Source organism: Amycolatopsis sp. WAC 01375 (genome assembly GCF_003947325.1).
GTDB lineage: Bacteria > Actinomycetota > Actinomycetes > Mycobacteriales > Pseudonocardiaceae > Amycolatopsis.
Window position 1 is genome coordinate 340,493 of sequence record NZ_QHHW01000036.1, and the last position, 57,671, is coordinate 398,163.

General features: G+C 69.7%; 49 protein-coding genes (2 of these 49 running past the window's edge). 20 read left to right on the forward strand and 29 right to left on the reverse strand.

Annotated elements, in window-relative coordinates:
• The 3 genes from DL991_RS24485 to DL991_RS24495 all read right to left on the reverse strand — a co-directional run.
• Positions 1 to 1,852 carry the 5' portion of a pyruvate carboxylase gene (locus DL991_RS24485; protein WP_125786670.1) on the reverse strand. It extends 1,526 nt beyond the left edge of the window, so 1,852 of the gene's 3,378 nt are visible here — the first part of the coding sequence; it begins with the start codon at positions 1,850 to 1,852; the stop codon falls past the left edge of the window.
• Positions 1,853 to 1,940: 88 nt separating this feature from the next.
• Positions 1,941 to 2,840 (reverse strand): S8 family peptidase, encoded by a 900-nt coding sequence (locus DL991_RS24490; protein ID WP_125786947.1) that lies wholly within the window; start codon positions 2,838 to 2,840, stop codon positions 1,941 to 1,943.
• Positions 2,841 to 2,909: 69 nt separating this feature from the next.
• Positions 2,910 to 4,070, reverse strand: a complete 1,161-nt coding sequence (locus DL991_RS24495) for an erythromycin esterase family protein (protein WP_125786671.1) — start codon at positions 4,068 to 4,070, stop codon at positions 2,910 to 2,912.
• Between the two features lie 31 nt (positions 4,071 to 4,101).
• Between DL991_RS24495 and DL991_RS24500 the strand changes: the two genes are divergently transcribed.
• Entirely contained in the window at positions 4,102 to 4,710 is a 609-nt protein-coding gene (locus tag DL991_RS24500; RefSeq protein ID WP_125786672.1) for a TetR/AcrR family transcriptional regulator, read from the forward strand.
• An 18-nt stretch (positions 4,711 to 4,728) separates the two neighbouring features.
• Positions 4,729 to 5,037 carry a hypothetical protein gene (locus tag DL991_RS24505; protein ID WP_125786673.1) on the forward strand — a complete coding sequence of 103 codons (309 nt, stop codon included), beginning with the start codon at positions 4,729 to 4,731 and terminating at the stop codon, positions 5,035 to 5,037.
• A 251-nt stretch (positions 5,038 to 5,288) separates the two neighbouring features.
• On the opposite strand, the gene DL991_RS24510 is transcribed toward DL991_RS24505, so the two are convergent.
• Entirely contained in the window at positions 5,289 to 6,548 is a 1,260-nt protein-coding gene (locus DL991_RS24510) for an HNH endonuclease signature motif containing protein (RefSeq protein WP_125786674.1), read from the reverse strand.
• A 194-nt stretch (positions 6,549 to 6,742) separates the two neighbouring features.
• Between DL991_RS24510 and DL991_RS24515 the strand changes: the two genes are divergently transcribed.
• A complete protein-coding gene (locus DL991_RS24515) occupies positions 6,743 to 7,150 on the forward strand; it encodes a hypothetical protein (RefSeq protein WP_125786675.1) in 408 nt (135 codons plus the stop codon).
• Here the strand turns inward: DL991_RS24515 and DL991_RS24520 are convergent.
• From DL991_RS24520 to DL991_RS24540, 5 genes are all read right to left on the reverse strand, one after another.
• Positions 7,140 to 7,643 (reverse strand): GNAT family N-acetyltransferase, encoded by a 504-nt coding sequence (locus DL991_RS24520; RefSeq protein WP_125786676.1) that lies wholly within the window; start codon positions 7,641 to 7,643, stop codon positions 7,140 to 7,142. The genes DL991_RS24515 and DL991_RS24520 overlap by 11 nt on opposite strands.
• A gap of 2 nt (positions 7,644 to 7,645) precedes the next feature.
• On the reverse strand, positions 7,646 to 9,733 hold the full coding sequence (locus tag DL991_RS24525; RefSeq protein ID WP_125786677.1) for a caspase family protein: 2,088 nt from the start codon (positions 9,731 to 9,733) through the stop codon (positions 7,646 to 7,648).
• On the reverse strand, positions 9,730 to 10,110 hold the full coding sequence (locus tag DL991_RS24530) for a hypothetical protein (protein WP_125786678.1): 381 nt from the start codon (positions 10,108 to 10,110) through the stop codon (positions 9,730 to 9,732). The genes DL991_RS24525 and DL991_RS24530 overlap by 4 nt, the downstream gene beginning before the upstream one ends.
• Positions 10,111 to 10,193: 83 nt before the next feature.
• Positions 10,194 to 12,347, reverse strand: a complete 2,154-nt coding sequence (recG, locus tag DL991_RS24535; RefSeq protein ID WP_125786679.1) for an ATP-dependent DNA helicase RecG — start codon at positions 12,345 to 12,347, stop codon at positions 10,194 to 10,196.
• Positions 12,348 to 12,351: 4 nt separating this feature from the next.
• Positions 12,352 to 13,935, reverse strand: a complete 1,584-nt coding sequence (locus tag DL991_RS24540; protein WP_125786680.1) for a DAK2 domain-containing protein — start codon at positions 13,933 to 13,935, stop codon at positions 12,352 to 12,354.
• 133 nt (positions 13,936 to 14,068) lie between these two features.
• Here DL991_RS24540 and rpmB point away from each other — a divergent pair, with 133 nt between their 5' ends.
• On the forward strand, positions 14,069 to 14,260 hold the full coding sequence (gene rpmB, locus DL991_RS24545) for a 50S ribosomal protein L28 (protein WP_007031450.1): 192 nt from the start codon (positions 14,069 to 14,071) through the stop codon (positions 14,258 to 14,260).
• A gap of 295 nt (positions 14,261 to 14,555) precedes the next feature.
• Here rpmB and DL991_RS24550 read toward each other — a convergent pair whose 3' ends face one another.
• The 3 genes from DL991_RS24550 to DL991_RS24560 are packed head-to-tail and all read right to left on the reverse strand — an operon-like array spanning position 14,556 to position 16,269.
• Positions 14,556 to 15,233 (reverse strand): uracil-DNA glycosylase, encoded by a 678-nt coding sequence (locus DL991_RS24550; protein WP_125786681.1) that lies wholly within the window; start codon positions 15,231 to 15,233, stop codon positions 14,556 to 14,558.
• An 11-nt stretch (positions 15,234 to 15,244) separates the two neighbouring features.
• A complete protein-coding gene (locus DL991_RS24555) occupies positions 15,245 to 15,790 on the reverse strand; it encodes a gamma carbonic anhydrase family protein (protein WP_125786682.1) in 546 nt (181 codons plus the stop codon).
• 8 nt (positions 15,791 to 15,798) lie between these two features.
• Positions 15,799 to 16,269 (reverse strand): GNAT family N-acetyltransferase, encoded by a 471-nt coding sequence (locus DL991_RS24560; RefSeq protein ID WP_125786683.1) that lies wholly within the window; start codon positions 16,267 to 16,269, stop codon positions 15,799 to 15,801.
• Between the two features lie 51 nt (positions 16,270 to 16,320).
• On the opposite strand from DL991_RS24560, the gene DL991_RS24565 reads away from it, so the two are divergent.
• Positions 16,321 to 17,067: a GNAT family N-acetyltransferase gene (locus DL991_RS24565; protein ID WP_125786684.1), complete on the forward strand. Its 747-nt coding sequence runs from the start codon at positions 16,321 to 16,323 to the stop codon at positions 17,065 to 17,067.
• Here DL991_RS24565 and DL991_RS24570 read toward each other — a convergent pair.
• Positions 17,064 to 18,020, reverse strand: a complete 957-nt coding sequence (locus DL991_RS24570) for a thiamine-phosphate kinase (RefSeq protein ID WP_125786685.1) — start codon at positions 18,018 to 18,020, stop codon at positions 17,064 to 17,066. The genes DL991_RS24565 and DL991_RS24570 overlap by 4 nt on opposite strands.
• 133 nt (positions 18,021 to 18,153) lie before the next feature.
• On the opposite strand from DL991_RS24570, the gene DL991_RS24575 reads away from it, so the two are divergent.
• On the forward strand, positions 18,154 to 18,387 hold the full coding sequence (locus DL991_RS24575) for an Lrp/AsnC ligand binding domain-containing protein (protein ID WP_005160289.1): 234 nt from the start codon (positions 18,154 to 18,156) through the stop codon (positions 18,385 to 18,387).
• Positions 18,388 to 18,406: 19 nt separating this feature from the next.
• Positions 18,407 to 18,949, forward strand: a complete 543-nt coding sequence (locus DL991_RS24580) for a DUF3515 domain-containing protein (RefSeq protein WP_125786686.1) — start codon at positions 18,407 to 18,409, stop codon at positions 18,947 to 18,949.
• 4 nt (positions 18,950 to 18,953) lie between these two features.
• Here DL991_RS24580 and DL991_RS24585 read toward each other — a convergent pair whose 3' ends face one another.
• The gene (locus DL991_RS24585; protein ID WP_125786687.1) at positions 18,954 to 19,922 is read right to left on the reverse strand and encodes a zinc-binding dehydrogenase; all 969 of its coding nucleotides are present in this window, start codon (positions 19,920 to 19,922) and stop codon (positions 18,954 to 18,956) included.
• 33 nt (positions 19,923 to 19,955) lie between these two features.
• The gene (locus DL991_RS24590) at positions 19,956 to 21,314 is read right to left on the reverse strand and encodes a PLP-dependent aminotransferase family protein (RefSeq protein ID WP_125786688.1); all 1,359 of its coding nucleotides are present in this window, start codon (positions 21,312 to 21,314) and stop codon (positions 19,956 to 19,958) included.
• An 89-nt stretch (positions 21,315 to 21,403) separates the two neighbouring features.
• Here DL991_RS24590 and DL991_RS24595 point away from each other — a divergent pair, with 89 nt between their 5' ends.
• Positions 21,404 to 22,057: a pyridoxamine 5'-phosphate oxidase family protein gene (locus DL991_RS24595; protein ID WP_125786689.1), complete on the forward strand. Its 654-nt coding sequence runs from the start codon at positions 21,404 to 21,406 to the stop codon at positions 22,055 to 22,057.
• Between the two features lie 81 nt (positions 22,058 to 22,138).
• On the opposite strand, the gene DL991_RS24600 is transcribed toward DL991_RS24595, so the two are convergent.
• Positions 22,139 to 23,575 carry a cell wall metabolism sensor histidine kinase WalK gene (locus DL991_RS24600; protein WP_125786690.1) on the reverse strand — a complete coding sequence of 479 codons (1,437 nt, stop codon included), beginning with the start codon at positions 23,573 to 23,575 and terminating at the stop codon, positions 22,139 to 22,141.
• Complete coding sequence (locus tag DL991_RS24605; RefSeq protein ID WP_125786948.1) at positions 23,572 to 24,267, reverse strand: response regulator transcription factor; 696 nt, start codon at positions 24,265 to 24,267, stop codon at positions 23,572 to 23,574. The genes DL991_RS24600 and DL991_RS24605 overlap by 4 nt, the downstream gene beginning before the upstream one ends.
• Positions 24,268 to 24,403: 136 nt before the next feature.
• Here DL991_RS24605 and DL991_RS24610 point away from each other — a divergent pair, with 136 nt between their 5' ends.
• The 6 genes from DL991_RS24610 to DL991_RS24635 all read left to right on the forward strand — a co-directional run bounded on the left by DL991_RS24610 (position 24,404) and on the right by DL991_RS24635 (position 29,855).
• Positions 24,404 to 25,759 (forward strand): ferric reductase-like transmembrane domain-containing protein, encoded by a 1,356-nt coding sequence (locus tag DL991_RS24610; RefSeq protein ID WP_199746405.1) that lies wholly within the window; start codon positions 24,404 to 24,406, stop codon positions 25,757 to 25,759.
• A gap of 17 nt (positions 25,760 to 25,776) precedes the next feature.
• On the forward strand, positions 25,777 to 26,193 hold the full coding sequence (locus DL991_RS24615) for an FMN-binding protein (protein ID WP_125786691.1): 417 nt from the start codon (positions 25,777 to 25,779) through the stop codon (positions 26,191 to 26,193).
• Entirely contained in the window at positions 26,190 to 26,927 is a 738-nt protein-coding gene (locus DL991_RS24620; protein ID WP_125786692.1) for an FAD:protein FMN transferase, read from the forward strand. The genes DL991_RS24615 and DL991_RS24620 overlap by 4 nt, the downstream gene beginning before the upstream one ends.
• 42 nt (positions 26,928 to 26,969) lie before the next feature.
• Positions 26,970 to 27,350, forward strand: a complete 381-nt coding sequence (locus tag DL991_RS24625) for a VOC family protein (RefSeq protein WP_125786693.1) — start codon at positions 26,970 to 26,972, stop codon at positions 27,348 to 27,350.
• Positions 27,347 to 28,174 carry a bifunctional 2-polyprenyl-6-hydroxyphenol methylase/3-demethylubiquinol 3-O-methyltransferase UbiG gene (locus DL991_RS24630; protein ID WP_125786694.1) on the forward strand — a complete coding sequence of 276 codons (828 nt, stop codon included), beginning with the start codon at positions 27,347 to 27,349 and terminating at the stop codon, positions 28,172 to 28,174. Before DL991_RS24625 ends, DL991_RS24630 begins: the two co-directional genes overlap by 4 nt.
• Before the next feature lie 667 nt (positions 28,175 to 28,841).
• Positions 28,842 to 29,855 (forward strand): asparaginase, encoded by a 1,014-nt coding sequence (locus DL991_RS24635; protein WP_125786695.1) that lies wholly within the window; start codon positions 28,842 to 28,844, stop codon positions 29,853 to 29,855.
• Between the two features lie 59 nt (positions 29,856 to 29,914).
• Here the strand turns inward: DL991_RS24635 and DL991_RS24640 are convergent, their stop codons facing one another.
• From DL991_RS24640 to DL991_RS24650, 3 genes are all read right to left on the reverse strand, one after another.
• Positions 29,915 to 30,394 carry a cysteine dioxygenase family protein gene (locus DL991_RS24640; protein WP_125786696.1) on the reverse strand — a complete coding sequence of 160 codons (480 nt, stop codon included), beginning with the start codon at positions 30,392 to 30,394 and terminating at the stop codon, positions 29,915 to 29,917.
• A gap of 262 nt (positions 30,395 to 30,656) precedes the next feature.
• A complete protein-coding gene (locus tag DL991_RS24645; RefSeq protein ID WP_199746403.1) occupies positions 30,657 to 31,670 on the reverse strand; it encodes an NAD(P)H-dependent glycerol-3-phosphate dehydrogenase in 1,014 nt (337 codons plus the stop codon).
• Positions 31,670 to 32,413, reverse strand: a complete 744-nt coding sequence (locus tag DL991_RS24650; RefSeq protein WP_125786698.1) for a 1-acyl-sn-glycerol-3-phosphate acyltransferase — start codon at positions 32,411 to 32,413, stop codon at positions 31,670 to 31,672. Before DL991_RS24650 ends, DL991_RS24645 begins: the two co-directional genes overlap by 1 nt.
• Positions 32,414 to 32,512: 99 nt before the next feature.
• Here DL991_RS24650 and cofC point away from each other — a divergent pair, with 99 nt between their 5' ends.
• From cofC to DL991_RS24665, 3 genes are read left to right on the forward strand one after another with little or no spacing between them, the layout of a single operon-like run.
• Entirely contained in the window at positions 32,513 to 33,118 is a 606-nt protein-coding gene (cofC, locus tag DL991_RS24655) for a 2-phospho-L-lactate guanylyltransferase (protein WP_125786950.1), read from the forward strand.
• Between the two features lie 58 nt (positions 33,119 to 33,176).
• Complete coding sequence (locus DL991_RS24660) at positions 33,177 to 35,498, forward strand: RNA degradosome polyphosphate kinase (RefSeq protein WP_199746401.1); 2,322 nt, start codon at positions 33,177 to 33,179, stop codon at positions 35,496 to 35,498.
• A complete protein-coding gene (locus DL991_RS24665; RefSeq protein ID WP_125786700.1) occupies positions 35,495 to 36,430 on the forward strand; it encodes an NUDIX hydrolase in 936 nt (311 codons plus the stop codon). Before DL991_RS24660 ends, DL991_RS24665 begins: the two co-directional genes overlap by 4 nt.
• Before the next feature lie 647 nt (positions 36,431 to 37,077).
• On the opposite strand, the gene DL991_RS24670 is transcribed toward DL991_RS24665, so the two are convergent.
• The 3 genes from DL991_RS24670 to leuC form a co-directional block, all read right to left on the reverse strand.
• Positions 37,078 to 37,743 (reverse strand): HU family DNA-binding protein, encoded by a 666-nt coding sequence (locus tag DL991_RS24670; RefSeq protein ID WP_125786701.1) that lies wholly within the window; start codon positions 37,741 to 37,743, stop codon positions 37,078 to 37,080.
• Positions 37,744 to 37,996: 253 nt separating this feature from the next.
• Positions 37,997 to 38,599, reverse strand: coding sequence for a 3-isopropylmalate dehydratase small subunit (leuD, locus tag DL991_RS24675; protein ID WP_125786702.1), 603 nt, complete (start codon positions 38,597 to 38,599; stop codon positions 37,997 to 37,999).
• 31 nt (positions 38,600 to 38,630) lie between these two features.
• Complete coding sequence (gene leuC, locus DL991_RS24680) at positions 38,631 to 40,049, reverse strand: 3-isopropylmalate dehydratase large subunit (protein ID WP_125786703.1); 1,419 nt, start codon at positions 40,047 to 40,049, stop codon at positions 38,631 to 38,633.
• A gap of 80 nt (positions 40,050 to 40,129) precedes the next feature.
• On the opposite strand from leuC, the gene DL991_RS24685 reads away from it, so the two are divergent.
• A complete protein-coding gene (locus DL991_RS24685) occupies positions 40,130 to 40,831 on the forward strand; it encodes an IclR family transcriptional regulator (protein ID WP_007031477.1) in 702 nt (233 codons plus the stop codon).
• A gap of 120 nt (positions 40,832 to 40,951) precedes the next feature.
• Here DL991_RS24685 and DL991_RS24690 read toward each other — a convergent pair whose 3' ends face one another.
• The 4 genes from DL991_RS24690 to DL991_RS24705 all read right to left on the reverse strand — a co-directional run bounded on the left by DL991_RS24690 (position 40,952) and on the right by DL991_RS24705 (position 44,543).
• Positions 40,952 to 41,344: a hypothetical protein gene (locus DL991_RS24690; RefSeq protein WP_125786704.1), complete on the reverse strand. Its 393-nt coding sequence runs from the start codon at positions 41,342 to 41,344 to the stop codon at positions 40,952 to 40,954.
• A 224-nt stretch (positions 41,345 to 41,568) separates the two neighbouring features.
• Positions 41,569 to 42,231, reverse strand: a complete 663-nt coding sequence (locus DL991_RS24695) for a response regulator transcription factor (protein ID WP_125786705.1) — start codon at positions 42,229 to 42,231, stop codon at positions 41,569 to 41,571.
• 9 nt (positions 42,232 to 42,240) lie between these two features.
• A complete protein-coding gene (locus DL991_RS24700; protein ID WP_125786706.1) occupies positions 42,241 to 43,890 on the reverse strand; it encodes a right-handed parallel beta-helix repeat-containing protein in 1,650 nt (549 codons plus the stop codon).
• Entirely contained in the window at positions 43,890 to 44,543 is a 654-nt protein-coding gene (locus DL991_RS24705; protein WP_125786707.1) for a helix-turn-helix transcriptional regulator, read from the reverse strand. Before DL991_RS24705 ends, DL991_RS24700 begins: the two co-directional genes overlap by 1 nt.
• 159 nt (positions 44,544 to 44,702) lie before the next feature.
• Between DL991_RS24705 and DL991_RS24710 the strand changes: the two genes are divergently transcribed.
• Together DL991_RS24710 and DL991_RS24715 are read left to right on the forward strand one after the other, a co-directional pair.
• A complete protein-coding gene (locus tag DL991_RS24710; protein WP_199746400.1) occupies positions 44,703 to 45,368 on the forward strand; it encodes a response regulator transcription factor in 666 nt (221 codons plus the stop codon).
• Positions 45,365 to 46,618: a sensor histidine kinase KdpD gene (locus DL991_RS24715; protein WP_125786708.1), complete on the forward strand. Its 1,254-nt coding sequence runs from the start codon at positions 45,365 to 45,367 to the stop codon at positions 46,616 to 46,618. The genes DL991_RS24710 and DL991_RS24715 overlap by 4 nt, the downstream gene beginning before the upstream one ends.
• A 472-nt stretch (positions 46,619 to 47,090) precedes the next feature.
• On the opposite strand, the gene DL991_RS24720 is transcribed toward DL991_RS24715, so the two are convergent.
• Both DL991_RS24720 and DL991_RS24725 read right to left on the reverse strand, forming a co-directional pair.
• Entirely contained in the window at positions 47,091 to 47,663 is a 573-nt protein-coding gene (locus DL991_RS24720; protein WP_125786709.1) for a hypothetical protein, read from the reverse strand.
• A 20-nt stretch (positions 47,664 to 47,683) separates the two neighbouring features.
• Positions 47,684 to 57,671: the 3' portion of a toxin glutamine deamidase domain-containing protein gene (locus DL991_RS24725; RefSeq protein ID WP_125786710.1), read on the reverse strand. It continues 4,775 nt past the right edge of the window; the window shows 9,988 of its 14,763 coding nt (coding positions 4,776-14,763); its start codon lies beyond the right edge, outside the window — the gene reads right to left on this strand; the stop codon is at positions 47,684 to 47,686.

Consider the following 57,671-nt stretch of genomic DNA (forward strand, 5'->3'; position numbering starts at 1 on the left):
TGGGGTACGGCGTGTAGCCGACGGTGTTGCGGCCGCGCAGCAGCATCTGCAGGCAGATGTTCGGCACCGCTTCCCGCAGCTTCGCCAGCCGCTCCCACGGATCCTCCGCCAGGAACCTCAGCGCGACGTCGTAGGTCGCGCCGCCCCAGCATTCCAGCGAGAGCAGCTGCGGCGTGGTCCGCGCGACGACCGGCGCGACGGCGAGCAGGTCCTTCGTCCGCACGCGGGTGGCGAGCAGCGATTGGTGCGCGTCACGGAAGGTGGTGTCGGTGACGCCGATGGTCGGCGACTCCCGCAGCCAGCGGGCGAAGCCTTCCGGGCCGAGCTCGGTGAGCTTCTGCTTCGAGCCGGGCGCCGGTTCGAGGCCCTTGGGCAGCTTCGGCAGTTTGACCTGCGGGTCGAGGGTGCGCGGACGCTCGCCGTGCGGTTTGTTGACCGTCTTGTCGGCGAGGTAGGTCAGCAGCCTGGTCCCGCGGTCGGCCGAATGGCGCGCGGTGAGCAGATGCGGGCGCTCCTCGATGAACGACGTCGTGACGCGGCCTTCGCGGAAGTCCGGGTCGTCGAGTACGGCCTGCAGGAACGGGATGTTCGTGGCCACACCGCGGATCCGGAACTCGGCGACGGCGCGGCGGGCGCGGCCGACGGCGGTCTTGAAGTCGCGGCCGCGGCAGCTGAGCTTCACCAGCAGCGAGTCGAAGTGCGCGCTGATCTCGGTGCCGGCGAACGCCGTCCCGCCGTCGAGGCGGATGCCGGAGCCACCGGGCGAGCGGTACGCGCTGATCATCCCGGTGTCGGGGCGGAAGCCGTTGGCGGGATCCTCGGTGGTGATGCGGCACTGCAGGGCGGCACCACGCAGGTACACCCTGTCCTGCGACAGCCCGAGGTCGTCGAGGGTCTCGCCGGAGGCGATGCGCAGCTGCGACTGGACGAGGTCGACGTCGGTGACCTCCTCGGTCACCGTGTGCTCGACCTGGATGCGCGGGTTCATCTCGATGAAGACGTGGTTGCCGTCCTTGTCGAGCAGGAACTCGACGGTGCCGGCGTTGCGGTAGCCGATCTGGCGGGCGAACTTCACCGCGTCGGCGCAGATCCGGTCGCGCAGTTCGGACGGCAGGTTCGGCGCCGGGGCCAGCTCGATGACCTTCTGGTGGCGCCGCTGCACCGAGCAGTCGCGCTCGTAGAGGTGGATCACGTTGCCCTCGCCGTCGGCGAGGATCTGGACCTCGATGTGGCGCGGCTCGACGACGGCCTTCTCGATGAACACCGTCGGGTCGCCGAAGGCCGACTCGGCCTCGCGCGCGGCGGCCTCGATCGACTCGCGCAGCTGCGCGGGGTCCTGGACGCGGCGCATACCGCGTCCACCACCACCGGCGACGGCCTTGACGAAGACCGGGAAGCCGATCTCCTCGGCCGCGGCGACCAGCGCGTCGATGTCGGAGGACGGTTCGGAGGAGCCCAGCACCGGCACGCCCGCCTCGCGCGCGGCCTTGACCGCGCGGGCCTTGTTGCCGGTCAGCTCGAGGATGTCCGCGCTCGGCCCGACGAAGGTGATGCCTTCGTCCTCGCACGCGCGCGCGAGGTCCGGGTTCTCGGAGAGGAAGCCGTAGCCGGGGTAAACGGCGTCCGCGCCCGCCTTCTTGGCGGCCGCGACGATCTCCTCGACCGACAGATAGGCCCGCACCGGGTGACCGGGTTCGCCGATCTCATAGGCCTCGTCGGCCTTCAGCCGGTGGAGCGAATTGCGGTCTTCGTGCGGGAACACAGCCACCGTGCCCGCGCCGAGCTCGAATCCGGCGCGGAACGCGCGGATGGCGATCTCACCCCGGTTGGCGACCAGTACCTTGCGGAACATGCCGGTCCTTCCCATCATCGGATCGGTAGGTGAGGCACGTTACCTGCTCGGTCCCGCAGGGCGGGAGTTGTCGTCCAGGTGATGGACGTCATCCCTGTTTGAGTTGCGCGCCGGGGCTCTGCGACACCCGGTTCGCGGTGCCTTCGTGGACACCGGTCAGCACGTCGACCGCGGCGAGGTCCACGAGTGCCTTCGCGACGTCCGGCGCGGAGGCCGCAGGATGCAGGGACCGGTACAGCGCGGCCACCCCGGCGACGTGCGCGGCGGCCGACGACGTGCCGCTGAGCATCCTGCCGCCGCTGCCCCCGGCGTTGGGTCCCGGCACGTCCACCCCTGGTGCGAACAGGTCGACGACCTCGCCGTAGTTCGACGTCGACCCGACCTGGTCACTCGCGTCGATCGAGCCGACGGTGAGCGCCTCGGTGACCCGGCCGGGCGAGAACTTCCCCGCGTCGGTGGCCTCGCCGCCCGCCGGGAGGGCGATCGGGACGACCGCCGCGAGCGCGCGGACGGCGGCGTCGAGCTGGTCGTTGGCCGTGCCGCCGATGCCGAGGACGGCGACGGCGGGCTGCTGTGCATTCTGCGTCACCCAGTCGATCCCGGCGATGATCTTGTCCGTCGCGCCGCCGCCCTGTGCGTCGATCACCCGGACCGGGACGATCTGCGCACCTTTCGCGACGCCGAAGGTCCTCGACGCGGCGACACCGGCCAGGTACGTGCCGTGACCGTTGGTGTCGGCGGTGTCCGTGCCGCCGTTGAGGAAGTCCTTACCGGGCTTCACCCGGCCGCCGAAGTCCGGATGCGCCGCGTCGACCCCGCTGTCGATCACGTAGACCGTGACGTCCTTGGCGTCGGTCTCGTAGTGGTAGAGCTGGTCGAGGCCCGTTCGCTGGTCGATCCGGTCCAGTCCCCAGTTCGGCGGGTTCTGCTGGACTTCCGTCGCGGAGGCGGGCTGCGCCACGAAGACCAGGAGCGCGAGCGCGGCCATGACCCGTACCAGTCGAATGATCATGCCTTGGCTCTACGCCTGTACCCCGGGGGCGGCAACCCCGGAGTGTCACCCGTTCGGCTTGTGTTGCGCGATGTGGCCGCTGACCGTCGACTTCGGGAAGCAGACCAGCGCGTCGAAGGCGTCGACGACGTCGACGGGGTTGAACAGATGCGCGTGCCGGATGCTCCGCGGCCCCGCGGTTCCGCGTCGCGAGCGAAGATCCACCAGCCCGGGGCCTTCGGCTTCGACGCTGCCTTCCGCCGGTGCGTCCAGTTCCTGGCGGTACACGGTGAACCCGAGTCGCGCGGCCGGATCCGGCTTGAGGCCGGTGGTCTCGCCCTCGACCGCGGTGAGGCCCAGTGCGAAGTAGTCGTCGCCGAACTCGGCTGCCAGATGCGTGCCGGCCGAAGGCGAAGTGAGGCCGGGGAACGGCGAGAACGGCACGCGCTGGAGGTGTCCGTTGTGGAGCATCACGACGATCTTCGTGTCGTCGCCGTGCAGCCGCCGGATCAACCGGACGGTCTCCGCCATGTACGCGTCGCGCGAACCACTCTGCAGGGCGGGCGCGTCGCCGGACATCATCGCGGCGACCTCGGCGAGGTAGGCGTCGACACGCAATGCGCCTTCGACGTGGTGCTCCGCGACGGCGGTGTCCCCGTAGACGGGACGCAACGAGGTGAGGTGCGTCTTGAGCCGGGTGAGCGCCGCGGTCGCCTTGTCCTTGGCCGCGTCGTCGAGCGCGGCGTACTTGGCGGGCGCCTCCGCACTGCTGACCGACGCGTATCCCTTGGTCGCCTCGATCGCCGCGTCGACCAGGCCCGTGGCCGCCTCGTCCACAGTGGACAGATAGGCGCGGACCGCGTCGAGCGACGGCACCGGGGAGCCCGCGGAACTCGGCACGTCGAGGCCGTAGTAGCGGACGTCGCCCCGTTCGCGGAGCCACGCCAGCATCTCGTGCGCCTCGGGCGACTCCCCGAGCGAGAACGTGAAGCCGTCGCGGCCGATGTCCGCGACGTCACCCGGGGCGCCGTTGAGCCAGTCCTCGACGAGCTTGCCCTCGGCGAAGCCGGATTCGAAGGCCACCACCCGGAAGCCGTGCTGCTCGACGAGGTGCTGGAGCAAACGCTTGCGCAGGTCGCCGAACTCGTGGATGTGGTGGTTGTTCTCACCGATGGCGACGAGCTTCGCGTCCCCGATGAGTTCGGCGATCTTCGCTGGGTCTGACATACTGGCCACACTAACGCAACAGGAGTAGCAATTGGCAACCTCCGGTACCCAACGGCCCGGCGGCCGGACGGAACGCACCCGCCAGGCCGTCCTGCACGCCACCCTCGACCTGCTGGCCGAACGCGGTTTCGGCGAACTGACCGTGGACGCGGTCGCCGAACGGTCCGGCGTGCACAAGACCACGGTGTACCGGCGCTGGTCCTCGCCGGACGGCCTCGTCGCCGCCGCGCTCCAGATGGGCGCCGAGGACGACTGGACCGCGCCCGACACCGGGTCGCTCGAGAACGATCTGTACGAGGTGGCGGCGGAGGTCGTGCGGTACTTCACCGAGCCCTCGCTGAAGGAACTGCCCACGGCGTCGGTGCTGGCGGCGTTCCAGTCGCCACCGGCGGCCGAGGCACTGCACGACTTCTACGCCGACCGCCACGTACGCATGGCGCCGATCGCGGAGCGGGCAGTCGCGCGGGGCGAGATCCCTTCCGGTACGGACGGGGACGAACTGGTGCGGGCGGTGTGCGGGCCGATGTTCTACCGGCTGTTCCTGTCGCGGGAGAGTGTCACGGTGGCGGAGGCGCGGGTCGCGGCGCGGGCGGTGGCTGTCGCGGCGCGTGAGGGCGCTTTCGTGCGTTCACGCGATTAGTCATGTGGGCAACCTGCCGTGTCGGGCGGGCGTATTTCGGGCATGACCAGGGATGAGCGGCCGCGGCCGATGAACCGCAGGCAACGGCAAGCCGCGCGGGAAGCCGAACCCCCTCAGAACAGGACCGCGGTCCACGCCGCCATGATCGTTCTTGGCTCCTTCGCCGCGGTGATCTTCGTCGCGGTCGGAATCGCGGGCCTGGCAGAGGTCTCGGAAGCGGCGAACCGGGAGGAAGCGCTCGAAACGGTGTTCTACTGCTTCGTCCTCGCGGCCCTCGGCGTGGGGTTTGCCTTCGATGGACTCAGAAGGCGCAAGAAGCGCGGTTGAGCCTTGGGGCACGTGGTTGGAGCGGGACGGAACCGCTTCGGCGGGGGCTTTCTGCTGGATCCGGACGTCGTTCCGGAAATCTCGGTGGCACCGGCAGTCGCAATTTGAGCGCGTGAAGGGGTCCTTTCCTCGGCTAGCCGAGGAAAGGGGGCCTTCACGCGCTCCCGGGTACGTGAAGGGGTCCTTTATGTACTTCATCCGGTGGGCATGGCGAGGGGCCCGTCGCCGGTGTGGCTGGCGGGCTCCTCGGGTCAGACGTGGGCGTGGTGGAGGGTGTTGCGCCGGGGTTTTCGTAACGGGTCCAGGTATTGGGGTGGGATGAACTCGGGTAACCCGTCGGCTGCCATGTGGACTTGCCAGTCGCCGTGGTGGATCAGCCGGTGGTGGAATCCGCACAGCAGCACGAGGTTTCGTAGGTCGGTCGGGCCTCCGTCTGCCCAGTGGTGAATGTGGTGGGCGTGGCAGTTCTTGGGCCGCCGATGACACCCGGGGAACGCGCAGCCGCCATCCCGGATGTTCAACGCACGCCGCTGGCCGGGAGTGACGAACCGTCGCAGCCGCCCCACATCGAGTGGTTCCCCGGCCGCACTCATCACGACCGGCAACATGAGGCAGTCGCAGGCCGCGAGCCGGGCTTCGCGGGCGGTCATCGTCCCGACAAAGTCCAGGCAGGCGGTGCCGAGGCCGGATTTGAGTGCGTCGAGTCCGATCGTGACATGCAGCAGGGTGCGGTAGCCGCTGGTGCCTGGTTGGTCCGGGCAGGCGATCGCGAGGTCGAGGATGTCGACCCAGGCGTCTCCCATGCGTTCGCATTTCATCCGCAGATCGGCTTGGCCGAACTCGTCCACCGGCCGCGGTTGCGCATACGCCTCCAAAGCCGCCGCGGTGCGGGCACCCGTCTCATCATCGAGAAGACCGGTCAGCTTCCAGTAACCGTCCTTGCGGCGCTCCAAGGTGATTTCCCGGCGCGGCTGAGCAGGTTCGGGATCCTTTGGCTCATTGCCGTCGGGATCGAGCCAGGCGAGCAGGTTCGCCTCGGCGTCCACCAGCTGCCGGGGACCCGCGTCGCGGGCGAGAGTGGCGAGGATCTTCTCCGCACTCGCCCGATCCTCAACAGAAGTCTCGGCCGGAAGCTTTTTCAAGATCTCCAGGATCTGATCGATCCGCTCATCCCCGACCAAACCCTCCGCAGCCACCGCGGCGGTAGCGGGCGCGACAGCAGGAACTTCGGTCCCGTCCAAAGCGCGGGTCGGGTTCAACGCGATCGCGCGATTCACCACCGCACGCGCCTCACCCACCGACAACCCCGCCACATCAGCGAACCAGTTCGCCGTACGGCCATAGCCATACAAGTCTTTGACGCCCCGAGACTCGACCTCCGCCAAATACCGCCCCAACCCGGCGGTAGCCATCCTGATCACCTGCAACGACTGCTGCACACCATGGGCAAGCTCCAGCTTGCCGGCGCGCCACAGTTCTTGCGGCAATTCGGGAAGGAAAGTCTCGGACACCCCACAATAATACCGCAAAACAATCGAACAAGCGTTCGTAATTTTAAGCAACAATGAAATCGAACGAACAACACTGAAGAGTGAGCGAGCTCGAACCACGAGCCCAGAGCGGAAGGAATGAGGACAGTTTTACCGTCAGCACCAACGACTCCAGGCCCCACACTGGCATCTCCATGTCAAGAGAGGGAGCCGTCATGACCGAGGAAGTCCGGAACAGGCCGCTGGAGATGCCGCGCCAGCTCAAGTTCGTCCGTGTTTTCCTTTGGGTGCAGGCGGTCCTCAACATCCTCGTCAGCGCGCTGGTGACGGCACTCGCGATCAACGAACTCGACCACGGCAACGAGGAAGCGGGGCTCGCACTGGCGCTGGCACTCCTCGGTTTCGTCGTCGCCGTCGTGCTGATCGCTTGCGCGATAAGGATTTCCCGCGGTTCTGCCTGGGTGCGGCCGACGGTGATCGCCGTGGAGGGGCTGGCCGTGGTCATGGGACTGATCAGCCTGGTCAACGGCGGGGCGATCACCCAGCTGATCGGGATGGGCATCGCCGTCGGCATCATCGTCACCCTCAACAAACCCGAGGAACGTGCCTGGTTCACCCGCTGACGAGGTCGATCCGGTAGCGCACTTCGGAGAGCGGGATGTCTTCGCCGGGCATGGTGTCGGTCTTCGTCGCCCCGTCCGGCAGCCATCCCGCCGCCGAGTAGAAACGCTGGGCGCGTTCGTTGGTGTCGAGCACCCAGAGCGTCGCCTCGCGATGCCCTGAGTCCCGCAGCGCGGCGACGGCGGTGTCGAGCAGCTGCCTACCCAGTCCCGTGCCCCAGCGTGCGGGTTCGAGGTAGATCGCGCGCAGTTCCCCGCGGATCCGGTCGACGGCGGTGAAGCCGAGGAGCGAGCCGTTCTCGACGAGGACCAGGACGTCGCCCTGGTTGGCGGGATCGGCGAGGGTCCGCTGCCAGCGGGCGGCCCGGCCTTCGACCGAAAGATCGCGCAGGTACAGCTCGGGCAGGAGGCCTTGGTACGCCGCCTGCCACGATCGGACGTTCACCTCGGCGATGGGCCAGGCGTCGTCGACGGTCGCGGGGCGGATCGTGGCCATCCTCAGCCGTTCACCTTGCGGGCGGCGAGGCCGGTCACGACGGCGAGCGCGAGCACCATCGACAGCGCGATCCCCCAGCCCGCGCCGGTCACGCTCGAACTGCTCGGCATCGCGTAGAAGAGCACGCACACCATGACGATGCCGCCTCCGGCCACACCCCCGAGGAACGCGACCCCGAACGCCGCCGGCCGCAGGGACACGCCGAGCAGCGTCCCGATGAGGAGGGTCACCGAGACGACGAGGTAGACCGCGCCCTCGTCGGCCCGGCTCGACGAATAGCCGACGAGTTCGATCGCCTCCACCACGAGTCCGACGGTGCCGCAGGTCCCGGAAACGAGCGCCACCACGGTGAGGGCGCCTCGCGGTTTCCGCAGGCCCAGCCGGAAACTCCGGTCGCGCCGCACCGACACCAGCGCGCAGACTGCCGCGGCCATCAGGCAGCCGTCGGCGAGGACGAGGACGACCGGCCCGGACGGCATCACCGAGAGCAGCGCCAGCCCGCACAGCGTTCCCGGCCCCGCCATCCGGCGCGTCTTCGGCAGGAACATCGCGATCCCCGCCCCGATCGCGAAGACGACGAGCGGCAAGACGGTCCAGCCGCCGTCTTCGAAGAAGTCCTCCACGCCGCTGCTGAGCTGGAACGCGATGACCACCAGGTACACCGCGGCCGCGAAGGCGAGCAACCCTGCGGCGACGGCGAAAGGGTCGGGCTTCGTGCGCGGAGGCACGGCCGGTTCGGGATTCGGGAGTACGGGCGGCTCGGGATTCCTGGCGGGCTCCGGGGTCGGCGCGGGCGCGTGCACCGGCCGTGGTTCCGGCACCGGCTTGGGGTCCGGCGCGGGCTCGGGTTCCTGGACGATCTGCCCCTCGACCGGCACCACCACCTCGCCGGTCGGCCCGGTCACGGTGATCCGTCCGTCGAACGCCCCGGGTTCCGCCAGGTCCAGGGAGATCTCGGCCCCGTCGCCGGTCTCGGTCACCCGCAACCAGGCATGCGACGACGCGAACCGGCAGGCTCGCGCGATCGGCGGCCCTTCCACCCTGATCCGCGCCACCGGCGCCGATCCCCGGACGACCTCGCCGAACCGCACCACGTCGGGTTCGGCCCGCACCCGCGCTTCCCGCCGCGCCAGGTCGGCGGCCTCGGCGATGTGCTGGATGTCGGTCTGCGCCATCGTGGTGAGGACTTCGTGCGCGCCGATGGCGACCGAGAGGTTCTCGCTCGTCAGCCGTCGCTGGAGTTCCGTCACCGCGCCGAGCCGGGTGAACATGTTCGGATCCTCGCTGGCGGCGCGCAGGTCGGCCGGGACCGGCGACGGTTTGATCCGGCGGCGTCTGCTCCTGGCGAGGTACAGCTCGCCCTGCATCTCGATGTCGCGGCTGGGCGTCTGGTTCGGGTTCCGTTCACGGACGCTGTCGAACAGGTAGTCGTAGAGCTCGCTGAGCGCGATCCAGCCGTCTTCGTCGCGATCCGCGTCCCCCGTCCGGAGCCCTTCGACCAGCGCCGAGGTGAACACCGACGGCCGGGCGTGGTCGTCGGCGAGGTGATCGCCCTCGAAGGCGTATTCGATGGAATTCGACGCGGTGATCACCGCACGGCCGCGACCGCCGAAACCGCCGCCGGGGAACGCGTCGAGCACGTTGGCCTCACCGGAGGCGCGCACCGCGACCCCTTGGCTGAAAGCGCCGCCGTAGCAGCAGTCCAGCAGGAGGACGATGCTCCGCGACCGGCTCATCCGCATACAGCGCTGGACGAAATCGGCGGGAACGGCACTCGACGCCAGCCGTTCCGGCCGGGTGTTGCGGGCGGCGAAGAACAGCTCGCCCGACTCGCTTTTCAAGCCATGGCAAGAGAAATGCACCAGCAGGACGTCGTCCGGCGCGCTGTCGGCGAACAGGTCCTCGACCCGGCTCGCGATCACGTGCGCGGTCTCGTCCCGCACGACCTGGACGTCGAACTCGCTGATGTTGCGATCGGCGAGGACCTCGGCGAGCGCTTCGGCGTCGGCCGCCGGGGACCGCAGCGCGCTCAACCCTGGGTTGTCGTACTCCCCGTTGGCGATGATCAAGGCACGCCGCTCGCCGGTCATGACCTCGAATGCCTGCCCACGAAGAGGTCGACGAGCTTGTCCTGATCGGTGAGGCTCGCTTCGGACAGCTCCAGCACGTCGCCGTCGATCTCCAGCCGCACCGTGCGTTTGACCCGGCCGCCGCGCGAAAGCCATTCCCGAACGGCCGCGACGACCGAGCGCAGGCCATCGGCGGACTGTCCCAGCGTGACCAGCAGTCCGCCCACCGTCGCGACGTCGAAGGCGCGTGAGCCGGGCGGCGCCGGACCGGCGGGCAGCGCCTTGACCTCGGCGACCCCGCGATCGATCAGTTCGCTTCGGAGGTACCCGGTGAGCTGGTCGACGCGTTCGGCGTCGGCCCCGTCCTCACCGAGCTGGACACGAACCGCTGACGTCATCCCCGGCCTCCCTCGCCCGTGCAGAACAAGGGAACCCCTCGGCCCGCCCGGCGGCAAGGTCCGATCGGGCAGAGATGTCCATGTCAGCTTTTTTCCAGATACTCCACGCGATCTTCGTCGACGACGTCGGCGATCATGTGCGCCAGCCCCAAGTAATTCCCCAGAGCCGGGTCCTTCTCGACGATTTCCAACGCGCGGGCCCTCGCCTCGGCGATGACGTCCTCGTCGCGCAGCAGCGACAGCAGTTTCAGGGTCGACTTCTTCCCCGACTGCGCGGCGCCGAGGATGTCACCCTCGCGGCGCAGTTCCAAGTCCATTCTGGACAGTTCGAAACCGTCCGTGGTGGACTCGACGGCGGCCAGCCGCTCGCGGGTGGTCGTCCCGTCCAAGGTTTCGGTGACCAGCAGGCAAAGCCCCGGCACACTGCCCCGGCCGACCCGCCCGCGCAGCTGGTGCAGCTGGCTGATGCCGAACCGGTCGGCGTCCATGATCACCATCGCGGTCGCGTTCGGCACGTTCACGCCGACCTCGATCACGGTGGTGGCGACGAGCACGTCCAGGTCGCCCCTGGAGAACGCCTGCATCACGGCGTCCTTGTCGTCGGCGGGCATCCGGCCGTGCAGGACGCCGATCTTCAGCCCCTTCAACTGTCCCTCGGCCAGCTCGGGCGCCACGTCGAGGACCGCGAGCGCGGGGCGTTTGTCGCCCTTGTCCGACGCCGGTTCGTCGCCGATACGCGGGCAGACGATGTACGCCTGGTGGCCCTTTCCGCATTCCTCGCGGACTCGCTGCCACGCCCTGTCCAGCCAGGCGGGGCGCTCCGCGACCGGCACGACCGACGTCTTGATCGGCGACCGGCCGACCGGCATCTCCCGCAGCGCGGAGATCTCCAGATCGCCGTAGACGGTCATCGCGACCGTGCGCGGGATGGGCGTCGCGGTCATAACCAGCACGTGCGGGCTGGTCTCGTCCGAGCCGCGGGAGCGCAGCGCGTCCCGCTGCTCCACCCCGAACCGGTGCTGTTCGTCGACCACGGCCAGGCCCAGATCCGCGAAGGAAACCGTGTCCTGGATGAGCGCGTGCGTGCCGACGATGATCCCGGCCTCGCCGCTGACCGTCTCCAGCAACGCCTTCTTGCGTTCCTTGGCGCCCATCGAACCGGTCAGCAGGGTCACGCGCGTCGCGTTCTCCGCGGCGCCGAGCTCACCCGCCTGCCCGAGGTCGCCGAGCATCTCGCGCAGCGACCGGGCGTGCTGCGCGGCGAGGACCTCCGTCGGCGCGAGCATCGCCGCCTGCCGCCCGGAATCGACGACCTGCAGCATGGCGCGCAGCGCGACCACGGTCTTGCCGGAACCGACCTCACCCTGCAGCAGCCGGTTCATCGGATGTTCGGTGGACAGGTCCCCGGCGATCTCCCCGCCGATCTCCTGCTGGCCGGCGGTCAGCGCGAACGGGAGCCGTTTGTCGAAGGCGTCGAGGATGCCGCCCTCGGTGTGCGGACAGGCTTTCGCGGGCCGCGAGACCAGGGAATGCCGCCGCTGCGCGAAAATCAGCTGGACCGCCATCGCTTCGTCCCATTTGAGCCTTTCCCGCGCGGAGTTCAGCGCCTGCCAGCTCGACGGCCGGTGGATGCCGCGCAGCGCGCTTTCCAGGCTGGGCAGGCCGTACCGGGCCAGCAGCTCGATCGGCATCGGGTCCTCGTCGACCTCCAGCACGTCCAGCACCTGCCGGACGGCCTTGGCGATCACCCAGGTCGGGATCCCCTGCGCCGCCGGGTAGACCGGGATGATCTCGGCGAGGAAGTCGTCCATCGCCTCGGCCTGGCGCTCGGCGTCGAAGAGTTCGTACTCGGGGTTCGCCAGTTGCAGGACGTCGCGGAACGCGGTGACCTTGCCCGCGAAGAGGCCGTTCTTGCCGGGCACGAGTTCCTTTTCGCGCCAGGCCTGATTGAAGAAGGTGCACTGGAGACGACGTTTGCCATCGGTGATCACCATTTCGAGCAGCGTGCCGCTGCGTGCCTTCATCCGGCGTTTGTTGACCCGCTCGATACGCGCCATCACGGTCGCGTGCTCGCCGAGTTCGAGCCCGGCGATGTCGGTGAGCTGGCCGCGTTCGGCGTAGCGGCGCGGGTAGTGGCGCAGGAGGTCGCTGACCGTCTCGATCTTGAGGCCCTTGGCGAGTGCCTTCGCCGTCGCCGCGCCCACGACCAGTTTGAGGTCCGCGCGCAGGTTGGTCATGCGGTCACTCCACCCCCATCAGCAGCACGGCGTCGAATTGGCCGCCGGCGTAACTCGTCAGTTCGACCTCGGGATGTTCCAGGCGCAGCTGATCGGCCAGCTCACCGGGCAACCGGACCGGCACGTCGACCCCGGTCAGCACGGTGACCAGTTCGCCGCCGAGGGCCAGCATCCGGTTCAGCACGCCGACCGCGGCCGCGACCAGGCTCGTCTCCGAGGCGGGCGCGGGCTCGATCAGGACGACCTCGCCGTCGACGAGGCCGACGACGTCACCGGCCTGCGCCCGGCCCACCCAGGTTAGCGACTCCTCCTGCGCGATCCGCAGTTCGCCACGCCTGGTGGCGGCGGCCGCCTCCGCCATCGCGACCACGTCGTCGTTGGTGCGGCGGTCCTTGTCGTGGACGGCCAGCGCGGCGAGCACCTGGACGGGTGACACGCAGGGGATGACCACGACGTCGCGATCCGCCGCCATCGCGTGACTCGCGGCCGCGTCGGCCGCCGCGGTCAGCTCCTGACCGCCCGGAAGGACGGTGACGTGATGCCCGGCCGCCTCGTTGATCAGGCCCAGCATCTCCTCGACCGTCGGCGCGACGCCCGGCGGCACGGACAGCACCGCGACCCCCTCCGCTCGCAGCAGTTCGGCCAGTGGCCCGCCGTGGACCACGGCGACCACCGAACGGTCGACCCCGCCGCCGACCTCGACCGGCGTGGGCGTGATCAGCGGCTCGACCCGGACCCGGCGGGGACGGCCGAGCTCGATCCCGGCCTCCAGCGCCGCGCCGATGTCCGCGCAGTGCACGTGGACGGCGTACGCGCCGGCGCCGTCCCCGGCGACCGTGACGCTGTCGCCGAGGCCGCTGAGGGTCTTGCGAAGCCCGGGGAGACTGCCTTCGTCGACGTCGTCGAGCAGGTACATGACCTCCCAGGCCGTCGGCGCGTCGACCGTGTGATGGTGATGTGCCTCGAGCGGGTGCTCCGGCTCGACGAGGCTGCCGGAGATCACGCCGGAAAGGGCGTCGAGGACCGCGACCAGGCCGCGGGCGCCCGCGTCGACCACACCGGCCACCGCCAGGACGGGCAGCTGCTTCGGGGTCTCTTCGAGGGCTTCGGCGGCGACGCTCGCCGCCGCGGCGGCGACCTCTTCGAGTGACCCTGTCGCGTCACGGACGGACGCGGCGACGGTGTGCAGCACGGTCAGGATGGTCCCGGCCACCGGACGGCTCACCGCCCCCGTAGCGGCCCTGTCCGCGCACCCGAGCGCCTCCGCGAGCCCGGGCCCGTCGATTTCCCTGGCCGCGGCCGACTCGGCGATCCCGCGCACGACCTGCGACATGATCACGCCCGAGTTGCCCTTGGCCGCGGCGACCGCGCCCTTGGCGAACACCGACAGCGCCTCCGCGGCCGTCGCGGGCTCGGCCTCCGCCAGCGCGTCACGGGCCGCGGTCAGCGTGAACAGCAGGTTGGAGCCGGTGTCGGAGTCGGCGACCGGGTAGACGTTGATGCCGTCGATCGCCGGCCGGAGCACCGACAGGCTGTGCACACAGGCCGCCGACCAGGCCGACACCGCCGCCACGTCCAGCACCCGCACGCCGTAACCTCCTAGCTGTTCCAGCGAGGGTATCGACCCGGTGCCGGAGGGCTCTGAGCCACTGGTTACTATGGTCGAGTTGCCCAGCATGCTGGGCGCATCATTCTTTGTCCCAGATCCAGAGGAGTTCGACGTGGCTGCCGTGTGCGACGTCTGTGGCAAGGGACCGGGCTTTGGCAAGTCGGTCTCGCACTCCCACCGGCGTACCAACCGCCGGTGGAACCCGAACATCCAGACCGTTCACGCCAAGATCGGTCTGTCCCAGCGCAAGCGCCTGAACGCCTGCACCTCGTGCATCAAGGCGGGCAAGGTCGTTCGCGGCTGAGCCGGGTTTTGGGGAATGGCGGGTGCTCTTCGGAGCACCCGCCATTTTTTATGGGGTGGTGGGCTTTTACGTGGGTCCGAAGTCCGTGAAGGCCTCCTTGAGGGACTCTGGGTCCCTCAAGGAGGCCTTCACGGAACGGGAACATCCCCACGCGCCTCAGTAACACCACCAGTCACGCCTACCCCAGCCAGGACGTAGTGAGGGCCTCCTTCCCTACCCTCAAGGTAGTGAAGGAGGCCTTCACGGACTTTGGCGTCGCCTCAGGAGTCACACCGGTCACTGCTGCGACGAAAGGTCAGGGGAGCTTCCAGTCCACGGGACCGGCGCCCTGCTGCTCCAGCAGCTCGTTCGCCCGGCTGAAGGGGCGCGAACCGAAGAAGCCGGCGTGCGCCGAAAGCGGGCTCGGGTGCGCCGACTCGATGCACGGCACCTTCCCCAGCATCGGCTTCAGGTTCCGCGCGTTGCGGCCCCACAGGATCGCCACCATCGGCTCGTCCCGCGCGGCGAGGGCCTTGATGGCCTGCTCGGTGACCGCTTCCCAGCCCTTGCCCTGGTGCGAGTTCGACTTCCCGGGCTGCACGGTCAGCGACCTGTTGAGCAGCAGCACACCCTGGTCGGCCCACGGCGTCAGGTCGCCGTTCGACGGCAACGGGTGTCCGAGGTCTTCGCAGTACTCCTTGTAGATGTTGATCAGGCTCTTCGGGATCGGCCGGACGTCCGGCGCCACCGAGAAGCTCAGCCCGACGGCGTGCCCGGGCGTCGGGTACGGGTCCTGGCCGACGATCAGCACCCGCACGTCGTGGAACGGCTGCTGGAACGCCCGCAGCACGTGTTCACCCGCCGGGAGATAGGTCCGGCCGGCGGCGATCTCCGCGCGGAGGAATTCCCCCATCGCGGCGACCTGCGGCGCCACCGGTTCGAGGGCTTGCGCCCAGCCTGCTTCGACGATGTCCTGCAGCGGTCGTGCGGTCACGGCGTGCGAGCTTACTCACGTCGGTCGAGCGGCCGAAGTTCGACCCGACGGAGTTCTCTACGGAAAAGGGCCGCACGCTCGACATACCCGTCGACGACGAGCTTGATCATGTCCGGCCCGAACGAAGTGTTCGGCCGCGTCTTCGCCGGGACGCCGAGCGCGATGTGCCCACTGTCCACATGGGACCCGTAGGAAAGAACCGCGCCCGCGCCGACCATCCCGCCGTCCTCGACGACGGTTCCGTTCAGCACGACCGATCCCGACGCGATCAGGCAGCCCTCGCCGATCCGCGCGCCCTCGATGTGCACGGAATGCCCGACGGCGGAGGACGGCCCGATGATCGTCGGTTCCTTGCGGGTGCAGTGCAGGACGCAGCCGTCCTGGACGTTGGACCGCTCACCGATCTCGATGTGGCCGTGGTCGCCGCGCAGCACCGTCTGCGGCCACACCGACGCGAACGCGGCGATCCGGACGTCGCCGATCACCGTCGCGTCGGGATGGACGTAGGCGTCGGGGTGGATCGACGGTTCGAGGTCACCCAGTGCGTAGATCGGCATGCGTTCTCCTAGACCAGGGACTTGCCGAAGCAGATGCTCTCCGGTTCGTCCTTGTAGTACCCGAAACCCGGGATTTCCCGGTATCCCTCCGACAGGTACAGCGCGATGGCTTCCGGCTGTTTGTCACCGGTCTCCAGCACCATACGCAGCCGTCCGGCCTCGGCGGCCGTCCGTTCCAGGTCGGCGAGGATCGCCCTCGCGAAGCCTCGTCCCCGCGCCGAAGCCAGCACGAACATGCGCTTGATCTCGGCGTCACCGGGCAGCAGGGGATCCGGCCCGTCGTGCGCCCGCCAGGCACCGCACGCGACCGGGGCGTCGTCGAGGTACGCGGCCAGGAACAGTCCCCTCGGCGAGGCGAACTGCGCCGCGTCCATCGGCGTCTCGTCTTCGCTGCCGTACCGGGCGGCCAGTTCGAGCTGGGCTTCGGCCAGCAGCTTCACCGCGTCGGGGTGGTCGTAGGGCAGCACGCGAAGGTCCATGAGCGCGAGATTAGCGAGTGGACGAGCCGTCCCCAACGTAGATTCGCACTCATGTCGATCGAGACGTCCATCACCGGCCTCGCCGAGGCTCCGCTGCGTCAGGCCCGCAACTCCGCCGCGTTCTGGGCCGCGACCGGCCGTTCCCGCGGCCACGAGGTGATCCGCCGTCGCGGCTTTCTCGCCGTCGCCGGTGACGAACGCGCCGGGCTGCGCGTCCTGATCCAGGAGCCCGACCTCACCACCGCGGAACTGGCGGAGATCACCGAGCTCGCGGCGCGGGCGACGGGGCCGGTGGAGGCCGAGGATCCCTTCAGCGTCACCGATCTGAACCATCTCGGGGACATGCGCAGCTGGCAGATGCCCGTCATGCTGCGTCCGCCCGCCCCGGTCGCCGAGCCCGCGATGGAGGTGGTCCGGGTGCACGAGGAGGCGGATCTGCGGGCGGCCGAACGCGCGGTGATCGAAGGTTTCGAACTCGCGCGGTTCCGGCCCGGTGAGATGTTCCCCATGGCCGTCCTCGAACAGCCGGGGGTCGCCGTGTTCGTCGCGCGGCTCGACGGCGAGGTCGCCGGCGCGTGCGTCACGGTCGTCGAGGACGGCTTCGGCAGCCACTACTGGGTCGGCACGCCGGAGGCCTTCCGCTCTCGCGGCGTCGGACGGGCGGTGATGCTCGGCTCCCTCGCCCCGCTGGCGGAGCTGCCGATCACCCTCACCGCGTCCCGGCTCGGCAGGCCGCTGTACGAATCGCTCGGTTTCACCGTCGCCGCACCCTCGACCTGGTGGGCCCCACGCTCCTAGCGCCAGTGCTGCCAGCCGCTGTCGTGCCCGTACCGCTTCCCGTCCACCGTCACCCCCGAATCCGGCATGGTGACGACGCCGATCTCGGTCCAGCCCTCCGGCAGGTCGGCGAACGAGGGGAAGGTCGCCGCGAACGCGTGGTCCTCGCCGCCGGTGAGGACCCATTTCAGCGGGTCGGCGCCGAGCGCGGTGCCGACCTCGGTCAGCCTGCTCGACACGTCGAGATCCGCCGTGCGCACGTCGATCCCCACACCGGAGGCCGCGGCGATGTGGCCGAGGTCGGACAGGAGCCCGTCGGACACGTCGATCATGGACGTCGCGCCGCCGTCGGCCGCGCGGATCCCCGCCTCGTAGTCCGGTTCGGGGCAGCGTTGCGCGTTGACCACGCTGACCGGTGAGCGGAAACCCCGCCCGAGCACGGCGAGTCCGGCGGCGGCCCAGCCGAGCCGTCCGCAGACCGCGACGACGTCGCCGGGGCGGGCACCGGACCGCGTCACCGGTTCCCTGCCGCCGAGGTCGCCGAGGGCGGTGACACTGATCACGATCTGATCGGCGCGCACCATGTCGCCGCCGACGATCCCGACGCCCGCGCGGTCGGCTTCGAGCCACATCCCCCGCGTGAGTTCGGTGACGAGTGCCGTCTCGGTGTCCGGCGGGCAGGCGAATCCCATGAGGACGGACGTCGGCCGCGCACCCATGGCGGCGATGTCGGTGAGGTTCACCGCGACCGCCTTGCGCCCCACCTGTTCGGCGCTGGACCAGTCGAGCCGGAAGTGGACGCCCTGCACGAGGACGTCGGTGGAGGCCACCGTCCGGCCGTCGGGGCTGGCCACGACGGCCGCGTCGTCCCCCGGTCCGAGCAGTGTCGTCTCCGGCTGTTTCCGGTCGGCGGTCACCGCCTCGATCAACCGGAATTCACCGGTCCCGGCGACCGTGCCGTCTTTCGGTGACACCCGTCACCTCCACTTTCCCTTGTCCGGACAAATGTCGATCACCGATAGTCGGATGCCCTAGGTTTTTCCCGGGGCTGGCGATACGTTGCTACAACGTTCCTACCTTGAGCCGACTTTTACGAAGGGGCGCGCCGTGGTCCACGCATACATCCTCATCCAGACCGAGGTCGGCAAAGCCGCCGCGGTCGCCGCGGAGATCTCCACCATCTCCGGTGTCACCAGTTCGGAGGATGTCACCGGCCCTTACGACGTCATCGTCAAGGCCGCGGCGGACACCGTCGACCAGCTCGGCCAGCTCGTGGTCGCCAAGGTGCAGAACGTGGAGGGCATCACGCGGACGCTGACCTGCCCGGTCGTGCATCTGTAAGAAGTGGTGTAGTGGTCCGGTGGCTGACACGGACACCGGCGCTCCCCCGAAACCCCTGCTGATCGCGGCCGCCTGCCTGGCGGTGCTGCTCGTCGCGGGCGTGGCCGTCTTCGGGCTGACCCGCGGCGCGGATCCCGTCGCCCCGGCCGTCGACGGCCCGCTCCCGCTCGTCCCGGTCCCGGCGCCGCAGTCGGGGTCGCCCGAGTGCGCGAAACTCGTCGGCGCGCTCCCGCACGAGCTCACGTCGTCCGGGAACACGCTGGTCCGCCGGAAGCTGGCCGATCCCGCGCCCGAGGCGACGGTCGGCTGGGGCACCGGCGACCCGGTGGTCCTGCGATGCGGGCTCGGCAAACCGCCGGAGCTCACCCGGACCTCGCAGCTGCGGACGATCAACGGCGTCCAGTGGCTGCAGGTCGAGGGCGAGGGCACCGCGACGTGGTTCGTGGTGGACCGTCCCGTCTACACGGCGCTCACCGTGCCGGACACCGCGGGGACAGGGCCGCTCCAGACCGTTTCCGAGGTCATCGCCGCCAACCTCCCCGCGGTGCCGCTGCGGTTCTGAGCACTCAGGGCAGGAGCAGGCTCTTGCCCGTGTACCGCCGCGCCTCGATGTCCGAGTGCGCGACGGACGCGTCCGCCAGCGGATACGTCCGGCCGATGATCGGCGTCAGCTTCCCGTCGGCCGCCTGCCGCAGCACTTCCCGCACCCGGCGCGGATTGTCGGGCCAGAACCCGACCAGCTGCGCCATGTCCACAACGGACAGCCGGGCGCGGTCGGCGTCGCCGATCACGGTCTCCGCACCGCTGGACATGCCGTAGCCGGAGAAGCGGCCGCCGTTCTTCAGCAGTGCCAACGAAGCGGCGCCGAGTTCGCCGCCGACGCCGTCGAAGACCACGTCCAGGCGGTGACCGCCGGTGCGGGCGAGGACCTCTCCCGTCCAGTCCGCCGCCGAGTAGTCGACCGGCTCTGCCCCCAGTTTCCGCGCGATCGCCGCCTTTTCGTCGCCGCGGACCGCCGCGATGACCGTCGCGCCCGCCGCGCGGGCGAGCTGCACCAGCACGCTGCCGAGCCCGCCGACGCCGGGCGCCACCAGGATCCGCTCCCCGGCCTTGACCGGGGTCTTCTCCAGCAGAGCCAGTGCGGTGCTGCCGTCGTCGAAAAGCGCCACCGCGTGCTGGGGATCCACCCCGTCCGGGATCGGGAAGGTGTCGTCCGGCAGCGCGACGACCGTGTCCGCGTAACCCCCGCCGTAGCCGCCGGGCGCGTGACTGAGGACCTGTTTTCCCAGCCAGGTTTCGTCGACTCCGGCACCCACCGCGTCGACGGTGCCCGCCACCGACCCGCCCGGCACGTACGGCGGCTCGACCGCGAACACGTCGGGTCCGTCGCCTCGTCTGATGAGGGCGTCGAGCCAGCCGACTCCGGCCGCTGTCACCGCGACGCGGAGCTCACCCTCCGCCGGTTCGGGGGTCGGCACTTCGACCTGTTCGAGAACGCCGGGATCGCCGAACCGGGACACTCTGATCTCACGCATGATCGCAAGCTATGACCTCCAGTTCGCTGGAGGTCAAGCGAGCACGGCGATCAGCGGTTTGAGCGCGGATCGCAGCGCCTCGCGCGAACAGCCCGCGTAGCCGATGAGGTTCCCGAACACCGTCGGCGTCCCGGCGAAATGCCGGGCCAGGCCGTCGAGCCGGATCCCGGCGCGTTCGGCCGCCGCCATCCGCGCCGCCTCGTCGGCGGCCGAGCCGCACGGGACGACCAGATGCGCGCCCGCGTCGTCGCCGAGCACCGGGATCCCCGCCGACGTCAGCGCGGCCGAGACCAGGGACCGGCGTTCCGACAGTTCCCGCCGGAGCCTCCGCAGATGCCGCCCCAGATCGCCGTGCCGCGCCAGCTCGGCGAGCACTCGCTGCCCCGCGGGCGAAGGACGTGTCCCGGTCGCTTCGCGGTACTCCAGCACCGCGGCCGCGACCGGGGACGGCGCGACCATCCAGCCCGCGCCCAGCGCCGGGGTGAGGATCTTGCTCGTGGTGCCGAGATGCGCGACGACGTCGGGCGCGAGCGCGGCCAGCAGCGGCAGCGGCGCGACGTCGAACCGCAGCTCGCCGTCGTAGTCGTCCTCGATCACCAGCATGCCCTCGGCGCGGGCGAGTTCGACGAGGTCGACCCGGCGGGACGCGCTCATCCGGCTGCCGAGCGGGTACTGGTGCGCGGGAGAGCAGTACACGGCGCGCACGTCGGTCGGGACGGCGTCCGGGCGCAGTCCCTCTTCGTCGACCGGGACCGGCACGACCTCCATCCCCGCGCGCCGGAACGCCTGCACCGCACGCTGGTAACCCGGCTCCTCGATCGCGACCCGGTCGCCGCGCGAGAGCACCGCTCCCGCGAGTTCGATCACCGCCGCCGTCGTCCCGCCGGTGGCCAGCACCGTCCCGGCCGCGAGGCCGCGGTGGCGCAGGAGATGTTCGGACACGGCGTCCCGGTACGCGGGCAGGCCCGCCCTGTCCTCGCGGTAAGTCGGGCGCGGATCGGCGGCGGCCCGCCACGCCCGGCGCCAGGCGGCTTTCTCGATGCCGTCGGCCCACGGGACGCCCGGGGTGAGGTCGACCAGCGTGGGCGGTGTGGCGGGGGTGCCGGGCACAGGACCTTTCGACGGTCTGTCCGCGGGCGGCGTGGTGGTGACATACGTGCCCGAGCCATGGCGGCCGGCGATCCAGCCCTCCGCGTGAAGCTGCTCGTACGCCGCCGACGTCACCGTGCGGCTGACGCCGAGCCTGCTCGCGAGCGCCCTGGTCGAGGGCAGCCTGTCGCCACCGCGCAGATGCCCGTCGCCGGCGGCCGCGCGCAACGCGTCGGCCAGCTGGACCGCGAGCGGGACGAGCGAATCGCGGTCGAGACTGACCGGCAGGGCGGTGTCGGACATGCTGTACTCCACACTTCCAGAAGTGGCCTTCTCAAGTATAAGAGAATTGGCCGTTATTACAGGCCACTCCTGTGGGTGAGACTGCTCGCATGTCCACCCCGCTCTCACCCACCGACAGGACCACTCTCGGCCGCAAGAAGAACCGCGCGCTCAGCGACCGCTCGGCGCTGTACGCGGTGCTCGACGAAGGCCTGATCTGCCACCTCGGCGTCGTGCGCGACGGCGCCCCGGTGGTCATCCCGACCGGCTACGGTCGCGACGGGAACACGCTCTACCTGCACGGATCCACCGGGGCGAGGAGTATGCGCGATTCCGACGGCGTCGAGATCTGCGTCACGGTGACCCTGCTCGACGGCATCGTCTACGCGCGCTCGATCAACAACCACTCGATGAACTACCGCAGCGCCGTGATCCTGGGCAAGGCCACCGCCGTCACCGACGCCGACCGCAAGATGCACGCCCTCCGCGTACTGACCGACCATCTCGCGCCCGGTTCGTGGGAGCACGCACGGGACGTCAACGCGAAGGAGTTCGCGTCGGTTTCGGTGCTGGAACTCGACCTCACCGAGGCCTCGGTGAAGATGCGCGGCGAGGGCCCCGACGATCCCGAGGACGAGGTCGCGGCCGACCTCTCATGGGCGGGGGTGCTGCCGGTGCGGACCGTGTTCGGGGAACCGGAGCCGTCGGTGGACCTGGTTTCGGAGTGGACGGTGCCGGACCACGTGAAGGGGCGGGTCGGGTAGCGCTCACCGGCGTGCAATGAAGGACGCTTTAATAGCAAATTTTGCAATGAAAGCGTCCTTCATTGCACGCGCGAGAGGGGGTCACGGGCGGTGGCGCGGCAGCCGCACGGTGAACGTCGTCGCCCCCGGCACGCTCTCGACCTCGATCGTCCCGCCGTGCGCGGAGACCAGCGAGAGCACCACCGAAAGCCCGAGCCCGGTCCCGCCGTTGCCACGGGTGCGGGCGGTGTCGACGCGGTAGAAACGGTCGAAGATCCGCTCCCGCGCTTCCGGCGGGATCCCCGGCCCGGCATCGGTCACCCGCAGAACGACCTCCGAGTCCGAAGCCGAAGCCGACAACGCGACCGCCGTCCCGGGCGGCGTGTGCACCGCAGCGTTGGCGAGCAGGTTGTCGAGCACCTGCCGCAGGCGCACCGGATCCGCTTGCAGGACAACACCTTCCGGTAGCGCGCCGAGGCTCAGCGGATGCTCCGGGCGGCCGGCGGCGAAGGCCTCCCCCGCGTCGGTGATCAGTTCGGCGATGTCGACGTCGACCAGCCGCAACGGCGCCTCGGTCTCAGGCGCGTCGAGCCGCGCGAGGAGCAGGAGGTCGTCGACGAGCACGCTCATCCGCGCGGTCTCTTCCCGGATCTTCGACAGATGCGCGTCGCGTTCGGCGGGTTCGTTCGCCGCGGCGTAGCGGAAAAGCTCGGCGTAGCCCCGGATCGACGTCAGCGGCGTGCGCAGTTCATGGGGGGCGTCGGCGATGAACCGCCGCAGCCGTTCGTTCGCCTCCCGGCGCGCGACCAGTGAGGAATCGAGGTGCGCCAGCATCAGGTTGAACGCCGTCCGCAGCTCTTCGACCTCCGCGCCGCCGCCGTTCGCCCGCGCGCGTACCGGGAGATCGGCGTTCGTGGTGAGGTCGTGCGACGCGATGTCGTGCGCCGTCCCGGCCATGTCGCTCAGCGGCCGCAGCCCGCGCCGCAGCACCAGCCGTCCCGCGATCACCAGCACCGCCAGCGCCAGCAGGAACGCGACGACCTCGACCATCACCAGCTGGCTCACCGTCCGGTCAAGGTCCGCCTGCGGGGCGGCGCTGACCAGCACGATGTTCCGGTCCGGTTCGATCGGACAGGCCCGGACGCGGTAGGTGCCCTTGTCCTCGATGTAGACGGTGCGCAGCACTTCGGTCCGCGTCGCGTCCTCGGCGACCTTTTCGAGCGCCTTCGTGTCCGGCGGCAGGGAACCGCCGGCCTGCGGCAGCGCGTCGCCGTCCTGCACCGCGAACACCGCGGAGAACCAGCCGTAGGCCTGCTGCGGTTTCCCGCCGTGCGTGGTGCGCAGCGACGGCACCTGGCTGATCTGGGTCTTGGCGAGCTGTTCGTCGAGCCGGTCGTTCAGATAGCCCTTCATGATGCCGACCATCACGGTGCCGACGACGGCGAACACGACCAGCGCCAGCGCGCCGAGCCCGAGCGCCAGCCTTGTGCCGAGCCTCGATCGGCGCCAGGCGTCGTACCACCGGCGCAGTATCTTCATCTCGCCGCCTGCCGGACGACGTAGCCGACGCCGCGCACGGTGTGGATCAGCGGTTCGTTGCCCGCGTCGAGTTTGCGGCGCAGATGCGAGACGACGAGTTCGACCACATTGGACCGGCCGCCGAAGTCGTACTCCCAGACGTGGTCGAGGATCTGCGCCTTGGTCAGCACCGACGGCGAACGCCGCATGAGGTAGCGCAGCAGTTCGTACTCGGTCGGGGTCAGCTCCGCGGGTTCGCCGTCGCGGACGACCTCGCGGGTGTCCTCGTTCAGGGTCAGGTCGCCGACCCGCAGCACCGCCGCCTTGGCCTGGTTGGTGCTCCGCCGCAGGACCGCGCGCAGGCGCGCCATCAGTTCCTCGACGGAGAACGGCTTGACGAGGTAGTCGTCGCCGCCCCGGGTGAGCCCGGCGACACGATCCGCCGTCGCGTCCTTCGCGGTGAGGAAGACGACGGGCACCGCCGTCCCGGATTCGCGCAGCTTGTCCAGCACGGTGAACCCGTCGATCCCCGGCAGCATCAGGTCGAGCACGACGATGTCGGGCGCGAATTCGGCGGCGCGTTCGAGCGCGGCCTCGCCCGATCCGGCGGTGACGGCCTGCCAGCCCTCGTAGCGGGCGACGGTGGCCACGAGGTCGGCGATATGCGGCTCGTCGTCCACCACCAGCAGGCGGACGGGGTTCTCGGTGTTCACCACGCCATCCTCCGTGAACGCGCGCGCGAGGGCGAGGCGGGAGCGCATACGACAGGAAGCCGACAGCTTCCGCCAAGAAAGGTCACAGCTTGGCGCAGGAGGCTCGGTACTTGAACCGGACCGGAAGGAACCACGTGTGACCACCATGACGCAGACCGCCGTGAGACCGCGCCCGGCGATCCGTCCCAGGATCGCCGCACGCGCCGGGCTCTTTCTCTTCCTCGGGGCCAACGTGGCCACCGTCACCATGCTCTTCTTCGCGGCCGGGCCGTCGGACAACGTGCTGATCGGCATCGGCAGGCTCGCCGGGCTGTACGGGGCGCTGGCGATGGCGTTCCAGCTGCTGCTGGTCGCCCGGCTGCCGTGGTTCGACCGCCGTCTCGGCATGGACAAGCTCACCGGCTGGCACCGTTGGACCGGGTTCAGCCTGCTGTGGACATTGCTCGCCCACTTCGTGTTCATCGTCTTCGGCTACGCGCAGGTCGAGGACAGTGGCGTGGTGGACGAGTTCGTCACGATGGTGACCAAACTGGAGGGGATCCTTCGCGCTGTCGTCGCGTTCGCGCTGATCCTGCTCGTCGGCGCCGTTTCCGCCCGCTTCGCCCGCCGTCGGCTGGCGTACGAGACCTGGCATTTCCTCCATCTCTACACCTATGCCGCGGTCGTGCTGGCGTTCAGCCATCAGATCGCGCTCGGCGGATCGTTCGCGTCGTCGCCGGGTGCTCGGGCCTACTGGTGGGCGGTGTGGGGTGTCGCGCTCGGCTCGGTCTTCGCCGGCCGTGTGGCGCTGCCGCTGGCACGAAACCTGCGTCACAAGTTGAGGGTCGTCGCCGTGGTCCCGGAATCCGACGACGTCGTCTCGGTGTACATCTCCGGCGAGCACCTCGACAAGATGCCCGCGAGGGCGGGTCAATTCTTCCTGTGGCGCTTCATGACCAGGGATCGCTGGTGGCAGGCCAATCCGTTCTCGCTGTCGGCCGCGCCGGACGGCCGTACGCTGCGGCTGACCGCGAAAGCCGCCGGTGACGGCAGCGCGTCCTTGCGGTCGCTGAAAGTCGGCACCCGCGTGTTCGCCGAAGGCCCGTACGGCGCGTTCACCACGATGCACCAACAGAAGCCGGACGCGCTGCTGGTCGCGGGCGGCGTCGGGATCACGCCGATCCGCGCGCTGCTGGAGGAGATCTCCGGCCACGTCGTGGTGCTCTACCGCGTCCGTACCCGGTTCGACGCCGTCCTGCTGCCGGAGCTGATCGGGCTCGCGCGGGCGCGCGGCGCGGTCGTCCGGGTCCTCAGTGGACCGTCCGATCAGACCGGTCCGCACGGTCCGGTGCTCGGCGCGCACAGCCTTCGGCAGCTGGTGCCGGACATCCGGAACCGGGACGTCTTCGTCTGCGGCCCGCCGGGGATGACCTCGGCGACGCTGCGCAGCCTGCGTGAACTGCGGGTGCCGAACCAGCAGGTCCACGCCGAACGCTTCAGTCTCGCCGCCTGAGCCAGGGAGTCCCGATCATGAAGAAGACCATCGTCGCCGCCACGGTCGCCCTTTCGGCCGCGGGCTTCCTCGGTGTCTGGCTGTACGAACCGGGCCCGCTCGGATCGGAGACCGTCGCCGTCGCCGCACCCGCCCCGACATCGTCTACTTCGGACGGTGGCGCGTCCGAAGGCGCCGAGCGCACCATCGACGGTTCGGTCGAGAGCAACCGCTATGGCACCGTGCAGGTGCGGCTGGTGATCTCGGCCGAGGACAAGATCTCCGAAGTCCGTCTGCTGCAACGGCCCACCAGCGGTCGCGGGGTCGACGCGATCCCGATCCTGCAGGAAGAGACGCTGACCGCGCAGAGCGCCGACATCGACACCGTCTCCGGGGCGACGTCCACGAGCGAGTCGTACGTCAAATCGCTACAGGCGGCGCTGGACGCCAGATGAACCGTGTCGAACAGGTGATGGGGCTGCCGGTCTCGGTCGACGTCAGGGCGGGTGGCGCTCTGGTCGACCACGCCATCGACGGCGTCTTCGGCTGGCTGCGGGAGGTCGACGCGCGGTTCAGCCCGTTCAAGGCCGACAGCGAGGTGTGCCGTTACGACCGTGGCGAACTCGCGCCCTCGGAGCTGAGCGACGACCTCCTGGAAGTGCTCTCGCTGTGCGATCACTACGAACGGCTGTCCGGCGGGGCGTTCACCGCCCGGCTCCCCGGACGGCGGCTCGACCCGAACGCGGTGGTCAAGGGCTGGGCGGTGCAGCGGGCGGCGTCCCTCCTGCTGGCCGAGGGCCTGGACGTCTTCTGCCTCAACGCGGGCGGGGACGTCGTCACCGCCGGCGAACCGGAACCCGGCCGCGCCTGGCGGGTCGGTATCCGGCATCCCGAACAGCCCGGCGCGGTGTGCGCCGTGGTGGAATCGTCCGGCGGCGCCGTCGCGACTTCGGCGGAATACGAGCGTGGGACGCACATCCTGGACGGGCGGACCGGGCGCCCGCCCACCGGGCTGCTGAGCGTCACGGTCGCGGCGGACGACCTCGTCACCGCGGATTCCCTGGCCACGGCCGCTTTCGCGATGGGGACCGAAGGAATCGCGTGGGTCGCGTCACAACCGGGGTGCCACGTCCTGGTCATCGACGCGGAACGGCAGGTTCATCGGTCGCCTGGGCTTCGGCTCGCTTAAACCGTTGGCCGGGCTTCGCGGGCTCGGGCAGACTGCGGCGCCATGACCTCTGTCGTACAGAACTTCTTCTTCGACTGCGCCGACGCTTACGAACTGGGGCGATTTTGGAGCGGCGTCGTCGGCAAGCCGATGGCCGACGACGATCAGCCCGGCGACCCCGAAACGATCATCGAGCTGGACAACGGCGTGACCCTGTTCTTCGGGCAGGTCCCAGAGCCGAAGACGGTGAAGAACCGCATCCACCTTTGCCTCCAGCCGGATATCCCTCGCGACGAGGAGATGGAGCGCCTGCTCAAGCTCGGCGCGACCCTCGTGCACGACCGGCGCAATCCGGACGGCACCGGCTGGGTCGTCCTCGGGGATCCCGAAGGCAACGAATTCTGCGTGCTGCGCAGCGCCGCCGAAAAGGCCGCCACTTCATGACGGATTACGTGACCGTCAACCGCGCGAACTGGGACGAACGCGCTCCCGCGCACGCGGCGTCGGCGGATTACGGCTACGAGAAGTTCGTCGCGGACCCCACGCACCTCAGCGGTGTGGTCACCTTCGACCGGCCGCTGCTCGGCGACGTCTCCGGCGCGCGCGGCGTACACCTGCAGTGCCACATCGGCACGGACACGCTTTCCCTGTCCCGCCTCGGCGCACGGATGACCGGCCTCGACTTCTCCGCGCCCGCGCTGGAGATCGCGCGACGGCTGGCCGCCGAGACCGGCGCGGAGATCGACTACCACGAGTCCGATGTGTACGGTGCCGCCGACGTACTGGGCGCCGGGGAATTCGACCTCGTCTACACGGGAATCGGCGCGCTCTGCTGGCTGCCCGACATCACCCGCTGGGGACAGGTCGTCGGCGCGTTGCTGCGGCCGGGCGGGCGGCTGTTCATCCGGGACATGCACCCCATGCTGGGCACCCTCGACGAGACCCAGCCGCTGATCACGCCGCGCTATCCGTACTTCGAGCAGTCCGAACCGCTGGTGTTCGACGAACCGGGGACCTATGTGGACACCGACGTCTCGTTCCAGCACAACCGGACGCACGAGTGGAACCACGGGCTCGGCGAGATCGTCATGTCGCTGCTCGACGCGGGGCTGACGCTGACGCGGCTCGTGGAGCACGACAGCGTGCCGTGGAACGCGCTGCCCGGGTTCATGACCCTGAACGAGGCGACCGAAGAATGGCGGCTGACCGAGGATCCGCAGCGGCTGGCGGCCAGTTTCACCCTCGAAGCCGTGAAGCGATCTCGGTAGCGCGGCGGTTTCGCGTGACTGGACGGACGACACACGTGACTGGACGGACGACTCGCGTGATTGGGCGGCCGACTCGCGAGACGTCCGTCCAGTCACGTGTGTCGGCCGTCTGATCACGCGAGTCGTCCGTCTGATCACGCGAAACCGCCGGTTTGGTCGTGAGTGTCGGGTCGTGGGGGCCAACCGGGCCGCGGGTCCGTGTTGTGGAGGGGTCGTGAATGGCGATTCGGGTTAGAGCCCGAGGCTCTTAGGTACCTACTGCGATTCCGGCTGTGGTTGATCCCAGGTGCGTTCCGTGAAGGCCTCCTTGAGGGACCCAGAGTCCCTCAAGGAGGCCTTCACGGACTCGGCCATCGTCACGTTCGCCCCACCGGCACCAGCAGTCACAACAGGTGCGCGTGAGGGGCCCCTTCCCTACTCTCAGGGTAGGGAAGGAGTCCTTCACGGACCTGCGATCCCGACCCACCCACCACTTGGTACCTAGCTTCAGTGCTTCCGACGGCCCGACGTCGAACTCTCATGTCGCGAAAGCTCACGTGAGCGCCCGACTGGAGTCCTTCACGGACCAGGGCCTGGCACCAACCGCAGCCGGAACCCACGTAGATACCTAAGACACCCTTGGCTCTAACGACCCAAAACACTCACGGGACTTTGGGAGAATGTCCGTATGAGCGTCTCTCCCGAGAATCGGCCCCTTGTCGCCGTCGCCGCACTGGGCGGCACCATCTCCATGGTCCCCGGCGACGGTGAAGACCACGCCGTCCCCCGCCTCACCGCCGCCGACCTGCTCGGCGACCTGGGCGACGACCTCGAGATGGACGTCCGCGCGGAGACGTTAGCGGGGATTTCCAGCGCGTCGATGGACTTCGCGACCCTGATCCGGACGCGAGACTGGGCCGCCAAGTCCGTCGACGAAGGCGCTGAAGGTGTCGTCGTTATCCAGGGCACGGACACGCTCGAAGAGACGGCGTACTTCTTCGAACTGACTTGGGCTTCCGAGGCGCCGATCGTGATCACCGGCGCGATGCGCAATCCCAGTCTGCCCAGCGCCGACGGCGCGGGGAACGTGCTCGCCGCGTTGACCGTCGCCGCCGATCCCCGCAGCCGGGGCCGCGGCTCGCTGGTCGTGTTCAACGACGACGTCCACGCCGCGCGCTGGGTCCGCAAGACACATTCGAGCCACGTCGAGGCTTTCTCCTCGAATCCCGCCGGGCCGCTCGCGCTCGTCAGCGAGGGCTTGGTGCACTACTTCCACCCGGTCGCCGCCCGCCCGGCGGCGTTGCCGCTGGGGGACGCGGACTTCTCCGGGCTGGTGCCGATCGTCGAGAGCGGCGTCGAGGACACCGGCGAGCTTCTGGAAACGCTGGTCAAGGCCGGGGTCAAGGGCGTGGTGCTCGCCGCGAACGGCGCCGGGCACGTTTCGGCGGGGTCCGCCGACGTGATCGAGCGGGTGCTGCCGGAGGTGCCGATCGTGGTCGCCGGCCGCACCGGCGCCGGGCCGACGTTCCGCGGTACCTACGGCTTCCGCGGTTCCGAATCGGATCTGATCGCGATGGGCGCGACCATGGCAGGTTGGCTGGATCCGCGTAAATCCCGGCTCTTGCTGCACATCCTGCTCGCCACCGGCGCTCCGCGAGACCGCATCGAAGCCGAATTCCGGCTCCGGGGCGACCTCACCTGACGCTCCCCCGCGCCGCAATTCGTCACCTACTTGCGCCGGAGAGCCGCGCGAGTAGGTGACTAAATGCGGGACGGGCCGGAGATGGGGTCCAGGTGGTACGGGCGCATGGTGCGGGTCTGGTGCCGGTAGACGTGCACGCTGACGGCCGGGTCCGGCCCGTCGTTGCGTACTTCGTGGACGTACCCCGGGCCGAAGACGCGAGACTGGCCCTCCGACAGCGAATGCAGCTCCGTCACCGCCCGCCCGTCGACGGCGCGCCGGGCGACCGTCTCGCTCAACTGCCCGCTGACCACGGTGAACGCGCCCGCGGCGAATTCGTGGTCGTGCAGGTCGGTGCGCTGGCCGGGCAGCCAGCTCATCAGCCAGATCTCCTGGAGTTCGTCGGCGTCGACGAGGGCGGAGAAGCGTTCCTCGGGGTCGTAGCGCAGCAGGTGGCGCCAGCGGTCACGGTCCGCGGCGAACTCGAGCGCGACGCGCACCGGGTGGCGCAGGGCGGGGTTTTCGGGGATGACGAGCGTGTTGTCCGGGACGGCGAACATGAAGAAGTCCTCGCAAAGGAAAGAAGGTGTCGAGCTGGGCCGGGGCTGAGTTCACCGACAACAGCGACACGACGCACACGAGACGGCGCCAAGACCCGAGAGGCCCCGCGACACAGTCATCTCACGTGCGAACATGCCTTCAGCGAACCAGGGCGGAACCCGGCGGTCAACCGATCTCATACCGTGGACCGTGAGTCCCTCACCTGGATCCCATGCTCGCAGCACGGATCCGCCCTGGTCTGTCGCGATAGTGCGGTCTTCCTCAGGACCACTCGTGCTTCTGCGACCGGCCGAGCAGTTCGGCTCCGGCACGCCGGGGGTCGACCCCTTCATGGCAGACGCGGTGCATCGCGTCGGTGATCGGCATGTCGACGCCGAGGCTCTGCGCGAGTTCCCGGATCGACGTGCAGGACTTGACGCCCTCGGCGACCTGGCCGCCGGTGGCCGCCAACGCCTGCTCCAGCGTCTCACCCCGGCCGAGTCGCTCGCCGAAGGTCCGGTTGCGCGACAACGGCGACGAACAGGTCGCCACCAGGTCGCCGACGCCGGCCAGCCCGGCGAAGGTCAGCGGGTCGGCGCCGAGTTTCGCGCCGAGCCTGGCCATCTCGGCCAGCCCGCGGGTGATCAGCGTGGCCACGGTGTTGGCGCCAAGGCCGAGCCCCGCCGCCATCCCGCAGCTGAGCGCGATGACGTTCTTGCACGCCCCGCCCAGCTCACAGCCGACGACGTCGGTGTTGGTGTACGGCCGGAAGTACTGGTTGAAGCTCGCCTGCTGGATCGCCTTGGCGTTGTCGTGGTCGGTGCAGGCCAGCACCGCCGCCGCCGGCTGCCCCAGTGCGATCTCCTTCGCCAGGTTCGGCCCGGACACGACCACGATCTGCCCGGCGTCGACGCGGGCGATCTCGGCGATGACCTCGCTCATCCGCTTGAGCGTGCCCAGTTCGACGCCTTTCGCGAGGCTCACCAGGATCGCGTCGGACGGCAGCAGACCGGACCACTCGGACAGCTTGGTCCGCAGCGTCTGGCTCGGCACCGCGAGGACCACGGCCTGCGCGCCGTCGAGGGCTTCGGCCGGATCCGCCGTCGCGGTGATCCGCTCCGGCAATTCGATACCGGGTAAATAGGACGAATTGAGATGCCGCTCCCGGATCTCTTCCGCGATCTCGGGCCGCCGCGCCCAGACGGTCACGTCCCGTCCCGCGTCGCCGAGCACCTTCGCGAACGCCGTGCCCCACGATCCGGCGCCGAGCACGGTCACCCGCTGGACCTGGGCCATCAGTCGTCGTCCTCCGGCTTCTTCGCGGGCGGTTCCTCCTGGCGGATCTCCGCGAGCAGGGCGGTGATCTCGGTCATCATCAGGTCGGTGACCTCGCGCAGCTTGGAGGCGCTGCGGGTGGAACCCTCCTTGTACGGCGAAAGATCCATCGGCTCGCCGACCAGGTGCGTGATCGTCTTGCGCGGGAACGGCGTGAACTTCTTCGTGTAGCCGTTGAAGATGTGGTTAGTGCCCCAGCGGGCGACCGGGATCACCGGCACGTCGGTCTCCAGCGCGAGCCGCGCGGCCCCGGTGAACGGCTTCTTCGGCCAGCCGTCCGGATCTTTGGAGATCGTCCCCTCTGGATAGATCACCACGACCTTGCCGTCACGTAACGCCTGGTGGGCGGCCTTGAGGCTGTCGCCGGCGGCGGCCGAACCGCGGGAGACCGGGATCTGACCCGCGCCCACGAAGATCTTGCCGAAGACCGGTGTCCTGGTCAGGCTCTCCTTGCCGAGGAAACGGGGCACCCGCCGCTGGCGGTGCACGAACACCGCGTCCACCGCCGGATCCATGTGGGACACGTGGTTGAGCAGGAGCAGCGCGCCGCCTTCGCGGGGGATCCGCTCGGCGTTGCGGTAGACCCGCTTGCCGATGGCCGTCGCCGGGTAGAACAGTGCGGCGGCGATGCCCACCCAGATGCCGCCCTTCTCACGCCGGGCCAATTCGTCCTCCTCGAAGTCACACGTGTCGTCCCAGGCCACTGATCCTGCCGCGCGCACGCGAGCGCGGTCCAGGGAGGGTCGGGTAAGAAGAGAGATGTGGACAGTGCAGGCAGTGCGGGCATCGACCTGATCGTGCCGATGAAACGCCCCGCCGAGGGCAAGTCGCGGCTTCGTGGCGCGGTCGTGCCCGAGCGGCACCCCGATCTGGTGCTGGCGCTGGCCTACGACACGCTGGCCGCGGCGACCTCCGCGGACGGCGTCCGCCGGGTGCTGGTGGTCGCCGCCGACCCGGCGTCGGTGGCGGAGCTCACCGAACTGGGCGTCGAAATCGTCACCGAGCCGTCACGCGGCGGGTTGAACGCGGCTCTGCGTCACGGCGAAGAGCTGCTGCGCCGGGACACGCCGTCCGGTCTCGTCGGTGCCCTGCAGGCCGACCTGCCCGCGCTGCGCACCGAAGACCTCACCGCCGCCCTCGCCGAGGCCGCCGGGCGACGGGCGTTCGTAGCGGACCGGCAGGGAACGGGGACGACCCTGTTGCTCGCGGGGGCGGGCCATCGCCTGGAGCCCCGGTTCGGCGAGGGTTCCGCGCGGGCGCACACCGTCTCCGGTGCGACCCCGCTCACGATCGCCGCGGAATCGCTCCGGGCCGACGTCGACACCGCGGATGATCTCGCTCACGTCCGCACCCTGGGTGCCGGAAAGCGCACTTCAGCGCTGTTGGGGACACCCTGCGTGGCGATGTGACGAGAGTTCACCCCGGCGACCCGCGCGCGGCGCACATAATCGCGCCGAGTGGTGAACAATGAAGTCCGTGAGCACAAATGACGGCGGCACCCCGAACTCGGCAAGGAAGCGGAAGACCTCCGCCGCGAAACCGGAACCCGACCACGGCACGGCGAAACCCGTCCGGGCGGGGAAGAGCGCCTCCGCGGCGAAGACGAGCACCCCGACTCCACGCGTGGCCGTCCGGGCGACGCGCGGCGGTTCGGCGAGCCGTCCCGCGCAGGAGTTCCGCGCGCTGCCTGCCGCGCCTCCCGCGGTGACGTCGGCGCCCACCGCCGTCGAAACCCTGCCCGACGACCGGTACTTCAACCGTGAGCTGTCATGGCAGGACTTCAACGCGCGCGTGCTCGCGCTGGCCGAGGACGAGTCGCAGCCGCTGCTCGAGCGGGCCAAGTTCCTGGCGATCTTCGCGTCCAATTTGGACGAGTTCTACATGGTGCGGGTCGCCGGGCTGAAACGCCGCGACGAGACCGGCCTCCCGGTGCGCAGCGCGGACGGGCTCACCCCGCGCGAGCAGCTGGCCTACATCGCCAAACGCAACCAGGACCTGGTCGAGCGGCACACCAACGCCTTCGAGCTGCACCTGCGGCCGCAACTGGCCGACGAGGACATCCTCATCGTCGGCTGGAACGACCTGACCGGCGCCGACCAGCTCCGGCTGTCGAACTACTTCAGCGAGCAGATCTTCCCGGTGCTCACACCGCTGGCAGTGGATCCCGCGCACCCGTTCCCCTACATCTCCGGCCTTTCGCTCAACCTGGCCATCACCGTCCGCGACCCCGAAGCGGGCACGGAGCGGTTCGCGCGCGTCAAGGTGCCGAGCAACGTGCCGCGCCTGATGCGGATCGAGCAGCAGCCGAGGGAGAGCCACACCGCGACGTTCCTTCCGTTGGAGGAGTTGATCGCCGCCCACCTCGGCGAGCTGTTCACCGGGATGGAGGTCACCGAGCACCACGCGTTCCGGGTCACCCGCAACGCGGACTTCGAAGTCGAAGAGGACCGGGACGAAGACCTTCTCCAGGCGCTGGAACGGGAACTGGCGCAGCGCCGGTTCGGCCCGCCGGTGCGGCTGGAGGTGGCGCAGGACATGAGTGAGCACATGCTCGAACTGCTGCTGCGCGAACTGGAGGTCGACCCGCGCGACGTCGTCGAGGTCCCCGGTCTGCTGGATCTGACCTGCCTGCACCAGTTGTCCGGTGTCGACCGGAAGGAACTCAAGGACCGCCCTTTCGTTCCCGCCACGCATCCGGCGTTCGGTGAGCGCGAGACGCCCAAGTCGGTGTTCGCGACGCTGCGCGAGGGCGACGTCCTCGTGCACCACCCGTACGACTCGTTCTCCACCAGCGTCCAGCGGTTCATCGAACAGGCCGCCGCGGACGACAAGGTACTGGCGATCAAGCAGACGCTGTACCGCACCTCCGGCGACTCCCCCATCGTCGACGCGCTGATCGACGCCGCCGAGGCGGGCAAACAGGTCGTCGCGCTGGTCGAGATCAAGGCACGGTTCGACGAACAGGCCAACATCACCTGGGCCCGCACACTGGAACGCGCCGGCGTGCACGTGGTCTACGGGCTCGTCGGGCTCAAGACGCACTGCAAGGTGTCGATGGTGGTGCGCCAGGAGGGTTCGACCATCCGCCGCTACTGCCACATCGGCACCGGCAACTACAACCCGAAGACCGCGCGCCTGTACGAGGACCTCGGCATCCTGACCGCCGACCCGACGATCGGCGCGGATCTGACGGATCTGTTCAACGTGCTCACCGGGTACTCCCGTCAGGACACCTACCGCAACATCCTCACGTCGCCGCACGGGATCCGCCGCGGCATCGTGCGCGCGATCGGCGAGGAGATCGAACTCGCCCGCGCCGGCCAGACCGCCGGGATCCGGATCAAATGCAACTCGCTCGTCGACGAGCAGGTGATCGACGCGCTGTACCACGCTTCGCAGGCGGGAGTGCCGGTCGACATCGTGGTGCGCGGGATCTGCTCGCTGAAACCGGGCGTGGAGGGACTGAGCGAGAACATCCACGTGCGGTCCATCCTCGGCCGTTTCCTGGAGCACTCGCGCGTCTTCACCTTCCGTGCGGGCGGCACGCGGTGGATCGGCAGCGCGGACATGATGCACCGCAACCTGGACCGCCGGATCGAGGCGCTGGTGCGGGTCAAGGATCCGAAGCTGACGGCGCAACTGGACTACATCTTCGAATCCGCGCTGCATCCGTCGACCCGCTGCTGGGTGCTGAACTCGACCGGTGAGTGGACCCCGTTCCCGGCTTCCGGCGACGACGTCCGCGACCACCAGGTCGAGCTGGCGAAGCGGCACGGGGCCGCGGGATGAGCGGGATCGTCCGGGCGGCGGGAGCCGTTCTCTGGCGTCGTGACGGAGACCGGATCGAGGTCGCGCTGGTCCACCGGCCGCGCTACGACGATTGGTCGCTGCCGAAGGGAAAGCTGGATCCGGGCGAGACCATCGCGCGGGCGGCGGTCCGGGAGATCGAAGAGGAGACCGGATTCGAGGCCGTGCTCGGCCGGTATCTGGTCCGGACCGAATACACCGTGGCGGGACTGCCGAAGACCGTCGACTACTTCTCCGCGCACGCCGTTTCCGGCGCCTTCGCGCCGAACGAGGAAGTCGACGAGCTGCGCTGGCTCGACCCGGAAGCGGCGGAGAAACTGCTGACGCGGACAGAGGACGTGCGGGTGCTGCGCGAGTTCTCCGCGCTGCCGCCCGAACTCACCACGGTGATCCTGGTGCGGCACGCCAAAGCGGGTAAACGCGACGAGTGGAACGGCGACGACGACCTGCGGCCGCTGTCGGACGCGGGCCAGCGTCAGGCCGAAGCATTGCGTTCGCTGTTGCGGCACTACGCGCCCGGCAGGGTGCTTTCGGCACCGCGGCTTCGTTGCGTCCAGACGGTGAACGGGCTCGCCGAGGATCTCGGCGTCGAGATCCGGCACGAGCCGCTGCTGTCGGAAGAGGGCTACTGGCCGGACCCGGTGCTCGGCGTCGCCCGGCTGCTGGCCATCGCCGGAGACGGCGGGACGCCGGTGATCTCCAGCCAGGGCGGGGTGATCCCGGACGTCGTCAGCGCGCTGGCCGACCGCGACGGTGTCGACCTGCCCGCCGCACGCGGCAGCGTGGTGCCGTCGAAGAAGGGTTCGTTCTGGGTGCTGTCCTTCCGGCCCCCGACCGAAGAGAACGGGCCGGTGCTGGTGGCCGCGGACTATTTCGCGTCGCCTTTGCCCACCCCGGCTCCCGCACATCCCTGACGCGGTCGCGGCGAAGACGTTGCGAAAGCCACTTTCGCAACGTTGATGGTTGTGAAAGTGGCTTTCGCAACCCCCGGTGAGCGACGACCGGGGCCTGCCCATCCCCGACGCTCGCCTGCGCTTATTCACCGAACCCGCGTGATCGGGGCCGTAACTCGCGTGTCTGAAGCCGTATCACGCGTGCTTGGAGCCGTAACTCACGAGTTCGTCTTCCAGTCACGTGAGTTACGGCCCCGATCACGCGAGTTACGTCTTTGATCACGGGTGTTCGGCGTCTGGACACAGGGAAAGTCGCGAGGCTCCCCCACGTGGGTGACGTCCTACTCCGGCAGTGTTCCCGCCCGCCGTCGATCGTCGCTCCACTGTGGAGGGCGGCACCGGGAAGCGCGGCGATGCGTCCATCGGGGTGACCGGGAGAACCCCATCGAAGCGGATTCTTTGCCGCGACTTCGCCCAGCGGCACGAGAATCACAGCACATCCGGCCCCTGAGCCGCCGCGGATCCCTTCCGGAGCCGTGATCCCCCGGACACCGCGCGCGGGCGCGTCGGGGGAAACCAGGCGGCCGCACGGCAGACGGCCGAAAAATGCGGCAGGGCCCCGCGCGGTGCGCGGGGCCCTGCCGTTGGCTCACTCGTGATGAGAGAGCTTACTTCTTCTTCGCCGCGGCCGAAGTCCGCTTGGCCGGAGCCTTCTTCGCGGGGGCCTTGGCAGCAGTCGCCTTGGCGGCCGGCTTCGCGGCGGCCTTGGTGGCGGTCGCCTTCTTGGCCGTGGTGGCGCGAGTCGTGGCCTTGGCCGCGGTCTTCGGCGCCGCCTTGGCAGCGGTCGTCTTGGCGGCGGCCTTGGTCGCGGTCGCCTTGGCGGCCGGCTTCGCAGCCGTACGCGTCGTGGCGGCGGCGGCGCGGGTCCGCGTGGTGGTGGAACGCGTCGCGGCCGGGCGGCTGGCGGCCGTCCGGGTCGTCGTCGCGCGGGTGGCGGTGGCGCGAGTGGCGGTGCCGGCGGTCGCACGCTTCACAGCGGTGGCCTTCGGCAGCTTCTTCGAACCACTGATGACGTCCTTGAAGGTCGTGCCGGCGCGGAACGCGGGCACGTTGGTCTTCTTGACGCGAACGGTCTCACCGGTGCGCGGGTTCCGCGCGGTGCGGGCGGCGCGGGCGCGCTTCTCGAACACACCGAAGCCGGTGATGTTCACCTTCTCGCCCTTGTTGACCGTCCGGATGATGATGTCGACAAGGCCATCGACGGCCTCCGACGCGACCTTCTTGTCGCCCAGGCGCTCCGACAGCGCCTCGATCAGCTGGGCCTTGTTGGCCATTCCAGTCCTCCAAGAAGAACTACTTGTACACGGCCCCGTCGGCCGACTTAGCGCACACGGTATTACCAATGCAGCACAAATTCCAAACGACGCGCGGAAATTTCCCTTGTCTCGGGGGCTGTTCCGCCTCCCGAGGGACCCCTTCAGGGCCTCTCGAGGTGCCGTTCGGTGTGGTTTCGGGGCTGTGTCGAGTACCCAAGGCCGGGGTGCGGATTCCCTGCTCAGCAAGGGAATCCGCCCCCTTTGACCGGCCCTAGGAGTGGGCAGCCGGGAGGGTCACCGGCTTCCAGGAGGGGCGCTGGGTCTCGAAAGTGTCGATCTCCTCCGCGTGGCGGAGTGTCAGGGCGATGTCGTCGAGCCCTTCGAGGAGCCGCCAGCGGGTGTAGTCGTCGATCTGGAAGGGCGCGGTGAAGTCCTTGGCTCGTACCGTCTTCGACTCGAGGTCCACCGTGACCTCCGTCCCCGGCTCGTTTTCGAGCAGCTTCCAGAGCAGTTCGACGTCCGCCTGCTCGACCTGAGCGGCGACGAGGCCCTGCTTGCCGGAGTTGCCGCGGAAGATGTCCGCGAACCGGGAGGAGATCACGGCCCGGAAGCCGTAGTCCATCAAGGCCCAGACGGCGTGCTCGCGGGAGGAGCCGGTGCCGAAGTCCGGGCCCGCGACCAGGACCGACCCGTTCTTGAAGGGCTCTTGGTTGAGGATGAACGACTCCTCGGAGCGCCAGGCGGCGAAGAGCCCGTCCTCGAAGCCGGTGCGGCTCACGCGCTTGAGGTAGACCGCCGGGATGATCTGGTCAGTGTCCACGTTGGACCTGCGCAGCGGGACCCCGACGCCGGTGTGGTGGGTGAACGCGTCCATGTTGGGAACTCCTTCGCGGATGTCAGCGATGTCAGCGAGCGACGGCGGGCTGGAGGTCTTCGGGGCTGGACAGCGTGCCCCGCACGGCCGTGGCGGCCGCCACGAGCGGTGAGACCAGATGCGTCCGGCCGCCCTTGCCCTGCCTGCCTTCGAAGTTGCGGTTCGACGTCGACGCGCTCCGCTCACCCGGCTTCAGCTGGTCCGGGTTCATGCCGAGGCACATCGAACAGCCCGCCTGACGCCATTCCGCGCCCGCTTCGGTGAAGATCCGGTCCAGGCCTTCGGCTTCCGCCGCCTGGCGGACCCGCATCGAGCCGGGGACGACGAGCATCCGGACCGAATCGGCGACCTTGTGCCCGCGCAGGACGTCCGCGGCGGCCCTCAGATCCTCGATACGGCCGTTCGTGCACGAGCCGAGGAAGACGGTGTCCACCGCGATCTCCCGCAGCGGCGTGCCCGGCTTCAGGTCCATATAGGACAGGGCCTTTTCAGCGGCGATGCGCTCGTTCTCGTCACCGATCCGCTCGGGGTCCGGCACCTCGGCGCCCAGCGGGAGCCCTTGGCCCGGGTTCGTGCCCCAGGTCACGAAAGGCGTGAGCTCGTCGGCGTTCAGATGCACCTCAGCGTCGAAGACGGCGTCGTCGTCGGTGCGGAGTTCGCGCCAATTTTCGACAGCGGCGTCCCAATCGGCGCCCTGCGGCGCGTGCGGACGGCCCTTCAGATACGCGAACGTCGTCTCGTCCGGTGCGATGAGCCCGGCGCGCGCGCCCGCTTCGATGGACATGTTGCACACCGTCATCCGGGCTTCCATCGACAGCTTTTCGATGGCCTCGCCTCGGTACTCGAGGACGTAGCCCTGCCCGCCGCCGGTGCCGATCTTCGCGATCACCGCGAGGATGACGTCCTTCGCGGTGACGCCGGGGCGCAGCGAACCGTCGACCGTGATCGCCATCGTCTTGAATGGACGGAGCGGCAGGGTCTGGGTCGCCATCACGTGTTCGACCTCGGAGGTGCCGATCCCGAAGGCCATCGCGCCGAAGGCACCGTGCGTCGAGGTGTGACTGTCACCGCACACCACGGTCATTCCCGGCTGGGTCAGGCCCAGCTGCGGGCCGATGACGTGCACGATGCCCTGTTCGGCGTCGCCCATCGGGTGCAGCCGGACGCCGAACTCCTTGCAGTTGGTGCGAAGGGTGTCGACCTGGGTGCGGGACACGGGATCCGCGATCGGCAGCTCGATGTCGATCGTCGGGACGTTGTGGTCCTCGGTCGCGATGGTGAGGTCGGGGCGGCGCAGTTTCCGGCCCGCCAGGCGGAGTCCGTCGAACGCCTGCGGGCTGGTGACCTCGTGCAGCAGGTGCAGATCGATGTAAAGCAGGTCAGGCTCGGCCCCCTCGCCGCGCCGCACCAGGTGCGACTCCCACACTTTCTCGGCCAGTGTCCGGGGCATTTTCCGGCTCCTCACATGCGGTGAAATCGGTACTTCCCACCATCTGGACATCTCAAACTTCGGGAAGATAGTATCGGCTTGTGGGACAGCATAGCGGTATCGGAGTACTCGACAAGGCCGTGGCCGTGCTTCAGGCCGTGGCCGAAGATCCTTGTGGCCTGGCGGAACTGTGCACGCGGACCGGTCTGCCGCGTGCGACGGCGCACCGGCTGGCGGTCGGCCTCGAAGTGCATCGCCTGTTGCGCCGCGGCCCCGACGGCCGCTGGCGGCCGGGTACCGCACTCGCGGAACTGGCGGGCGGTTCGACCGACCCGCTGCTCGACGCGGCGAGTTCGGTGCTGCCGAAATTGCGCGACATCACCGGCGAAAGCGTTCAGCTGTACCGCCGCGACGGCGTCCAGCGCGTCTGCGTTTCGACCGCGGAGCCGCCGAGCGGGCTCCGTGACACGGTGCCGATCGGTTCACGGCTGCCGATGACCGCGGGCTCCGGCGCGAAGGTGCTCGCCGCGTGGTCGGATCCGCACACGCAGCGGACGATCCTCACCGAGGCGGTGTACGGAGAGCGCACACTGCTCGAGGTCCGCCGCCGCGGCTGGGCCCAGAGCGTGGCGGAACGGGAACCCGGTGTGGCGAGTGTCTCGGCGCCGGTACGGGATTCGACGGGCACCGTCGTCGCCGCGGTGTCGGTTTCCGGGCCCATCGAACGTATAGGGCGTAAACCGGGGGCACGCTGGGCCGCGGACCTGCTCGCCGCCGCGGACGCGCTCCAGGAGCGCCTCTGAGCTCAAGACGCGGTCCCGGGCGCAAACCGGGAAGGCGCAAGTCCTGCCTCGAAGACGAGTGAAGGCCCCCTGCGTCGGCAGGGGGCCTTCATCGTTTCCGTCCTGAATGGACCGGCGGGCTCAGAACTCGTCGGCCTCGGTCAGCTCGTGTTCGAGCGCGTCGGCACGCGTGACGAGGGACTTCAGCGGATGTTCGAACTCGTTGACCAGGTTCAGGTCGACCAGCGGGACCGTGTGCTTGAGCAGCGCGACGCCGTCCACGACGGCCGCGCCGCCGACCGAACCGCCGCCCGCCAGTTCGAGCAGGCGCCGCAGATCGATCTTGTCTGCCCAGCCGACCGGGGACGAGATCTCGACCCACTCCGCGCCGTCATGGTCGGGCAGGTGGTGCAAGGAGACCTGCTGTCCGCGGCCGTCCTCGGTGTCGACACGGAACCGGAGCCAGTCCCCCCGCTCTTCGAGCACTTCGTACCGTGCCCGGACGAAATTGATCACGCCTGCCCAGATGGACACCCTCGTCACCTCTCGGTTTCGCCGCCTCGTGCGCTGTCGAGCATGGCACATCCGGGGCATGCCGGGTGTCGACGGTCTCGTTCGGGCGGGGTTTCGGGCGGACCGGGAGCGGCCGCGCGTTGCGAAAGCCACTTTCGCAACGTTGAAGGTTGCGAAAGTGGCTTTCGCAACCCGCCACGGCGGGGTGGCCGTGAGCGGCGGCCGGGGCTGCCCCGTCCGTGGGGCTAAAGCGGCGCCATCCGGTAGCCCGACCCCCGCACGGTGTGGATCAGCGGAGGATCCTTGAGTTTCCGCCGCAGCCGCGCGATCACGACGTCGAGCACGTTCGACGCCGGATCCGCCATCTCGTCCCACGCGTACCGGATGAGTTCCCGCCGCGAGACCGGGCGTCCGGTCGCGGCCATCAGCCGTTCCATGACGAGGTACTCCTTGCGGGTCACGGTGAGCAGCACCCCCGCCCGCGAGAGCTGGTGCCTGCCGGTGTCGAGTTCGACGTCGGCGCAGCGAAGGATCACCGCCTGCCCGGCCATGTCACGGCGGCACAGGCTGCGCACCCTGGCGATCAGTTCCGGCATCGCGAACGGCTTGACCAGGTAGTCGCCGCCGCCGACGCGCAAGCCGTCGATCCGGTCGGCGACGCTGTCGCGCGCGGTCAGGAACAGCACGGGCAGCGGCCATCCGGCGCTGCGCCGGTTGCGGACGTACGACAACGCGTCGCCCGAAGGAAGCATCCGGTCGAACACCGCGCAGTCGTAGGCGTTCACCATCAGCGCCTCGTCGGCGCCGGGCAGATCGGCGGCGGTGTCCACCGCGAAGCCGTCGCCGCGCAGGGCGAATTCCAACGCCACCCGCAAGTTCTCGTCGTCCTCGGTCACCAGCACCCGCACGGGGCCACGCTATCGTGCGATGGCCGCCTCCACGTCGGCCACGTGCAACCCGCGCAGTTCTTCGAGCGCGGGCATCCGCCCCAGCAGCCGCAATCGTTGTGACTGAGCCGTGCGCGCCTTCTCGAACAGCAGGCGCGCGTCGCGCGCGTTGCCGAAGTTGACGTCTCCGGAAACGCGCCCGAAGTGGCCGGTCAGCACGGGACCGGCGTCGGGATCGAGTTCGTAGTCCCCGGCGGACGCCATCCGCCCGAAGATGGCGAGAAGTTCGGCGGGGCTGTAGTTCTCGAACTGGATCGTCTTGCCGAAGCGCGACGCGAGACCGGGGTTGGCGGCGAGGAAGTCGACCATCTCGTCGGTGTACCCGGCCACGATCACCGCCACCTCGTCACGATGTTCCTCCATCAGCGGGACCAGGGTGTCGATCGCCTCCTGGCCGAAATCGCCGCCGGAGCCGGCGAGCCGCGTGAGCGTGTACGCCTCGTCGATGAACAGGACACCGCCTTTGGCCTCTTCGAACACCGTCGCGGTCTTTTCCGCCGTATGCCCGATGTACTGCCCGACGAGATCGCGGCGCGACACCTCGCGGAACTGACCGACCGGCAGGACTCCCAGCGCCTTCAGCAGTTTGCCGTAGATCCGCGCGACCGTGGTCTTCCCGGTGCCGGGCGCGCCCGCGAAGATCAGATGGTGCCCGGCGGCACCGACCGGCAGCCCGGCCCGGCGGCGCCATTCGTTGACCTGCAACTCGTCGACAAGCGAGCGGACCTCTTCCTTGACCTCGGGAAGGCCGATCATCGCGTCGAGTTCGGCGAGCATCTCGTCCAGTGCGTCGTCCCCCACGGTGCCGGGGTCCGCGGCATCACCGATCGTCGGCGTCGCCCCTTCGGCGATCGCGATTCCCGGTTCCGCGGTGTTCGCGACCCGGCACGCGGAGATCTCGCCGCCGCAACCGGAAGCGAACGAGATCCCCGGGCCCCGGGTGTCGGTGACCGTGCACCGCTTGAGTACCGGCACCCCGTGGTGCGCGACGGCGATCCCTTCGTGACCGGTGTGCGAGACGGTGCAGCCTTCGATGACCGGCCTGGCGTACTGGTAGACGTAGATACCGCGCAGGCCGCAGCCGGTCACCGTGCAGCCGGTCACGACCGGATCGGCGCCCTGTCCGAGGGTGATCCCGTCCCCCGTCACGTCCTCGACGGTGGTGTCCTCGATCCTCCCTGGCGAGCCGTCGACGAGGATCCCCTGCTCCGTCCCCGAAATCACGCAACCGCTCACGGTGAACGCCGTCGTGCCGCGAATCGCGATCGCCGGGCCGCGTCCACCGGAGACGGTGCAGTTCCGGACCGCGAGTTCCGTGTCGTCCGCCTGGATCGCGGACGCGCCGCCAGCCAGGACTTCGATCCCTTCGAGGACGAGCGCTCCGCCGGTGCTGCGGAAAACGGGCCGGTCCGCGCCCCTGCCGTCGATGACGACCGTGGCGCCGTCGGACGCGGCCAAGGTCACCCGCAGGCCGGTCAGTTCGACGGTCTCCGCGTATTCACCGCCCGCGATGGTGATGACGGCGCCGTCGGACGCTTCCGTCAAGGCGTCACCGATGGTCGGATACGCGCCTGGCCGCTGCGACACCAGCAGGACACGGCCGGGAGTCGAGATCGTCATCAGCCGGCCTTCGCCATCAGCCAGCCGCGATCGACGGCTTTGGCGCCGGCCTGGAACCGGCTGCGGGCGCCGAGCCGGTTCATGATGTCGGCGACCATCCGGCGCACCGTACGCACCGAGACGCCGAGCCTCGCGGCGGCGGATTCGTCGGTCGTACCGGAGAACAGCAGCGTCAGCAGCTCCTGCTCGCGGCCGGTCAGGATCGAGGCGTTTTCGGCCTCCCGGAGGTCCAGCGGGACGAGCGGCGCGGCGGCCTGCCAGATCCGCTCGAAGAGGCCGACCGTCGCGGTGACCACGCCGGGCAGCCGGAACACCGCGGAACCGGCCTGCCTGCCCTCCGCGGGAAGGACGACCGAAGTCCGGTCGATCACCAGCGCGTCCATCGGGACCTCGGCGTCGGTCCGCACCTCGGCCCCGGCCCGCGAAAGCCGGTTGAGCGCGCCGGACATCCGGGCGGAGTCGGGGAAGAGCACCTTGTGGCGTACGCCGGGACGCACGTTCGCGAGCGCGATCCGCTGGAACGCGGTGTCCGTTCCCGTACTCATCACGAGCACCTCGCCGGTCGCTTCCGCGAGCAGCTCGCCGAGTCCCGCCCGGTCGCCGCCCTGGCCCGTTCCCGTGACCAGGCTGAGCTGGCCGGTCTGCACGGTCATCGCAGGTACCTCCCTCTTCCCCCCGGCGCGGTGCCGCCGACGACGTCCTGTTCATGCCAGTTCCCGCCGTCCGGACGGCCGCGGGCACCCGACGCGTTAGCGTTCAGGGGCACCGGGAACTGCATGCGTCTACTTTCGCTGTCCGAACATGAGGTTTTGATGACACGGGTGTTGGTCGTCGAAGACGACGAGAATCTGCGGCTCGCGCTGGTCACGCAGCTCCGCGCGGCCGGCTTCGTCGTCGGCGAGGCCGGCGACATCGCGACCGCGGACCGGCTGCTGCGCGAAACGCGCCACGACTGCGTGGTGTTCGACCGGATGCTGCCGGACGGCGACGCCATCGAATACGTCCACATGCGACGGCAGCTGGGCTGGCGGGCGCCGGTGCTGTTCCTCACCGCCCGCGACGCGCTCGCCGACCGGGTGGCCGGCTTCGAGCACGGCGGTGACGACTACCTCGTGAAGCCGTTCGTGATGGCCGAGCTGACCGAGCGGGTGACCAATCTGTGTCACCGCTCCGCGTTCGACCGGCCCTCGGTGCTGCAGCATGAAGACCTGGTGATGGATTGCGCGCGGCGTGAGGTGCGCCGGGCCGGCGTGCTGCTCACCTTGACCAACAAGGAGTACGCGGTGCTCGAATACCTGCTGACCAGGGCCGGCCTGCCGGTGCAGCGGGCGGATCTGATCGAGCACTGCTGGGACGCGCAGGCCGATCCGATGTCCAATGTGGTCGACGTGGTGGTGAAGCGGTTGCGCCGCAAGCTGAAGGAACCCGAACTGATCCACGCCGTCCGCGGCCTCGGCTACCGGCTGGGCGCCCGGTGAACACCCACTCCTCGGCCGATCGTCTGCGCAGGCTGCGCTGGACGCTGACCGCGTTGTTCACCGTGATGAACACCCTCGGGCTGGTGGTCTTCGCGTGGCTGCTCATCAACGAGGACGGCGACCAGGGCGAAGAACGGATCGACGCCGCGCTGACCCAGGTCACGTCTTCGGTCAGCAGGCTGGTCGAATTCGACGGCACCGTCGGCTTCGGTCTGGTCAACACCGACGTGCTGAACGACCGCTGCCCGCAGTTCGCGGTCCTGCCCGGCGGTGCGCCCGCGTTCGAGCCGCATCTTTCGCGGGCGAACTGCGTCCCGATGAGCATGCAGCTGTTGACCGGGCTCGCCACCGAAGCGGTGCAGACCGGCAAGCTGGTGCAGGGCCACCAAAAGGCGACCAACGGCGACGTGGTCAAGGTCCGCGCCGAACCCCTGCGCGACGGCGACGGCAAGACCTTCGCGGCCGTCGTCGCGGTGCAGTCGACGGAGACCGAAGACGCCGCGCACACCCAGTTCACGCTGCTGGTGATCGGCGGCACCGTGCTGCTGGTCGCGATACTGGGGTTCGCGGGCCACCTGCTGTCCGGCCGGTCGATCCGGCCCGCGGCCGCGGCCTTGCAGCAGCAGGAAGTCCTGCTCGCCGAAACCGCGCACGACCTCCGCACCCCGGTCGCCGCCCTGCGCGCGCTCGCCGAAACCGCGATGGCCAACCCCGCGCAGTCGGCGGAACTCCTGCCGCGGACCGTCCGCCTCGCCGCGAGAATGGGCGGCATCATCGACGACCTGCTCGTCCGCGCCCGGCTCGCCGCGGGGGTGGAACAGCTGAGCATCCAGCCGATCTGGCTCGACCAGCTGGTGGTGGGCATCGTCGAAGACACCGCGACCGAGGGCGCCGAGGTCACCGTCACCGCCGCGCCCACGAAGGTCGACGCCGACCCCGCGCTGCTGCAACGGGCCATCGGCAACCTTCTCGACAACGCCGTGCGCTACGGCCGCCAACCGGGAGCGAAGGCTTTCGTGCACCTGACCGTCGCCGGCGGCACCGTGACCGTCGCGGACCACGGCCCGGGTATCGACGCCGCGCTGGCGGGCGAGGCGTTCGACCGGTTCGCCAGCACCGGCGGCTCTTCCGGGCTCGGGCTCTCGATCGTGCGGTGGGTCGCGCAGGCGCACGGCGGCACTCTCGCGGTGTACAACGCCGACGAGGGCGGCGCGATCTTCGAACTGCGGTTCCCGGTCAGCCCCAACTGACCGGGAAGACACCGCACGTTCCCCGACCCGTCCCAGCCGGGTTCCGCGCCGGAAATGCGGCGCATATTGAGGGGAAGGCAAAAGGGGCGTGCCCGAGTCCGTGGTGGGAGTGGGTCGCCATGGAGCCTGGCGCGCTCTTGACCGTCCATAAGGGACGCCAGCCGGGCAAAGGTGTCCATTTTGGGACTTTTCGCGGGGGTCGTGAGTGGTAATGAGGGTTAGAACGACCATTCTCACTCACGACCCCCACGCGAAACCGTTCATATAGCCGTCAACCGGACATTTCGCCAGCCGAAGTATCCCTTGTGGACACTCAAGGCACGGCCGACTCCCGTAGTCAATCCCGGGTCGTACTCGGGCGGGCAGGCGAGGAAGCCGGACCGCCGACTTAGTTGGTACGAGGACGAACCGGCAACACCACCAGCAGAAACCTGGATTCACCGACTTATGCACCGCATGAACGGGACCTGCCCTAGCCGGGTTCCACTTCGATCCCGGTCAGCTCGCCGAACGCGGCCACAGTGGACACTGGATCGTCGTAAGTCACCAGGTCGACACCGGGCTCGGCGAAGGGACGCGAAGCACGCAGGGCGATCTGTTGCCCGGTACGCAGTCGCAGGATCAGCACCCGCACGTCGCCGACGCCCGGCGGCTCCTCGGCGAAGACGCGATTCAGCGAGGCTCCGATTTCCCGGTCGGTCTGCGGAACGCGCGCGACCGCGGGCGCGTCCTGCAAGGCGGCCCACTCGCTGGTGCCGCTGGTCGAGTAGGGCGGTTCGGGCCACGGCCCGCGATCGTCGAGGGCCCGCACCAGCCGAGCGAGGAAGTCGCGGGTGGCGTCCTCGTCGTCCTGTTCGCCGGCTATCCGTTCGCCGGAGCCGAGGGCCTCCGTGGCCGCCCGGTGGTAGTCCGCCACGGGGAGCGTGAAGAACCGTTGACGGATCAACTCGTCCGCGACCCGCTCGACGAGCTCGTCGTCCGCACGCTGCCGCAGGCCGGCCGCGTAGGTGAGCTGGTTGACGTATCCGCGCCACGGGAACTTCACTTGCCTGGTTTCCCTTCCGTCTAGAACTGGGGACCGGTGTCCACCTGGGAGACATCCACGCCCTGCTCGGCGAGGATGCTCAGCCCGGTCACCAACTGCTCTTTCTCCGGCTGGTAGTGCCCGCTCTCGCGGGTCAGCTTGATCAGCCTCCCGTTCACCACCCCGATGTGTCCGGCCACTGCGACGGGCTGCCCGGCGAGGAAGCTGGAATGGTGCAACTGGCCCGAGATCCACGTCGGCGACACGTACAGGTTCCCCTGCGGATCCATCGCGAAGATCGCGTGATCGAACGGCCCCGTGGTGGAGGACGTGTCCACCGGGGATCCGTCCCGCGCCCAATAGAGTTTGCCGTCCCGCACGAAAACCCGGTGCTCCTCCCTGCGTTCGGGTGAAAAGTACTCGACGACCATGGGGGCGAACGCCCGGTCCGGGTCGTTCGGATCGTCCTCACCCCGGAAGGTCGCTCGAAGTTCCGAGGCAGGCAACGGTTCGTCCCGGTGCAGCGGGCCGGGAACGTCCTCGATCGGGATCCAGTCGGCCTCGGGTTCGGCGAGCGGTGGCTCCGGCTCCTGATTGATCACCGCGTCGATGCGGGGCGGGAGCGGGTGGAAGGTCGTCGGCGGCAGGTTCAGGAAGTCGGGGGATGACCCGTCAGGATCGATCCCGGGGTCACCTGCTCCGCGTCCCGCCGGTCGATCCGGATCGTCCGCCGGTCGGTCCCCCGCTGGTTCGGGCCGTCGAATTCCAGGCCGAGGATCCGGATCCGGGCGTCCGTCGTCCGGTGCCGGAGGTTCGAACCGCTCTCCAGCGTCCCTTGCCGCAACCGGCCGACCACCAGGATCCCGTCCCTGCCCGGCAGATCGAAGGTCTTCTCCACCTCGAACATCGTCGTCGTCATGATTTCGGAACCTTTCCAGGGCGGGCCCTTCGCTGGCTTCCGCCTCTTCTTCGAGACTTTCGCGCGTCTGCTCGGTCGGCGTGATCCCGGCTCGAAGCTGGCGCACGTGCGTCATCTCGTGTGCCAGCACCGCCACCAGGGTCTCGACGTCGGCGAAACCGGCCGGGCCGAGCCAAATGGTCTTGCCCCCCGACTCCGGCGGAGTCGACGCACAGGCGCCCACTTCGTCGAGATACTCGATCACCTCAGGCGTCTCGACCAGCTGGACGTGGACGCCGGTCAGATCGATGCCGGCGGCTTCGGCCGTGCGGGCGACGGTCTCCTGGGTCCGCGGCAGGCCGTCGCCGCTGTCGAGAATGTCCCGGTTGCTCCGGACGGCCCGGCGGCTGAACAAATCGGGCGGCGGGCCGGGATCCCTGGCCGCGACCACTTCGAAGTCCGTGGAGCCCGTCTGGCGCAGCACCACGTCCGCACCGATCCCGACGAGCCCCTCGGCCAGTCGCGAAGTGAGCCCCTCGGCGAACAGGTACACCAGTTTGGTGCCGGGCGGGGCCGCCGCCCGGTCACGGGTGATCCGGCCGGAAAAGACATCGAAGCTCGGAACTCCGGGTGATCCGGCGTTCACCACGTCGATCCGTACCGCCGTCCCGTCGGCCAGCGTGCCGTGCAGGACGGCGGGCCTGCCGGCGTCGACGCCCTCGATCACCAGCCCGGGCAACGCCAGCCCGGCCAGCCGCCCGCCGTCCACTTCGCCCAGCGCCCATGCGACCTGGCCGGGATCGGCGGGGCGAACGGGCACGTCGGGCACCGGCGGCGATTCGACCGGGCGGCCGCGCCGTTCCGGCAGGTTGTCCTTCGCCGCCTCGCCATAGGTGATCGGCAGCAGGGATATCGAAAGTGGATGCGCCGGCAACAGCATCAAGGTTCCGGGCACCGGGGACAGGAAAACGACCCCGCCGTCGGTCCACCGCACCAGGCCCCACTTCTCCACGACTTCCCCGGACCGGGGATGGGCGTAGGTCAGCCGCAGCGCGGCGGTCGGCGGCAGCGGGGAGGGACTCGACGCGGCCCACCACGCGCCGTGGATTTCGTCGATGACGCTGTCGTAGCTGTCGTGGGCTTCCCAGGACCCGTGGAGTCGCTCGGCGACATAGGTTTCCCCGTCCACCCGCCACATGTCTTCGGGCCGGACCGGTTCGACCTTCATCTCCTGGCCGAGCATGCCGCGGAAATAGCCGACGACAGCCTGCGGGCCGTTGGTCTGCCAGCCTTCTCCATAGGCGTCGGGGCTGGTGAAGTTCGGGTTGACCTCGCGCAGCAGTGGATGATGGGTCTCGATCTGCCACGCCTGTTCGTCCGGCGTCACCACTCCCGCGTGGATCGCGGGCAAAGCATTGACCTCGCTCGTCCGCGCCAGCGGCGAGAGCTCGGGCATCCGGAAGTACTTCAGGGCTTCCGGATGTTCCTGCGCCCACCGCACCAGTTCGGGATCGTAGGTCGCCCCTGCCGAGATCTGCCGCGCGCTGTGCATCATGCCGTACGCCGTCTCGAACAACGAGATCCAGCGCGTCAGGCCGGACGCCGGCCGCGGCGGGCCGTTCACGATGTTCGTCGCCGCCGTCACGATCCCACGCGTGTGCCGGTGCCACGCGGGCTCGACGCTGGGCGGAGTCATCCCGCGGGTCAGCGCCGCGACGTCGCGATACACCTTCCAACGGCGTCCGCCTGCGGAGGTGCCGCGCGGGGGCGGGGCGCCGGTCGCCGGGTTCGGCGCGGGCACCGCCGCGTCCGATCTCCTCGGACCGTCCTGCTCGGACGGCTCCGGGTTGATCACATCGTCGATGCCCTTCGGCGCGACGGGATCCTTGTGGAGCCGGGCGAACTGCTCACGGGCCGAGGCGATCGCCTGCGCGTAGGCGTTGCGCAGCAGGAAAGGCACCGGACGGCCGGCCCACCGGCGAGCCTCCTCACCGTTGTCCTCGGTGATGAGCACCCGGAATCCGTCGCGGTAGCCCGCCAGGTCGGCGAACAGGGTGATCTGCCCGTCGATGAAGTAGACCTCGCCGTCCAGATTGGCCACGTTGAACAGATGCGTGACGCCGGCGCGCTCGCCGTGCACGATCGCGCGGGCACCAGGGCCGAGCGCACGCAGCCGTTGCGCCACATCGTTGGCCGACGCCATCGGGACGAACCGCGCCCCGGTGACCCTGGCCGCCATGGCGACCCTGTCGGCCCAGCCCTCCCTGCCGGTCAGCCCGGCCAGTGTGCGCGGCGGGACCACCCGTCCCGGCGGCCTGCCCGCCGCCCGATCGGCGAGATGCCGGTCGGTGAGCACGGCTGCCACCTGGCAGGGCACCAACTCGCCGGGTTCGCCGCCGACCGCGTCCCGCAGGCCGGGCAACAGCTGACGTACCTGCTGCGGGTTGCTGTTGCCCCGGTGCACCCCGTCGAAGACGTCATCGAGCCGCAGCGGGTTCTCGGCGAGCGCGTTGTACCGCTGGATCGCCTCGACGAGTTCGTTGCGCGCCACCACTTCCGGGCGGGTCTGCCCGGTCGTGGCCGCCCAGTCCCCGGCCCTGGTAAGCCGGTCCGCGGCGGCACCGACGGCCTCCAGCGCCACCAGCCGGTCCGGCAGCGTGGTGAGCTCTCCCGGTTGGTCCAGAAGGTCCAGGTAGGCAGCAGCGGCGGCGGCCTTGAGCTGTCCTGGCACCGAAAACGGAGCGGCTTCGGACGGCGGTACGGCGGGCGCCATCTCCCTCGCCAGGTCGGCGATCTGCCTCGGATGCCACCACTGTCGCTGCCCGTCGGGCTGGTCCTGGGACTCGGCGAGCCCACGGTCCAGCAGCCGGAACAGGTACCGCTCGAGCGCGTCGGCCCTGGCCCGCGCCTCGGCCCTCCGCAACTCGGCGGCAGGCCCGGCGGCGGCGTCCTCGGCGGCGAATTCCCGTTCCGTCAACGATCGGTGGAACAACGGGATCAGCGTTTCGGCCGCGGCGGCCACCGCGTACGGGCCAAGACCGCCGATGCCGAACAACGTGAAGCCCGCCGTGGTGGCGCCGAGAGAGGCGGAGGCGATCACCAGGTCGGTGGTCAGCCAGGTTTTCGACGCGAGCCACGGCGGCGGATCGCCATCGGGCTCGGTGTCCGGCTCCGCTTCGGGCGCGGACAGGCCGTGCTCCGCCAAGCCGTGCTCAGCTAAAAAGTGGCTGAGCCGGTCGCGGTCCGCCTGCTGTGGCGCGGTTTCGGCGAGCCGGTTCAGCGCCGCACGCAACACCCGAGTGCGCAGTTCGCTGTGCTCGTCCACCTCCGCCAGCAGGTCGTGCAGCCTGCGGTCGTGCTCGGCCTCCTGCGCGGCCCGGTACGCGCTGTGCCCGGTCACCCCGCCGGCGATGGTGCCGACGATCGCCTGGAGCACCCCGAGCCCGAGGTATTCCAGGTAGCCGGTGAACATCGCGGACAGCCAGGTCGGGTCCGACGTGTCCGGCAGATTCCGGTCCGGGATGCGGTAGCCGATCGGCGACAGCGCCGAATCGTTGCCCACGCCGGTGAAGGTCGCCAGCGGGCTCACCCGGTGCCGGGGTCCGCTCGCCTCCCCCGGTTCGGCCGCGGGCACCGGGGTATCCGCCAGCCTTTCCTCGATCAGATCGAGGAAGGCGTGACCGAACTCGGCCAGCTCCCGTTCGTTGTCCGCGGTCGCTTGATCGGTCTCGTCCAGCCGCTCCGATGCCCGTGCCACCCGCTCGTCCTGGCGGCGCCGTCCCCGGAACGCCTCGGCGAACGACCCGAACACGGCGGGCGCCCAGAGCGTCGCGAGAAGCGCGCCGGCCATCATCGGCTGCATGCCGATCGAGGCCATCGCGAGCGTGCCGAGCGATCCGGCGGAGACACCGGCCGCCCGGCGCACCGCGTACGGCGTCAGGCCGACGTACTCGGCATCCGGATGCTCGGTCCCTGGCGTTTCCGATCGTGGTGTGGCCTCCGGCGACGGTGTTCCGCTCCGCAGCCGGCCGGAAATCGCGGTCCAGCGGTCGAAAAGCGGGCGGAAGAGGGCCTCCCGCCTGGCCGCGGCCCGCTCGGCGACCGCCCGCTCTACGGGTGCTTTCGCCGCTTTCTCCGCGTTGACCTCGCGGGCCACGACCGACCGGTCATAGAGGCCGGCGGCCAGCGAGCGCGCGGCCGCGCCGCTGATCATCGCGGCCGCGACCACCGGCGCGGTGGCCACGATGGCGCCGCCGAAAGCGACCGACGACGTGCTGCCGGCGAGCAGCCGGGTGATCGCGTAGTCGAGTCTGCCCGCATAGCCATCGGGCGCCGGTGCGTACCGGCGCACCACCTCGCGCATCCGCTCGTCCGGCAGCGCGGCCAGCCGCCGTGCGGCGCCGGGGTCGCCCGGCCGCAGGCCCATGTCCGCGATCAACGCCCGCAGTGCGGCGCTCAGCCCGGATCGCCGGAGTGGCAGCGGATTGCCTGCCAGCGCACTGCCGAACGCCAGCAGCCGCGCGGCCCGCCCGTGATCGGCCGGACTCAGCAACGGGTCCGCGGTGGGATCGGCGGTGGCGCTGAGGAAGTCCTCGCCGTGCGGCGTCCCGGACAGCTCGGCCGCCGCCGCACCCAGCGCCCTCGCGACCGCGTCGCGCGTCGCGTCCTCGGTGGCGAACTCGGAGATCTCGATCTCCAGCGAGTTCTGCGCGGTGTCCACTCTGTACTGGGCGACCTGGCCGGGACTCGGCGTTCCCGCTCGCACGGTGACGTCGAACGTGTTCCCGGCCGGGCCGGTGACCACGTATCGGCGGCCGTTCGCGGAGCGCTCGACCGCTCGCATACCGGCGTCCGGCACCGCGCGCCCCACCGCGTGCCGCGCGTCGGCGCGCACCCCGACGGGATCGGGATTCTTCTGCGGCGGCAACGAATCCGAGGCAGGCAGACCGACGGGTCCAGCGTCCGGCGGCGTCGTCCGCGGAGTGGCCGTCCCGCCCTGCGTATCCGGCGGATCCGTCCCGGGATCCGGCCGGTTCGACGGACCTGCCGGACGTGGGGGCGTCGGTGGCGTCGGTCCCGGCGACGGCGCACCGCCGGGATCGTCGTCCGGCGTATCGGGGTCGTCGGGGTTCTCGTCGGGCTTGTTTTCGGGATCACTGCCCGTCCCGATGAGCTTCGGTGCCCGAGTGTGCGGCAGGCTCAGGTCGACGGCCGCGCCGACGCCGAGCACCGGGATGTTCGACGTGTACACGAGACCCGCGGGGGTCCGCGCCTCGTAGATCCCGTGCACCCGGTCCAAGGCGGCTCGCACGACGTAGATCACCGGACCGGACACGGCGAGCGCGGTGCCCGCGGCGGCGACCAGCGGCGCCGAGGACAGGCCCATCATGCCCAGCCCGACCAGCGAGGACGCGGTGACCCAGAGGGCCGCCGGGCCTTTGCGAGCGGCCTGGCGGCCCAGCCGGAGCTCCAGCTCGGCACCGAGTTTGGAGATGTAGAGGGTGGCGCCGGTCAGGGTCGTCGCGGCGAGCGCCTTCAGCCACTCCCCCTGACTCACCTCGAGCGCGACCAGCATGCCGTTGGCCACGGTCAGCACCGGGAACGCGAGTGCGTTCTGAATCCTGCGGTACAGCGGCCGGAGCGCGTTGTCGTAGCCGGCGATCCCCCCGATGGCGTTGGACAGCGCGGTGGAAAGGAACAGTCCGTCCGCGATCGCGTAGGTCCCCGCGACCGCGGCCGCCAGCCCGGTCAGGCTGGTCGCTTGGGCGAGATGTACCGGCAGATTGACCAGGAAGGTGCCCGCGAGGCCGGCGGCCATCAGCTTGCCGAGCCTGCCCGCGTGCGGGTTCATCTTGTTCATCGACTCGGGTGCGGCGCCGTACGGCCTGCCGACCTCGTTCAGGTAGCGCGAAACCTCGAGGCTCACGTCTTCCTGGCGCTGCGACGGGCGTTCGCCGATCGCCAGCGGGGTGTGGATGATGGCCTGCAGGTTGATCAGGAACTGCCGGGTCCTCACGTCGACTTCGCCCCGCACCTCCTCCAGGACGGTGTCGAACCAGCCGAGCGGATTGACGTCGTACTCCAGGTAATCCCGGATCATCCTGGCGAGCGCCTCGGCCGACCGCTGGTCGAGCCTGCCGCGTTCGAGCATCCCTTCCAGGCTCACCCGGTTGCTCTGGGCGTGCCCGGTCTTCGCGATGTTGAGCATCCCGCGGACGACGAAGGCCGCGTTGCCCGCCACGATGCTCACCCCCGCCGACAGCGCGAAGGGAACGCCCATCGTCGCGCCCACTCCCAGCATGGTCGCCGCGGCGGCCCCGGCCACCGCCCAGCCCTTCAGGTCACGGCCGAGCCAGGCCGAGCGCAGCGTGGCGATCTTCTCGAGCGCCGTGAGCTGTTTTCGTTCGGTCCTCTCCACACTCTCGATCAGCGACGCGAGCATGGCGTCCCGTTCGGCGGGTGCCAACGGCAGCGTGGCGAGCCGTCCGGGGGTCATGGCCAGTCGCGCACGGGAGAGCTCTCCCGCGGCCAGGGCCGCCCTGATGCGCTCGCCCGCGATCAGTGCCTGGGCGGTGACCGGGCGGCTGAGGAGCGCGTCGGCCCCGCTCACCGGTCGCAGTCCACCTCGTTCGGTCCAGCGCTGCTTCAGCTTCTCGAAGGCGGACTTGACCCCCGCCGCGGTTTCCGTGGCGGAGACCCTGGCCGCGGCCGCCTGCAGCCGCAGCGGATTGGCGTTCGCGTCGCGTCCGGGATCGGCGGCGGTGTACCAGAGCTTCATCGTCCGCAATTGCGGATTCGCCAGCCACGGCTGGTCTTTCGCACGTTGTTCGTCGGTGAGATCCAGCCCGGACAACGGCCCGCGCGCCTGATAGGCGGGGTCCGCGACCCAGCCCTCGGCGATTCTCGCCTCGACCCATTCGTCCACCTTGCGCTGCCAATGCGGGCCGAACGACTCGATGAACCCGTCCCAGGCTCCGGACAGGATCTCGTTGAACACGAACGCGGTGACCCGCTGCCCCGCCTCCTCGTGCATCCGGGCGAAGTTGCCATGCAGGATCTTCGCGACCGCCGCTTCTCCGCCGGGCCTCCGAGCGGCCTCGGCGAACAGTGGATCCATCTCGTTGCGGTGGCGGACGTAGTGCGCACCGGGTTGCGGATTCACCGTGTCGGTACCGAAGATGAGCCGATCCTGGTTCACGATCAGGAACCGGATCAACGCCTCCCTGACCTCGGGAGCCGCCTTCGCGTGCTGCGCGAGGACGTTCCAGGAGATGTCCATGGCGGTGTCCGTGGTGTCGAGCAGCCATTGCAACCGCTCGATGTGTTCGACGGTGAGCGTGGTCCAGTGCCCGAGGCCGAGATGCGCCCAGATCACTTTCGCGCCGGCGAGGTTCTCCTGCTGGAGGAGGTAGGCCATCGGGCCGAGGTTGCGCCCGTCCGACGGGCTCGCCACGTACATCCCGTTGCCGCGCAACCTGGCAAGGCCCATGTCGTCGTGCAGGATCAGCACCTGTCCGGTGGCGGCGATGGTCTCCAGCAGTTCGACGGTGTTCGGGTTGTACATCTCCGGCGGGCTTTCCGGCAGGCTCCGCAGTTCGGCGCCCAGCCCGGCCGCCCTCAGCAAGGCCTTGATCCGCCCGGCGTTCTCGATGAGGGAGTCGTAGAAGTCCAGTTCGGCCAGGTCGCTCGGGCTGCCGTCCACCGGGAACAGCTCGGCCATCGGCGAACCTTCCGCCAGGTACGCGGCGAAGAACTCCGGCCCGATCCGTCCCTTGTGGATCGATTCCTGGACGAGTTCCGCCGCGGCGAGCAGCTTCCCGAAGTAGTCGACCCACTCCGGGTTGATCACCTCGCTCGCCTGCCGCCCGAGCATCGACTGGACCATTTCCTTCACGAAAGTGGTCTCGGCGAGGTAGCGGGCCGCGTCGCCGAACAGGACGGCCATCGCCATCAGGTAGCCGCCGACCCCGGGAATGTCCACTCTGGCTCCGGAAACACCGGGGAACCAGTGTGACTTCTGCTCTTCCGACATCCGGTCGCGTGCGGAGAAGAACCGCAGGTCGGAGAGCTGGCCGTGCAGGCCCAGCATCTTCTTGCCGAAGACGGTGGTCATCCGGACCACGTTGGTGAGGGCGTAATAGAAGGAACCGCTGGAACCACCGATCACGCCGAGCCCGCTCTGCGGAATCGGCGACGCCACCAGGATGTTCGGCAGTCCCTGACCGATCAGCCAGTTCACCAGGTCGCGATAGTCGACGTTGGCGGCGTCATACCCCTTCGGGTGCATGTGGACGTCGTGGAAGAAGTGGACGGGGCGAGGCTTGCCGAGCCGAAGCGCGAGCTCCTCCTCGACGCCGAGTTCCGTGGCTTTCGCCACGTAGTCCGGGCTGTCCGGATCGAGTGCGGCGAACTGGGCGCCCCGGCTCGGCGCGAGGGCGTCACGGCCGGTGACCCGGTCACCCACTCCGATCAGCCAGCCGCGGGCGTCGACGTAGGCGTCCACCACCGGCTTCCGGTTCCCCGGCAGGTTCTCCGCCCGCCGGGTGATGCCGGCGACCTCGCCGTCGAGGAGCTTGGCGATCCTGCCTATCTCCACATTGGACAGTCCTCGATCGGCTGCCCGTTCGATCGCCGGAACCAGTGCCCGGACGTACTCGGCGTGCGCCTCGGTGCGAGCGGCGTCGGCCAGGCGCATCCGTTCGATCGCCCGCTCCAGCCGGTCCTGCCGCGCGGCGACCTCGGCCCGCACGTCCTCGGTGGTTCCGTCCAGCGAAAGACCGGGCTCGGCGCCGGGCAGCAGCCGGTGTGTGGCCACGCTTTCGACCGGGAGGCCCAGCGCCTCGGCGACGTCGGCCCGGCCGCCCGAGGCGAGCAGGTGCGGCACCCACTCGGTCAGCGCGCGCATGTCTTCCCTCGCCGCCCGCAACTCGGCCATCGCGGCGTGGTAGGCGACTTCCGCCGCATACCGTGATTCCTCCACTGCCCGCGCCGAGGCGGCGAGTGCGGCGCGGATCCCCGCGAGGTCCCGGACGCTCCGGCCACGCGGGCGCGCCGGTTCCGGTACCGCCGGATCACCCTCCGGGTCGACCCGCGCCCTGGTGGCCACCGACCAGAGCTCGGCGACCTGTCGG

Coding starts and splice junctions, on each gene's coding strand:
- DL991_RS24660 (WP_199746401.1), top strand. CDS start 33,177: ATGAAGTCCGTGAGCACAAATGACGGCGGCACCCCGAACTCGGCAAGG.
- DL991_RS24530 (WP_125786678.1), bottom strand. CDS start 10,110: ATGACGTCAGCGGTTCGTGTCCAGCTCGGTGAGGACGGGGCCGACGCC.
- DL991_RS24595 (WP_125786689.1), top strand. CDS start 21,404: ATGTCCACCCCGCTCTCACCCACCGACAGGACCACTCTCGGCCGCAAG.
- DL991_RS24705 (WP_125786707.1), bottom strand. CDS start 44,543: ATGACCGTGCAGACCGGCCAGCTCAGCCTGGTCACGGGAACGGGCCAG.
- DL991_RS24525 (WP_125786677.1), bottom strand. CDS start 9,733: ATGACCGGCGAGCGGCGTGCCTTGATCATCGCCAACGGGGAGTACGAC.
- DL991_RS24615 (WP_125786691.1), top strand. CDS start 25,777: ATGAAGAAGACCATCGTCGCCGCCACGGTCGCCCTTTCGGCCGCGGGC.
- cofC (WP_125786950.1), top strand. CDS start 32,513: ATGAAACGCCCCGCCGAGGGCAAGTCGCGGCTTCGTGGCGCGGTCGTG.
- DL991_RS24630 (WP_125786694.1), top strand. CDS start 27,347: ATGACGGATTACGTGACCGTCAACCGCGCGAACTGGGACGAACGCGCT.
- DL991_RS24640 (WP_125786696.1), bottom strand. CDS start 30,394: ATGTTCGCCGTCCCGGACAACACGCTCGTCATCCCCGAAAACCCCGCC.
- DL991_RS24635 (WP_125786695.1), top strand. CDS start 28,842: ATGAGCGTCTCTCCCGAGAATCGGCCCCTTGTCGCCGTCGCCGCACTG.
- DL991_RS24665 (WP_125786700.1), top strand. CDS start 35,495: ATGAGCGGGATCGTCCGGGCGGCGGGAGCCGTTCTCTGGCGTCGTGAC.
- DL991_RS24565 (WP_125786684.1), top strand. CDS start 16,321: ATGTCGATCGAGACGTCCATCACCGGCCTCGCCGAGGCTCCGCTGCGT.
- DL991_RS24710 (WP_199746400.1), top strand. CDS start 44,703: ATGACACGGGTGTTGGTCGTCGAAGACGACGAGAATCTGCGGCTCGCG.
- DL991_RS24625 (WP_125786693.1), top strand. CDS start 26,970: ATGACCTCTGTCGTACAGAACTTCTTCTTCGACTGCGCCGACGCTTAC.
- DL991_RS24520 (WP_125786676.1), bottom strand. CDS start 7,643: ATGGCCACGATCCGCCCCGCGACCGTCGACGACGCCTGGCCCATCGCC.
- DL991_RS24620 (WP_125786692.1), top strand. CDS start 26,190: ATGAACCGTGTCGAACAGGTGATGGGGCTGCCGGTCTCGGTCGACGTC.
- DL991_RS24560 (WP_125786683.1), bottom strand. CDS start 16,269: ATGGACCTTCGCGTGCTGCCCTACGACCACCCCGACGCGGTGAAGCTG.
- DL991_RS24600 (WP_125786690.1), bottom strand. CDS start 23,575: ATGAAGATACTGCGCCGGTGGTACGACGCCTGGCGCCGATCGAGGCTC.
- recG (WP_125786679.1), bottom strand. CDS start 12,347: ATGACCAACCTGCGCGCGGACCTCAAACTGGTCGTGGGCGCGGCGACG.
- DL991_RS24555 (WP_125786682.1), bottom strand. CDS start 15,790: ATGCCGATCTACGCACTGGGTGACCTCGAACCGTCGATCCACCCCGAC.
- DL991_RS24490 (WP_125786947.1), bottom strand. CDS start 2,840: ATGGCCGCGCTCGCGCTCCTGGTCTTCGTGGCGCAGCCCGCCTCCGCG.
- DL991_RS24515 (WP_125786675.1), top strand. CDS start 6,743: ATGACCGAGGAAGTCCGGAACAGGCCGCTGGAGATGCCGCGCCAGCTC.
- DL991_RS24645 (WP_199746403.1), bottom strand. CDS start 31,670: ATGGCCCAGGTCCAGCGGGTGACCGTGCTCGGCGCCGGATCGTGGGGC.
- DL991_RS24590 (WP_125786688.1), bottom strand. CDS start 21,314: ATGTCCGACACCGCCCTGCCGGTCAGTCTCGACCGCGATTCGCTCGTC.
- DL991_RS24700 (WP_125786706.1), bottom strand. CDS start 43,890: ATGACGATCTCGACTCCCGGCCGTGTCCTGCTGGTGTCGCAGCGGCCA.
- DL991_RS24585 (WP_125786687.1), bottom strand. CDS start 19,922: ATGCGTGAGATCAGAGTGTCCCGGTTCGGCGATCCCGGCGTTCTCGAA.
- leuD (WP_125786702.1), bottom strand. CDS start 38,599: ATGGACGCGTTCACCCACCACACCGGCGTCGGGGTCCCGCTGCGCAGG.
- leuC (WP_125786703.1), bottom strand. CDS start 40,049: ATGCCCCGGACACTGGCCGAGAAAGTGTGGGAGTCGCACCTGGTGCGG.
- DL991_RS24670 (WP_125786701.1), bottom strand. CDS start 37,743: ATGGCCAACAAGGCCCAGCTGATCGAGGCGCTGTCGGAGCGCCTGGGC.
- DL991_RS24495 (WP_125786671.1), bottom strand. CDS start 4,070: ATGTCAGACCCAGCGAAGATCGCCGAACTCATCGGGGACGCGAAGCTC.